Origin of the sequence: Streptomyces sp. NPDC058701 (assembly GCF_042715295.1) — a bacterium.
GTDB lineage: Bacteria > Actinomycetota > Actinomycetes > Streptomycetales > Streptomycetaceae > Streptomyces.
Genome location: NZ_JBHXSY010000010.1, coordinates 48456 through 104873 on the forward strand (window position 1 = coordinate 48456; position 56418 = coordinate 104873).

A 56418-nucleotide genomic window follows, 5' to 3' on the forward strand; every position below is an offset into this window, starting at 1 on the left:
CGCCTCGGCGTGCGCGGGCCCGCCCGGCACCGGCGGAATGTACTGGGTCGCGTCCTGGCCCGGACCTGCCGGAACCGGCGGGATGTACTGGGTCGCGTCCTCGCCCGGACCACCCGGACCTGCCGGAACCGGCGGGATGTACTGCGTCACCGCCTCGGGCAGGGGCGGGTAGCCGTAGCCGTGCGGGTCCCCCGGGCCCTCGTAGCCCGGGCCCACCACGTGCCCGGCCCCGGCCGCCGGCCCCGGCTGCGGGTAGCCGTATCCGGGCGCCGCATAGCCCTGCGGGTCCTGCCCGGGCTGCGGATACCCGTACGCGGGACCGCCCGGCTGCGGGGTGCCGTACGCCGCCTGCTCCGGGTGCGGGGTGCCGTAGCCCGACTGCTCCGGCCGGCCCGGCTGCGGGGTGCCGTACGCGGACCCGGCCGGCTGCGGCGGTCCGTACGCGGGCTGCTGCCCGGCCGGAGCCGCCTGCGGGTGCCCCTCGGGCCCGTCCGGCTGCGCCGGGTGGGCGGGGTCCGGACCCCACGGGGCACCCGGCTGGGGGGCGCCCCCTCGTCCGTTCTCCGTCACCGGGACTCCTTATCCGACTCGCCCGAACCTACGGAACCGTCGGCTCACGCTACCCGGTCGCCCGGGGCTACCGTCAGGCCGCCCGGGATCCGGCCCGGCAACCCGCCCGGGACCGCCTCCGAGTTCCGGATGGTCCCCCGCGGCCCGGGGCAGTCCCGGACAGTCCCGCGCGGTCCCGGACAGTCCCGCGCGGCCCCGAGCGGTCCCGCGCGGGCTCCCCCGCGGCCGGTCAGGCGGCCCTGGCCTCCAGGCGGGCGCCGAACTCGCGGACCGACGGCTCCTCCCCGTACGGCTCCAGCCGCGAGCGGAAGTCCTCCAGGTACTCCTCGCCCCGGGTCGAGCGGAGCCCCGCCAGCAGGTCCGCCGCCCTCGTGGCGGTCCGGCAGGCCTCCTCCACCTCCCGTTGCTGGACCTGCGCCGCCGCCAGCAGCAGCAGGCCGATCGCCCGCCGGCGCGCCTTGCCGTCCGGCAGGCCCCGCAGCGCCTCCTCCGCACGCCGGCCCGCGGCCTCCGCCTGGCCCAGGTCCCGGTGGCAGTGGGCCAGTTCGTCCGCGAGGTACGCGCTGTCGAAGTGCCGGATCCACACCGGGTCGTCACCCGACTCCGGTTCCGCACGCTCCAGCGCCGTCACCGCCCGCCCCGACAGCACCGCCGTCGCCCGGACGTCCCCGAGCAGCGCGTGCCCGCGCGCCTCGGCCGCGTAGAACATCGCCTCCACCCGCGGGGTGACCTGCCCCCGCGTGCCCTCCTGCGCGGCCCGCGCGAGCTGCGCGATCTCCCGGGGGTTGCCCAGCTCGGCGGCCAGATGACTCATGGACGCCGCCAGCACGTACCCGCCGTACGCCCGGTCGCCGGCCGCCTGGGCCAGGCGCAGCGCCTGGATGTAGTAGCGCTGGGCCAGCCCCGGCTGCCCGGTGTCCACCGCCATGTAGCCCGCGAGTTCGGTCAGCCGGGCCACCGACGCGAACAGCGCGCGCCCCACCGGTTCCTTGTACGCGCCGCCGATCAGCCCGGACACCACGGAGTTGAGGTAGTGCACGACGACCGGCCGGACGTGCCCGCTGCCGAAGCGGTGGTCGAGCTCCTTGAGCGCCTCGGTGGTCGCCCGCACCGCCTCCACGTCGGACATGCCGACCCGCGACCCTCCGCTGCGGGCCACCTGCGCGTCGGCTCCGGTGATCAGCCAGTCGCGGCTCGGCTCGACCAGCGCGGAGGCCGCCACACTCGATCCCGCGAGGAAGTCGCGGCGGCCCACGTCGCTGCGCCACAGTTCGCAGACCTGCTCGATCGCGCCGACGACCGTCGGGGAGAACTGCAGGCCGATCCCCGAGGCGAGGTTCTTGCCGTTGGCCATGCCGATCTCGTCGATGGTGACGGTCCGGCCGAGTTTGCGCCCGATCGCCTCCGCGATGATGCCGGGGGCCCGCCCGCGCGGCTGCTGGCCGCGCAGCCAGCGGGCCACGGAGGTCTTGTCGTAGCGGAGGTCGAGACCGTGCTCCGCCCCGCACATGTTGACGCGCCGGGCGAGCCCGGCGTTGGAGCACCCGGCTTCCTGGATGAGCGCCTGCAGCCGTTCGTTCGGCTGACGGGCGACGAGAGGCCTGGCTGCCATGAAAACCCCCTGTAACCGCGGGTGATCGCTGGAATGATCACTTCCCGCCTGAAGTGCGGGGAATCTTCCGCTCTGCGTGGTGTCGCTACCCAACTCCCGCGCCCCGGCCTCCTACGCGCCCCCGTGCGTGCTCCGATGCGCCCCGCATGCAGGATCGATGCTCCGTCCACCGTCCGGTTTACGCCCGTAACCCCGGGTGACCCGCGGAGTTGTGATGGGCGTGGAAGAGACCATCGGAGTCACGGAGACCGCACCCATCCCCAAGCAGCGCGGCGAACAGGTGCTGGACCATGCCGTCCGGTACGTGGAGGAACGGCACTGGGACGTCTTCGCCGGCACCTGGCTGGAGTCCGGAGACGGGCGGGAGGTCTGCTCCTGCGGCGCCGCGGACTGCCCGGCCCCCGGCGCGCACCCGGCGGTGAAGGACTGGGCTGCGCAGGCCACCGGCAGCGCGGTGCAGGTGCGGCGGGTCTGGGCCAAGCACCCGGAGGCCTCGATCCTCATGCCGACGGGCCGCACGTTCGACGCGCTGGACGTGCCGGACGCGGCCGGCTTCCTGGCGCTGGCGCGCCTGGAGCGGATGCAGCGCACCATCGGGCCCGTCGCCCTCACCCCCGACCACCGGATGCTGTTCTTCGTCCTGCCGGGCGCCGGAGCCAAGGTGCCGGACCTCGTACGGAAGCTGGGCTGGTCCCCGGCCTCGCTCGACCTGACCGCGCGCGGCGAGGGCGAGTACGTGGCGGCCCCGCCCACCCGCTTCGGGGGCCGCGGCTCGGTCCAGTGGGCGCGGCGGCCCACCCCGGCGAACCGATGGCTGCCGGATGCGGAGGAGCTGATCGACGCGCTGGCGTACGCCTGCGGGCGCGAGGCTGCCGCGGCCCGGGCCCGTACGGGAGCGTGAGGGCGGCGCCGGTCCCCACAGGTTCATGACATAAGTAACGGCCCGGGCCTCTCCCCGTCCTCCTATGGTGAGGAAAGAACGACCAACGGGGACGGAACGAGAGGCGGGCGCATGCCGGACCAGGCTGATGCGACGGGTGGAACGCAGCGGACGGACGGGGCGCGATCCGCGCCGTCCGCCGTGCGGGTGGAAGGCCTCTGGAAGCGGTTCGGCGAGCAGGTGGCGGTCGCGGGGATCGACCTGGAACTGCCCGCGGGCCAGTTCATCGGGCTGGTCGGCCCCAACGGCGCCGGCAAGACGACGACGCTGTCGATGGTGACCGGGCTGCTCCGCCCGGACATGGGGCGGGTCGTCGTCGCCGGTCACGACGTGTGGGCGGATCCGGCCGAGGTCAAGTCCCGGATCGGCGTCCTGCCGGAGGGCCTGCGCCTCTTCGAACGGCTCTCCGGGCGGGAACTGCTCGGCTACATGGGCCGGCTGCGCGGGCTGCCGGGGGCCGAGACCGACAAGCGGGCCACGCAGCTGCTGGAGATCCTCGACCTCGCGGGCTCGCAGCACAAGCTGGTCGTGGACTACTCGACGGGCATGCGGAAGAAGATCGGCCTGGCGGCCGCACTGCTGCACAACCCGGAAGTCCTGTTCCTGGACGAGCCGTTCGAGGGCGTCGACCCGGTGTCGGCGCAGACCATCCGCGGGGTCCTGGAGCGCTACACCGCGTCGGGAGCCACGGTCGTCTTCTCCTCCCACGTGATGGAGCTCGTCGAGTCGCTCTGCGACTGGGTGGCCGTCATGGCCGCCGGCCGGATCCGGGCCGCGGGCCCGCTGGCCGACGTACGGGGCGACGCGCCCTCCCTGCAGGCCGCCTTCCTCGAACTGGTCGGCGCGCACGGGCGCGACGCGGCCGGCGACTCCCTGGACTGGCTCGGCGGCGGCTCCGGGGCGGGTCCCCGATGACCACGCCCGTCGCCGCCACGACGGCGGCCGTCACCGCGCCCGCCGCCTCCGCACCCGCCTCCCTGACCCCGGTCTTCGTCCGGCTCAAGCTGTCGCTGCTGCGCAACGGGCTGAGGGGCTCCTCGAAGCGCAAGGCCGTCTGGATCACCACGCTGGTCTTCGCCCTGGTGGTCGCCTTCTTCACCACCCTCGGCCTGTCCCTGCTGCACGGCCACGCCCGCGCGGGCACGGTCGTCGTCCTGCTGGCCGCCGTCCTGGCGCTCGGCTGGACCTTCATGCCGCTGTTCTTCCCCACCGGGGACGAAACGCTCGACCCGAGCCGGCTGGTGATGCTGCCGCTGCGCCCGCGTCCTCTCGTACGGGCCCTCCTCGCCTCCTCGCTCGTCGGCATCGGGCCGCTGTTCACACTGTGCCTGGCGGTCGGCTCGGTCATCGCCGTCGCGCGGGGCGCGGCGGGCGCGGCGGCCGCGGTCGTGGGCGCCCCGCTGCTGCTGCTCGGCTGCGTGACGCTGGCCAGGGCGGTGGCCACGGCGAACGTACGGCTGCTGACGAGCCGCAAGGGGCGCGACCTGGCGCTGCTCAGCGGCCTGTTGATCGCGGTCGGCGCGCAGCTGGCCAACTTCGCCAGCCAGCGCCTCTTCGAGGCGGGCGGCCTGTCCCAGCTGGAGCCCGTCGAGGCGGTGGTGCGGTGGCTGCCCCCGGCGACGGCCGTCGGCATGGTCGACTCGGTGAGCGACGGCTCCTACGGGGTCGCGGCGGCCCAGCTGGCGCTCACCGTCGGCGCGCTGGCGCTGCTGATGTGGTTCTGGGAGCGCAGCCTGACCCAGCTGATGGTCAGCCCGGACGGTTCGACGATCGCCGCCGCACGGCCCGTGAAGGACCGCGGCGCGGGCGGCCTGTGGTCGCTGCTGCCGGAGGGCCGGACGGGCGCGGCCGTGCAGCGCACCCTGCGCTACGTGGTGCGCGACCCGAAGACCAAGGCCTCCTGGGTGACGGCGCTGGCGATCGGCCTGATCATCCCGGTGGTCAACGCCCTCCAGGGCGCCGGCTCGGTGTACCTCGCGTGTTTCGGCGCGGGCATGCTCGGCGTTCAGATGTACAACCAGTTCGGGCAGGACACCTCCGCGTTCTGGATGGTCGCGCAGACCATCTCGACGCCGCGCGACGCCTATCTGGAGCTGCGGGCCCGGGCGTTCGCGCTGGGGCTGGTGGCGCTCCCGTACACGGCGCTGGTCACGGCGGTCACGGCCGCGCTGCTCGGCGACTGGGGCAGCTTCCCGGCGGCCCTGGGGCTGGCGGTGGCGCTGGTGGGCTCGATGCTGTGCACGGGGGCGCTGGCCTCGGCCCTCTTCCCGTACTCGATCCCGACGGACGGCGCCTTCAAGAACGTCGCCCCGGGGCAGGGCGGGCTCGCCTGGATGGGCATCCTCGGCGGCATGGTGGTGTCGGCGCTGATCTGCGCCCCCGTGATCGCCCTGACGGTCTACCTGAACGTGGCGGACCAGCACGGCCTCTCCTGGACCGTGCTCCCGCTGGGCGTGGCCTGGGGCGCCCTCGTGACCTGGGCGGGGCTGCGGCTGGCGGCGCCGACGGTGGCGCGGAAGCTGCCGGAGATCCTGCTGGCGGTGAGCAAGGGCTGACCGTACGGAGCGCGGGGGTGCGGCGGGCGGTCTGCCTTCCGCACCCCCGCGTCGCGCGTCGCGCGTCCGCCGGTGCGCTGGAGGACGACGACGGGGCTGACCCAACTGGTGCGTACGGCACGGGAGATGGCCGCGGCCGGAGGGACGGGTTCACCGGCCGGGCCCGCACTCCGCCCAGAGCAGCTTGCCCGCGTGCGCCCCGTCCAGGCGGTACGCCCCGTACCGGTCCGCGTACAGCCGTACGAGGACCAGCCCGCGCCCGTCCTCGGCGTCGGGCGCCCCCGGGGGTGCGCAGGCCCCGCCGAAGGGGGCCGGGATGGCCGGGTTGGTGTCCCAGACGCCGACCCGGACCCGGTCCGCCGCCATCGCCCGCAGCCGCAGGGCGCAGGGGCCGTGCGCGTGCCGGTAGGCGTTGGCGACCAGCTCGCTCGCCAGGAGCTCGGCGGTGTCCGCCGGCCCCGGCATGGCGTGGCTGCGGAGCACGGCCCGCACGGTGGAGCGGGCGATTCCCGCTGCGCGGGGATCGTGCGGGAGTTGAAGGGTGTAGGCCCAGGACGGAGCTACGGTTGCGTCCACGAGAAGTCTCCGATCGAGGAGGAGAGTTGGACCGTCTGCGGTGGATCCGTGCGGTGCCCGGTGACCAGGCCGCTCCGTCGAGCGGTGTACTTCCAGGCGGTGGCCAGGTGCCCAAAGTAGCGGCTCCACGTAACGTGTTTCGCGACTTCCGTGTAATGGATTACATCGCCACTCGTGTGAGTGACAGCCGCCGGGGAAAGGTGAGTTGAGCATGCCCACCGCGCGTCAACTGCGCTTCGGCACCGAGCTGCGCAAACTGCGCGAGGGGTCCGGTCTGAACGCGACCGAGGCCGCCAAACACCTGGGTATCCGGCAGACGCAGATCAGCAATCTGGAGGCGGGCCGGATCGGCGCCAGCCCCGAGCGGGTCCGTGCGCTGGCCGACCTCTACGGGTGCGCGGACGAGTCGTACGTCGAAGCGCTGGTCGGGATGACCGGCGAACGCCGCCGCGGCTGGTGGGAGGAATACCGGGAGATCCTTCCGGGCTCGCTTCTGGACCTGGCCGAGCTGGAGCATCACGCACACGGCCTGGGCGGTGCGGTCACCACCCACATCCCCGGGCTGCTCCAGACCGCCGAGCACGCCCGCGAGATCTTCCGGCACGCGGTCCAGGCCCTGACCCCTCCGGACATCGAGCACAGGGTCTCGTTCCGCCTCAAACGACAGGCCGTGCTCTTCGGCGAGCACCCGATCCCGTACCGGGCCCTCATCCACGAGGCCGCACTGCGCATTCCCGTGGGCGGCAGCACAGTCGCCCGTGCGCAGCTCGCGCACCTCCTCACCATGAGCGAGCTCGACCACATGACGATCCGGGTCATCCCCTTCACGGCGGGCGCGCTGCACGGCTCCGGACAGTCGATCTATTACGCAACCGGGCCGGTGCCCTCGCTCGACACCGTCCACCTCGACCAGACCCACGGGCTGGTGTACCTGGACGACGAACGGCAACTCGCCGACTACCGCGTACTGTTCGAACGGGTGGAAACCGTTGCCCTCGACCCCGAGACGTCACGGGAGTTCATCGGCGCCGTCGCCGACGAGATGTGAAGGAAGGCCATGAACCCCTACGACTGGCGGCGGTCCTCCCGCTGCGCATCCGGCGACTCCTGCGTGTACGTCGCCACCGCCCCCGGCAGCCAAGGGCACGTCCTCGTTGCCGACCGCCCCGGCGGCGGCCCTTCGGCCCGCGTCGTGCGGGTGGGGGCCGCTGCCTGGGGGGCGTTGCTCGACGCGGTCAGGAGCCGTCAGCTCTGAGTGGCCCGGACTCCGTCCAGGAACGGTTCCAGGACCGCGCGCCATGCCGTCGGCTGGTCGTAGTGCAGGTAGTGGCCCGCGTCGGGGATCTCCGCGTACTGGCCGGCGGGGAGGACCCGGACCATCTCCTGGGCCTCGGCCCGGCCCAGCTCGCCGTCGAGGCCGCGGACCACCAGGGTCGGGCAGCGGACCTGGGCCAGCTCCTCCCAGTGGGCGTCGTGCACCCAGGTCTCACGGGCCGTCAGCATCTGGCGCCGGGAGAACAGCGGGCGCCAGCCGTCCTGGGCCTCGTGCATGACCTCGGCGAAGAAGGCGCCCCGGCCGGGGTCGGGGCGCTCCACGCGGGGGTCGTCCTCGCCGAACCAGCGACGGGCCGCGTCCTGGGTGGGGAAGGGGAGCGGCCAGCGGTGGAACCAGTCCTCCCACTCCTGTTGCGACGCCTCACCGAGGGCCGAGGCCCGCATGTCGCAGATGACCACGGCCCCGACCAGGTCCGGACGGCGGGCCGCGAGCTGCCACGCGGTGAGCGCGCCCATGGAATGGCCGATCAGCGTCACCGGGGCGAGGCCGAGCTGCTCGACGGCGGCCTCCGCGTCGGCCACGAAGGCCTCACGGCCCAGCGAGGTCAGCATCCCCGGGCCCGCGGGCGGGCGGTCGCTCTGGCCGTGCCCCCGCTGGTCCAGGGCCACCACGCGGCGGCGCTCGGCGAGCCAGCGGGCGGTACCCGCCCAGTGGAAGGCCCGTCCCATCAGGCCGTGCAATAACAGGACACCGGGGCGCTCGGGCACGTCGCGGGGCGGTACGGGAGGTGCTGCGGGGGCATCGGCGGCGTCGCCGTACCCACCCGGGTCCGCCGTGGGCTCCGCGCCCCCCGCGTGCGGTTCGCGGAATTCCCAGGCGGCCAGGCGCACACCGTCGGCCCCTGTCACATCGATGCGCTGTACCACCGCAGATGCACCCCCTTCACTCCCGGCCAGACTATCGAACCCGTATTCGAAAACGGGGGTCCTGGCGAGAACACCCCTCTTTCGAGTGACCTTGCTCAAGGATTGGCCGCCCCTGCCGATGGAGATCCTTTCAGCAGGGAGGCGGGCCGATCGGGGAAGACGGTCCGAGGGGATGACCTAGAGAGCTCGGGGCTCCAGGTCACAAGGGGAGGATCGGTCCCGGCGCCGCGAGGCGTCGGGACCGCCGCCTTGACCGGGACCGCCCGCTCACGGGAACCAGGTCCGTCCGGTCGACATCCGTCCCGCCGTCCGGCAGCGGCCGGCCCTGATCAGCGCTTCGCGACGAACACGTGCGAGGCGATCTCCTGGTCCAGCTCGGCCGCCTCGCCGCCGCTGCCCACCAGCACCCCGCCCGGGGACTCCGTCACGCTGACGACCGAGCCGGGCTGCACGCCCGCCCGCCGCAGCGTGTACATCAGCTGGGCGTCCGTCTGGATCGGCTCGCCGATCCGGCGGACGACCACGGTCTTGCCCTCGGTCCCCGGGTCGAGCTCGGCCAGGCTGACCATGCCCTCCTCCAGGAAGGGGTCGGCCTCGGCCTTCTCGCCCAGCTCCTCCAGCCCCGGGATCGGATTCCCGTACGGCGACTCGGTGGGGTGACGCAGCAGCTCCAGCACCCGCCGCTCCACCGCCTCGCTCATCACGTGCTCCCAACGACAGGCCTCGGCGTGCACCTGCTCCCACTCCAGGCCGATGACGTCGACGAGCAGGCACTCGGCGAGCCGGTGCTTGCGCATCACGCGCGTCGCCAGCCGCCGCCCCTCCTCCGTCAACTCCAGGTGCCGGTCGCTGGCGACGGCCACCAGGCCGTCGCGCTCCATCCGCGCCACCGTCTGGCTCACCGTCGGGCCGCTCTGATCGAGCCGCTCGGCGATACGGGCGCGCATGGGGACCACGCCTTCCTCTTCCAGCTCGAGGATGGTGCGGAGATACATCTCCGTGGTATCGATCAGTCCGGACATTCGTGCCCCTCGGATTGCGTGCGCTGGCCCTGCCCCCAATTCTGACGCATCCGGCCGACAACCGTCCCGTGCCGGGCGTCAGGGGCCCTGCGGGACATCGCCGCGACGCCCGCAGCCGCCTCCCCGGTGCCTCCGCGGGCGGCTCCCCGGTGATCGCCCGGACGTTCCCGGGGTGATCGCGGGGCACCGCCCGAGGGCCTCCCGGGTGATCTCCCGGACCCCGTCCCCGGACATCCCGGGACATCCCCCGAGGCCTTTCGGCCCGGGATTGACGTTCGTATTGACACACCCTTGGTCCAGACCGCACGGTGAGCGGCGGACACCGACGCACCCCCACTCCCACCCCACCTCGGAAGGGCCATCGGCGTATGAGCGAGAGCAAGCTGGCCGGTCAGTTCTTCGACGCCGCCATCGGTCTGCTGGAGCGGGTACGGGACGAGGAGGCCGCGCGGATCAGCGAGGCCGGCGCCCTCGTCGCCGACGCCGTGGCCGGCGGGAACCGGCTCTTCGCCTTCGGCGCCGGACACTCCTCGCTGCCCGCCCAGGACGTCGTCTACCGGGCCGGCGGACTGGCCCTGATGAACTTCCTGGCCGTCCCGGGCACCGCCGGCATCGACGTCATGCCCGCGACGCTGGGCAGCGCTCTGGAGCGGGTCGACGGCCTCGCCGCTGCCGTCCTCGACAGCAGCCCGGCCTCCGAGGGCGACGTACTCGTGATCATCTCCCTCTCCGGGCGGAACGCGCTGCCCGTCGAGATGGCGATCAACGCCCGGGCGATCGGCCTCAAGGTGATCGGGCTGACCTCGGTGGCCTACGCGACGGAGACCAAGTCCCGCCACGCCTCCGGCACGTACATGAAGGACCACTGCGACGTCGTCCTCGACAGCAAGATCGCCGTCGGCGACGCCGAGCTCACCCTCGACGGCATCGACGCCCCCTTCGCCCCCGCCTCCACCGTCGTGACCAGCGCGATCATGCAGGCCGTGATGGCGGCGGCGGTCGGCGAACTCGCCGCCCGCGGGATCGAGCCCCCGATGCTGCGCTCGGGCAACGTGGACGGCGGCCACGAGTGGAACGGCCGCGTGATGCAGGAGTACGGCGACCGGATCTTCTTCCGCCACTGACCGGGCCCCCGGGACCGGTCGGGCACCCGACCGGTCGCCGGGCACGGCGTTCCGTTCCTACGATGGTGGAACGGCACTCGGGGCCCCGGTGAGCAGAGGTGACCCGGCATGCCCTCCACCCCGACGACGAAGCCCGCCCCGACGAAGCCCCCGGCCGCCCGCGGACCGCACACGGGCCGCGGGCCGCACACCGGCCGGCGCGCCCTGCGGGCCGGGGCGGCGGCCCTGCTCCTGCTCCTCACGGGCGCCGCCACGGCCCCCGCGGCCCCCGCCCGGGCGGCGGCGCCGGCGCCCCCCGCGTTCTCCGCCTCCGCCTCCCCGGCCCCGCCGGCCGCGGCCGGCGTACCACGCGAACTCGACCCGGCAACCGTCCGCCGCCTCGACGCGGCGATCGTCGGGGCCATGAAGCGCGACAACATCCCCGGCGCGATCGTCGGCCTCCGGATGCCCGGACGCGGCGACTACGAGAGGGCCTTCGGCACCGCCGACACGCAGTCCGGCACCCCCATGAAGTCCGACCTCTTCATGCGCATCGGCAGCGTGACCAAGACCTTCACCGTCACCGCCGTCCTCCAGCTCGTCGACGAGGGGCGCATCTCCCTCGACGACCCGGTCTCGAAGTACGTCGACGGCGTGCCCGGGGGCGGGCGGATCACCCTGCGTCAGCTCGCCTCCATGCGCAGCGGCCTCTTCAACTACACCGAGGACGAGAAGTTCCTCGCCGCCCTGCGCGCCGACCCGCACCGCGAGTTCACCCCGCGCCAGCTGCTCGGCTACGCGTTCGCGCACCCCGCGAACTTCGCGCCCGGCGCCACGTGGGAGTACAGCAACACCAACACGATCCTCCTCGGGCTCCTGCTGGAGGAGATGTCCGGGCAGCCCCTGAACGGCTACCTCCGCCACCACGTCTTCGACCCGCTGAAGCTGACGGACACCTCCCTGCCGAGCGGCACCGAGTTCCCCGAGCCGCACGCCGACGGGTACACGGGCTTCTCCCCGAACGGCGCCGTCGTCAACGCCACCGACTGGAACCCCTCCTGGGCGTGGGCCGCCGGATCCGCCGTCTCCACCCTCGACGACCTGCACGCCTGGGTCCCGGCCCTCGTCGACGGCCGGCTGCTGACCCCCGCCACCCAGGCCCAGCGGATGCGCACGGAGCCGGTGGGCGTCCCCGGGATCTCGTACGGCCTCGGCATCGCCGACGTCAACGGCTGGCTCGGACACAACGGCGAGCTGCCGGGCTACGAGACGATCGCCGCGCAACTGCCGCAGGACAGGACCACGATGGTGATCATGGTCAACTCCGACATGGACCAGGGCGGCTCGTACAGCACCACGCTCGGCAAGGCCGTGACCGAGGTGATCACCCCGGACCACCTGTGGAGCCTGCCGTCCCCCTCGCAGGTCGGCCAGGGCCGGCGCTAGGGGGTGCCCCGGGAGTCCGGCGGGGTGTTCGGGGAGGAGAGGTCCAGGTCGGCCGCGACGCGGCCCGCAACCTCCTCCGCGTACGCCGCGTCCTCACGCTCGAAGGCCGGGCGCGAGGGTCCGCGCAGGAAGGTCAGCGCCCCCAGCGTCCGGCCCCGGCTGCGCAGCACCGCGCACAGCGCGTGTGCCGCGTCCTCGGGCCACCGGCGGGTCCGCGCCCAGGCCGCGTCCTCGGCGCCGCGCGGGGCCGAGGCCCGTACGGAGCCGACCCGGTCCAGCGCCTGCAGCGCCGGGTGCCCGGACGCGTACGGCACGGGGATCGATCCCGGTCCCGGCAGCGCAGGCGGCGACGCGGCGGCTCGCAGCAGCCTGCGCCGCCCGGGGGCGGCGGAGGGGTCGAGCACGTCGAGCAGCACGTGGTCGGCGAAGCCCGCGAGGGCGAAGTCCAGGCGTACGGCGGCCGCTTCGGCCGGGTCCTCGCACTCGGCGGCGACCCGGCCCGCGCGGTGCAGCTGGTGGGACCGGAAGCGCAGCTGCGCGGTGTCCAGCTGGGCCTGGCGGGCCTCGGTGACGTCCTGGAACAGCCAGCCGACGCCCAGCGGCACCGGCTCCTCCGCGAGCGGCGAGGCCAGGCGCAGGAACCCGCACCGCCAGCAGCGCCGGAGCGGCCCCTCGGCCGTGCGCACCGTCACCCACAGCTCGACGGGGGCGGGCGGCGCGCCTTCGGCGAGCACGTGCTGGAGGGCGCCCTCCAGTTCCTCCACGCCCTGGGCGAGGAGTTCCCCGAGTGGCCGCCCGAGGAGGGCGGTGCGGCCGGCGGCGAAGGCGCGCGCGGCGTGCGCGTTGACCACGGCGGGCCGCAGGTCGACGTCGACGAGCACGACGCCCCACGAGGCGTCCTCCATGAGGGCCTCGCTGAGCGCGATGGACCGCTCCAGGTCGATCTGGGTGTGCACCTCGCTGAAGGCGCAGTACACCCCGGCGGGCCGGCCGTCGGCGCCCGGTACGCCGGCGGACTGGGTCCGTACGAGGACGCGGCCGCCGTCCTTGGTCAGCAGCGCGAACTCGTGGACCTGCCGGCCCGGACCGTCCTGGGCGGCCATGAGCCGGTCCTGCACGTCCTGCGCGTCGGCGGCCCGCGCCGCCCACCCCGCGAAGCCCTTGCGGCCGACGGCCTCGGCGGCGGACCAGCCCAGGATCCGCTCGGCCTCGCGGTTCCAGTGGGTGACCACGCCGTCCGAGTCGAACGCGCACAGCGCGGCGTCCATCCCGTCGAGCAGGGCTGCGAGCAGGTCGTCGGTGGTCTCGTCACGCCCGGAAGCACTCACCTGGCACCCCCCGCGGGTGTTCGCGTGTGCGGCTCGTCGGATCATTCAACTGGAACGTGACGCATCCCACACGGCATTCCCCCGATTACCCCGTAATGATCCGTTTCGCCCCCGGGTGGCGCGCCGGAACGCTCCGGGAAATAAACGGTTGTGCCCCGCCGGACGGACTTCTAGGCTCGTGCCACACAGAAGGGAGGTGGTTACCGAAATGTACGGAAACCGGACGCGTGAGGTGACTGCGGGCTAAGCGCCCGTCGTCGCACGCACCCAGTGCGGTGCCCGGCGGGATCGCCAGGCGCCAATCCACAGCAGTCACCCGACCCGCGGGCTCGCCGGCACGTCCGGCCGGCTTCTCTCACTGCAGGAGAGGATCCCGAGCCCGCGGGTCGCCTGCGTTCCCGGGACGCCACGGCGGATGCGGGCCGCTACGGGCACAGGCGCTCGACGTGCCAGGTCGCGCCGGCCGCCCCGTCGCGGACGTAGCGCAGGCGGTCGTGCAGCCGGTTCTCGTGGCCCTGCCAGAACTCCACCGCGTCCGGGGTGACCCGCAGGCCGCCCCACTGGGGCGGGACCGGGACCTGCTCGCCCTCCGGGTAGCGGGCGGCGAGCTCCGCGTAGCGGCGGTCCAGCTCCGCGCGCGAGGCGATCACGCTGGACTGCTCGCTCGCCCAGGCGCCCAGCTGGGAGCCGTGCGGGCGGGAACGGAAGTACGCCGCCGTCTCGTCGCGGCCGGTCCGGGCCGCGGTGCCGGTGACGACGACCTGGCGGGCGATGGGGTGCCAGGGGAAGAGCAGCGCGACGTGCGGGTTGTCCGCCAGTTCGCGGCCCTTGCGGGATCCGTAGTTGGTGAAGAAGACGAACCCCCGCTCGTCGAACTGCTTCAGCAGCACCGTGCGCGAGCTGGGGCGGCCGTCGGGGGTCGCCGTCGAGACGACCATGGCGTTGGGTTCGAAGACGTGCGCGTCGGCAGCCTGCTGGAACCACCGGGCGAACTGCGCCATGGGATCACCGGCGAGGCTCTGCTCGTCGACGATCTCGGAGCGGTACTGCTTGCGCATGACGGCGGGGTCAAGGTCCTGATCGGTCACGCGGGCCATCCTGCCGCAGTGGGCCCGCCGGGGGTGTGCCGTATGTCACGCTTCCGCAGTCCCGCGGGAACGGACAAAATCTTGGGGCCGGTCCGAGGACTCCCGCACGGGTGACCATCGGCCCTGCCGGGCATCAACGGGGATGACCGCGCCGGACCGCGGATACGGCGCGAGCCGCGCGTATCCGCACTATCTGAGGAGCCGCCTGATGTCCGATTTCGTACCCGGGCTCGAAGGGGTCGTCGCGTTCGAGACCGAGATCGCCGAACCGGACAAGGAAGGCGGTTCGCTCCGCTACCGGGGGGTCGACATCGAGGACCTCGTCGGGCACGTCTCCTTCGGGAACGTGTGGGGCCTGCTGGTCGACGGCGCGTTCAACCCCGGCCTGCCGGTCGCCGAGCCCTTCCCCATCCCGGTCCACTCCGGAGACATCCGTGTCGACGTGCAGTCGGCGCTCGCCATGCTCGCCCCCGTCTGGGGCCTGAAACCGCTGCTCGACATCGACGAGCGGACCGCCCGCGACGACCTCGCGCGGGCGGCCGTCATGGCGCTCTCGTACGTCGCCCAGTCCGCCCGCGGCCAGGGCCTGCCGATGGTCCCCCAGCGGGAGATCGACAAGGCCGAGTCCGTCGTCGAGCGGTTCATGATCCGCTGGCGGGGCGAGCCGGACCCGCGCCACGTCAAGGCCGTCGACGCGTACTGGACCTCGGCCGCCGAGCACGGGATGAACGCCTCCACGTTCACCGCGCGCGTCATCGCCTCCACCGGGGCGGACGTGGCCGCGGCCCTGTCCGGCGCCGTGGGCGCGATGTCCGGACCGCTGCACGGCGGGGCGCCGTCCCGCGTGCTCGGCATGATCGAGGAGATCGAGCGCACCGGCGACGCCGTGGCGTACGTGAAGAAGGCCCTGGACAAGGGCGAGCGGCTGATGGGCTTCGGGCACCGCGTCTACCGCGCCGAGGACCCGCGCGCCCGCGTCCTGCGCCGTACCGCCCAGGAGCTGGACGCCCCGCGCTACGAGGTGGCCGCCGCCCTGGAGAAGGCCGCGCTGGAGGAGCTGCACGCCCGCCGGCCCGACCGGGTGCTCGCCACGAACGTGGAGTTCTGGGCCGCGATCATGCTGGACTTCGCGGAGGTGCCGGCGCACATGTTCACCTCGATGTTCACGTGCGCCCGTACGGCCGGCTGGTCGGCGCACATCCTGGAGCAGAAGCGCACGGGCCGCCTGGTGCGCCCGTCGGCCCGCTACATCGGGCCGGGCGGGCGCGACCCCCGCGAGATCGAGGGGTACGCGGACATCGCCGCGACCGCCTGACCGCCGCTCCGCGCGTCCCGGGCGCCGTACCCCCTCGGGGGTGCGGCGCCCTCGCGCGTGCGGGCCGCGGGAGGGGTCAGGACAGGGCGGTGTCCACGATCCGGGACCACTGGGCGACCACGCGGGCGCGGCGGGCCGTGTCGTCGGTCAGGACGTTGGCCAGGCCCAGGCCGCGCGCCATGTCGAGCAGGCCCTGTACGGTCTCCCGCACACCCGGGACCGACTCGTCCGCGCGCAGCAGCTCGACGGCGATCCGGTGGGTCTCGCGGCCGACCCTGGCCTCCAGTTCCGAGACGCGGGGGTGCAGCTGCTCCTCGTTGGAGGCGGCCACCCACAACTGCAGGGCGGCCCGGAACAGGATCCCGGTGTACATGTCCACCAGGGCCGCCACGACCTCCGGCCGGGCGGCCGGGCCCGCGTGGAACAAGTCGCGCAGGGCCGTGGAGCGTTCCTCGGCGACGTACTCGACGGCCGCGGTGAACAGGTCCTCGCGGGTCGGGAAGTGGTACTGGGCCGCACCGCGCGAGACCCCGGCCCGCTCGGCCACGACGGCGACGGTGGATCCCGCCCAGCCCTGCTCGGCGAGGCAGGAGACGGCCGCGTCCAGGAGGTGGCGGCGGGTGACGCGGCTGCGCGCCTGCTTGGGGCCGGTCACAGTGCCCATGACGGGTCCCGGCGCTCGAAGCGGGCGGTGATGCCCTCGCGGGCCTCGGCGGAGGCGAACAGCCCCGCGGAGAGCTCCGCCAGGCGGGCGCCGTCACGGTCCAGGGTCTCCCGTACGGCGGCGGCGGTGAGCGCCTTGGTGGCCGCCAGGCCCTGCGGGGAAGCCTTGCGCAGCCCGGCGAGGACCGGGGCGAGGGCCTCGTCGACGTCCTCGGCATGCAGGGTGAGCAGGCCGATGCGGGCGGCCTCGGCGGCGTCGAACCGCTCGGCGGTGAGGAAGTAGCGCGCGGCGGCCCGCGGGTCGAGCCGGGGCAGCAGCGACATGGAGATGACGGCGGGGGCGAGGCCGAGGTGGGTCTCGGTGAAGGCGTACGAGGACAGCGGCCCGGCAGCGGCGATGTCGCAGGCGCCCAGCAGGCCGAGTCCCCCGGCCCGGACGTGACCCGTCACGCGGGCGAGGACGGGCTTGGGCAGCCCGGCGACCTCCCGGAGCAGGGCGAGGAAGTCGCCCGGGTCACAGGGGGACTTGAGGTCGGCGCCCGCGCAGAAGGTGGTGCCGGTGTGGGTGAGGACGACGGCCCTGACCGCCGGGTCCGCTGCGGCGGCGGCCAGGGCCGCGCGGAGTTCTCCGACGAGGCCGGCGGAGAGGGCGTTGCGGTTGGCCGGGGAGTCGAGGGTGAGGGTGGTGACGCCGGTCGCCTGGGCGGCGTGCACGAGGGGGGCCATGTCTCCTCCGGAGGGGGTCGGTGGGGCCGGGTGGGCGGGGTCCTCTGGGGGGAGGGTATGCGGGGTGCCGCCGGCGGTTCGGCGGGGGCCGGGTGCCGGGGGCCTGGCGGCGGCTCGGCGGGGGGTGCCGGGGCGGTGCCGGGGTGGGGGGGTCGGCTCGGGGGGCGGGGCCGGGGTGGGGGGTCGGCCGGGACTGCATGATTTATGGCGTCCGGCCCCGACCGGGCTGTACGAGCCCGTCGCGCCACACATCACGTTCTACGTCCCGGCCAACCCCCCACCCCGTCCCCGCCCTTGGCCGCACATCCGTCCCGTCCCGTCGCTGTCTCAGGCGCGCGTTCCGTTCTGGTGGCGGCACGTACGACTCAGGGCGGGCAACTACAGCCTCGCCGGGGTCAGTAGGACTTGGGGAGGCCCAGGGTCTGGTGGGAGATGAAGTTGAGGATCATCTCCCGGCTGACCGGGGCGATGCGGGCCACGCGGGAGGCGGTGATCAGGGACGCGAGGCCGTATTCGCGGGTGAGGCCGTTGCCGCCGAGGGTGTGGACGGACTGGTCCACCGCCCGGACGCAGGCCTCGGCGGCCGCGTACTTGGCCATGTTCGCGGCCTCCCCCGCGCCCATGTCGTCCCCCGCGTCGTACAGCGCGGCGGCCTTCTGCATCATCAGCCGGGCGAGTTCCAGCTCGATGTGGGACGCCGCCAAGGGGTGGGCGATGGCCTGGTGGGCCCCGATGGGGTCCTTCCAGACCTGGCGGGTCCCGGCGTAGTCGACGGCCTTGGCGAGGGCGTAGCGGCCCATGCCGATCGCGAACGCGGCGGTCATGATGCGCTCGGGGTTGAGGCCGGCGAAGAGCTGGAGCAGGCCGGCGTCCTCGTCACCGATCAGGGCGTCGGCGGGCAGCCGGACGTCGTCCAGGGTGAGTTCCCACTGCTTCTCGGCGGCCTGGATCTCCATGTCGATGAGGGAGCGGGAGAACCCGGGGGCGTCCCGCGGGACGATGAACAGGCACGGCTTGAGGCGGCCGCTGCGCGCGTCCTCGGTGCGGCCGACGATGAGGGTGGCGTCCGCGATGTCCACGCCGGAGATGAAGACCTTGCGGCCGGTGAGGACCCACGCGTCGCCGTCGCGGCGGGCCGTGGTGGTGATGCGGTGGGAGTTGGAGCCGGCGTCCGGTTCGGTGATGCCGAAGGCCATGGTGCGGCTGCCGTCGGCGAGGCCGGGGAGCCAGTCCCGCTTCTGGGCCTCGGTCCCGAAGCGGGAGATGACCGTGCCGCAGATGGCGGGCGAGACCACCATCATCAGGAGCGGGCAGCCCGCCGCCCCGAGTTCCTCCAGGACGATGGAGAGTTCGGCGATGCCGCCGCCTCCGCCGCCGTACTCCTCGGGGAGGTTGACCCCGAGGTAGCCGAGGGCGGCGGCGTCCGCCCACAGCTCGTCCGGGTGGCCGCCCTCGCGGGTGACGCGGGCGAGGTGGTCGCGGCCGTACTTGCGGCCGAGGGCGGCGACCGCGGTGCGCAGGTCCCGGTGTTCCTGGGTCTCTATGACGGAGCTCATGCTTGCGGTTCCTCCTGGACTACGGCGAGCAGGGCGCCGAACTCGACCTGTTGGCCGGTGGCGGCGTGGAGCGCGGTGAGCGTGCCGGAGGCGGGCGCGAGGATGCGGTGTTCCATCTTCATCGCCTCCAGCCAGAGCAGGGGCTGCCCGGCCGCGACATGGCTGCCGGGGGCCAGGCCCTCGGCGACGCGGACGACGGTGCCGGGCATGGGGGCGAGCAGGGAACCCGGTTCGGTGCGGTCCTGGGGGTCCGCGAACCGGGGGACGGGGGTGAGGGTGTGGGAGCCGAGGGCGGAGTCGACGTAGACCTCGTTCGATTTCTGTTTCACGTGGAACAGGCGCCGGATCCCCTCGACTTCGAGGGTGACGAGCTCCGGTGTGGCCGCCAGGACCCGGACGCCCGGGTGGTTCACCGGCTGGTACTGGACCTCGTACTCGGTGCCGGACGCGGTGTAGCGGCGGGTCTGGGGCTGGGAGCGGACGTTGCGCCAGCCGCCGAGGCGGCGGGCGAGCGGGGCTCCCGGGGCGGGGGCGGCCGCCGCCAGGGCCGCGGCCAGGGCGGCCAGGGAGGGGTCCGGTTCCCCCGCGGTGAGGGCGGCGAGGTGGCGCTCGTAGAAGCCGGTGTCGAGCCGGCCCGCGGCGAACTCCGGGTGGCGCAAGGACCGTACGAGGAGCTCGCGGTTGGTGGTGAGCCCGTGGATCCGGGCGGCGGCGAGCGCGTGCGCCAGGGTGCGGACCGCCTCGGCGCGGGTGGGGGCGTGGGCGACGACCTTGGCGAGCATCGGGTCGTAGTGGACGGAGACGGTGTCACCGTCGCCGAAGCCGGTGTCCACGCGGACGCTGCCGGGGACGGCGAGGGTGTGCAGGACACCGGTCTGCGGCCGCCAGTCCCGGGCCGGGTCCTCGGCGTACAGGCGGGCCTCGACGGCGTGCCCGGCGGGCTCGGGCGGGGTCAGGGGCAGGGCCGCGCCCTCGGCGATCCGCAGCTGGAGGGCGACGAGGTCGAGGCCGAAGACGGCCTCGGTGACCGGGTGCTCGACCTGGAGGCGGGTGTTCATCTCCAGGAAGTACGGCCGCCCGTCGGCGGTGACGAGGAACTCGACGGTGCCCGCGCCCTGGTAGGAGACGGCCCGGGCCGCGGCCACGGCGGCCTCGTGGAGGGTGGTGCGCAGCGGCTCGGGCAGGCCGGGCGCGGGCGCCTCCTCGATGACCTTCTGGTGGCGGCGCTGGAGGGAGCAGTCGCGGGTGCCGAGCGCCCAGACGGTGCCGTGCGCGTCGGCGAGGACCTGCACCTCGACGTGGCGGCCCCGCTCGACGTACGGCTCGGCGAAGACCTCCGCGTCGCCGAAGGCGGAGGCGGCTTCGGCACGGGCGCCCGCGAGGGCTTCCGGCAGCTCGTCGAGGGCGCGGACCACGCGCATGCCGCGGCCTCCGCCGCCGGCCGCGGCCTTGAGCAGGAGGGGCAGGTCCGCGGGGGTGGCGGTGTCCGGGTCGACGGGTTCCAGGAGTGGGACGCCGGCGGCGCGCATCAGCTCCTTGGCCCGGGTCTTGGAGGCCATGGCCTCGATGGCGGCGGGCGGGGGGCCGACCCAGGTCAGGCCGGCGGCCCGCACCTCGCGGGCGAAGCCGGCGTTCTCGGAGAGGAAGCCGTAACCGGGGTGGACGGCGTCCGCCCCGGCGGCCAGGGCGGCCTTGATGACGAGGTCGCCGCGCAGGTAGGTGTCCGCGGGAGCGGCACCCGGCAGCCGGACGGCCGCGTCGGCCTCGCGGACGTGCAGGGCCTGCTCGTCGGGGTCGGAGTGGACCGCGACGGTGGCGAGACCGAGGGCGCGGGCGGTGCGGAAGACGCGTACGGCGATCTCGCCGCGGTTGGCGACGAGGAGGGAGGTGAGGGGCTTGCCGGTCACGGTCACGGGCTGGTCTGTCATGGGGGCGCTCACATCCGGAAGATGCCGAAGCCGCCACGGGCGCCCTCGACGGGGGCGTTGTGGACAGCCGACAGGCACAGGCCGAGGATGGTGCGGGTGTCGCGGGGGTCGATGACCCCGTCGTCGTACAGCCGCCCGGACAGGAACATCGGCAGGGACTCGGACTCGATCTGCGCCTCCACGAAGGCGCGCATCCCGGCGTCGGCCTCCTCGTCGTACGGCTGCCCCTTGGCCGCGGCGGACTGCCGGGACACGATGGAGAGCACCCCGGCGAGCTGCTGGGGCCCCATGACGGCCGACTTGGCGCTGGGCCAGGCGAACAGGAACCGGGGCTCGTAGGCGCGGCCGCACATGCCGTAGTGGCCGGCGCCGTAGCTCGCGCCGATCAGGACGGAGAGGTGCGGAACGCGGGAGTTGGAGACCGCGTTGATCATCATGGAGCCGTGTTTGATGATGCCGCCCTGCTCGTACTCCTTGCCGACCATGTAGCCGGTGGTGTTGTGCAGGAAGAGGAGGGGGATGTCGCGCTGGTTCGCGAGCTGGATGAACTGGGCGGCCTTCTGTGACTCCGCGCTGAACAGCACGCCCTGCGCGTTGGCGAGGATGCCGACCGGGTAGCCGTGGAGGGTGGCCCAGCCGGTGACCAGGCTGGTCCCGTACAGGGGCTTGAACTCGTCGAAGTCGGAGGCGTCGACGATCCGCGCGACGACCTCGCGGGGGTCGAACGGGGTCTTCAGGTCGGGCGGGACGATCCCGAGGAGCTCCTCCGGGTCGTACAGCGGGTCCTGCGCGCCGGGCGGATCCGGGTGCGGCTTGCGGTGGCACAGGCGGGCCACGACGCGGCGGGCCTGGCGGATGGCGTCGTGCTCGTCGAGGGCGTAGTAGTCGGCGAGTCCGGAGGTCCGTGCGTGCATGTCGGCTCCGCCGAGGGACTCGTCGTCGCTCTCCTCACCGGTCGCCATCTTGACCAGGGGCGGACCGCCGAGGAACACCTTGGAGCGGTCCTTGATCATGATGGTGTGGTCGGACATGCCGGGGATGTACGCGCCCCCGGCGGTGGAGTTGCCGAAGACGACGGCGACGGTGGGGATGCCGTCGGCGGACAGCCGGGTGATGTCCCGGAAGATCGCCCCGCCCGGGATGAAGATCTCCTTCTGCGAGGGGAGGTCGGCGCCGCCGGACTCCACGAGGCTGATGCAGGGCAGCCGGTTCTGCCGGGCGATCTCGTTGGCCCGCAGGGCCTTCTTCAGGGTCCAGGGGTTGCTGGCGCCGCCGCGGACGGTCGGGTCGTTGGCCGTGACCAGGCACTCGACGCCCTCGACGGTGCCGATGCCGGTGACCATCGAGGCACCGACCGGGTAGTCGCTGCCCCAGGCCGCCAGCGGGGACAGCTCCAGGAACGCGGTGTCCGGGTCGAGGAGCAGCTCGACGCGTTCGCGGGCGAGGAGCTTGCCGCGGGTCTTGTGGCGGGCGGTGTACTTCTCGCCGCCGCCCTGGAGGGCCTTGGCGTGCTCGGCGTCGAGCGCGGCGAGGCGTTCGAGGGCGGCGGTACGGGCCTGCGCGTGCTCGGGGGCGTGCGGGTCGACGGTGGTGCCGAGGCGGGTCATGTTCCGACCTCCGGGTCGGGAGCGGGGCCCTGGGCGGGGCCCCGGGCGGGCGGCGGCGGGGGTGGTGGGGCGGGGCTCCCGGCCGGGGGTGCGGGCTGCGCCGGGAGGAGGTGGGTCGGGATGTCGAGGTGGCGGGCGCGGAGCCATTCGCCGAGGGCCTTGGCCTGGGGGTCGAAGCGGTGGCCGGAGGCGACGCCGGCGCCGAGGATGCCGGTGACGGTGAAGTTCAGGGCGCGCAGGTGCGGCAGTTCGTGCCGGGTGACGGGGAGGTCCCGGGTCTCGGGGAGCAGCGCCCGGAAGGCGTCCACCGTCAGGGCGTCGAGCAACCAGTCCCAGGCGGGGGCCGACTCGACCCATACGCCGACGTTGGCGTCGCCGCCCTTGTCGCCGCTGCGGGCCCCGGCCAGTGCCCCCAAGGGGGCGCGGGTGGTCCGCACGTCCCGGGCCCGGTGCTGCCCCCGGTCCTGGTCCCGGTCCTGCCCCTGGTCCCGGGCCTGGTGCTCGTCCCGGTGCTGGTGTGGCCCTGCGGGGCTTTCCCCCACCCCGCCCCTTCCTGAAACCGGAGCTCCGCCCCGGACCCCTTCGGGGGCTCCGCCCCCCGGCCCCCGCGCCTCCAACGCCGGCGGGGCTGGAAGGGGCGCGGGCCCCGCCGGAAGGGTGGGGGGGCCGGCGGAGCCAGCCGAGCGGGCAGGAAGTGCCGCGAGCTCTCCCGGCAGGGGGCGAAGCCGCGCGGGCTCCCCCGGTGGGGGTGGAGGGGGTGCCGGGATCGGGAGGCGGGTGGTGTCGGGGAGGACCGCGGTGTGGGGGACGGTCGCGGCCGGGACCAGGGCCGAGGTGAAGGTCCCGTACGGCTGAGCGGGGCCCGGCGGGGCCGTCACGTGGAAACCCGGGTAGCTGGCGAGGGCCAGCTCGATCGCCGCCGAGGTCAGGGCGCGGCCGACCCGGTCCGGGGACGGGTCGCGGACGACCAGGCGCAGCAGGGCGCTGGCGGTCTCCTCCGTCGGGGCGTCCTCGTGGTCCGTGCGGGCCAGGGTCCACTGCGCCGATGCCACCCCGGCCAGGGACGGGGCGAGCTGGGACCGGACCAGGGCCGCCTTCTGCTCGACGTCGAGGCCGGTCAGGACGAAGACCACCTCGTTGCGCCAGCCGCCGATCCGGGTCACGCCCACCTTGAGGGTGTCCGGCGGCGGCTCGCCGAGGACGCCCGAGACGCGGACCCGGTCGGGTCCGTCCTCGGACAGCCGGACCGTGTCGAGCCGCGCGGTGACGTCGGGGCCCAGGTAGCGCACGCCCTGGGTCTCGTAGAGGAGCTGGGCCGTGACCGTGCCGGTGGTGACGGCCCCGCCCGTGCCCGGGTGCTTGGTGATGACGGCGGAGCCGTCCTCGGCGACCTCCGCCAGCGGGAAGCCGGGATGGCGGACGTCGTGCCGCGCGAAGAAGGAGTAGTTCCCGCCGGTGGCCTGGGTGCCGCACTCCAGGACGTGGCCCGCGACCACCGCCCCCGCCAGCCGGTCGTACGCGTCCGGGGCCCAGTCGAACCACCAGGCCGCCGAGCCGCTGACCAGGGCCGCGTCCGTGACCCGGCCGGTGACGACCACGTCGGCCCCGGCCCGCAGGCAGGCCGTGATCCCGGCGCCGCCGAGGTAGGCGTTCGCCGTCAGCGCCCCCTCCTGGTACGGCATCAGGTCGTCGCCCTCGACGTGCGCGACCGCGACGGGGACGCCCGCCTTCACCGCGAGTTCCCGTACGGCGTCGGCGAGCCCGGCCGGATTGAGGCCGCCCGCGTTCGCGACGATCCGCACCCCCCGCTCCAGGGCGAGCCCGAGACCCTCCTCCAACTGGCGCAGGAAGGTCTTGGCGTAGCCCAGATCCGGGTTCTTCAGCCGGTCGCGGCCCAGGATCAGCATCGTCAGCTCGGCGAGGTAGTCCCCGGTCAGCACGTCCAGCGGGCCACCGGTGAGCATCTCGCGCACGGCGCCGGCGCGGTCCCCGTAGAAGCCCGAGGCGTTGCCGATCCGCAGCGGCCGGCGCGTCACCGGGCGTCCCGCGGGGCGCGTCCGGGGCCCGCCGGGCCGGCGAAGGCCTGCGCGATGTCCAGCCAGCGGTCCGCGTCGGGGCCGCTGGCCGTCAGGGCCAGGTCGGCGCGGTGGGCGCGCTGGGTGACGAGCAGGCAGAAGTCGAGCGCCGGGCCGGTGATCCGCTGCGGGGCGCCGGCCGGGCCGTACGCCCACACGCCCTCGGCGCCCGGCGCCGTCAGCTCCACCCGGAACTCCCCGTCCGGTGAGGGCAGTCCGCGCACCGCGTAGGCGTAGTCGCGGGCCCGTACGCCGATCCGGGCGACGTGCCGCAGTCGGCCCGTCGGGGTCCGGTGCACCCCGAGGGCGTCGGCCACGTCCTGGCCGTGCGCCCAGGTCTCCATCAGCCGGGCGCTCGCCATCGAAGCGGCCTTCATCGGCGGCCCGTACCAGGGGAAGCGGGCGTCGGGTGAGGCCCCGGCGAGCGCCGCGTCGAGGGCGGTGCGACCGGCCCGCCAGCGGGCGAGCAGCTCGGCGGGCGGCAGGGCCGCGCCCTCCCGCGCGCCCTCGTCGACGAAGGAGTCGGGGGCCTTCAGGGCCGCCTCGACCATCCCGGCGAAGCCGTCGGCGTCGGTGAGGGAGAGCAGGGACGCCCGGTCGGTCCAGTGCAGGTGGGCGATCTGGTGGGCGATGCCCCAGCCCGGCGCGGGGGTGGGGCGGGCCCAGTCGGCTTCGGGCAACTGCCCTACCAGGGCGTCCAGTTCACCACCCTCCTCGGAGAGATCGGTGAAGACGGCGACGGCGGACGGATCGGGCACGGTGCGCTCCCCTCTCGGCGTGAGGGGAAGACTGGCAGTCTCCGTGAAAACAATCAAGCACGCTTGCATGATTTTATGGAGGGGTGGCACGTTCCCGCCACGCACCCCAACCCTGCTTCCCACGAACGGACTTGGCGTGTCGCGCGGCGCGCGCTGGTCCCGGGGCGCGCCGTCCGGCGGGGGCGCGGGGGCAATTCAGGCCGTAAGCCGGAAACTCGCGATACGTCACCGGATGTCCCGTCGATACTGGACGTTCCGCTCCGGGCCCGGGCGAGCACACCACGTTCATGTCACTCGACGAACTCGACGAAACTCGACGAAGAGGATGAACCGACGTGACTCCAGCCGCCTCCGCCCGCCCCGCCTCCTCCGACGCTCCCGTCCCGTCCTCCCTCTATCCCGAACTCGACGCGACCGCCCTCGGCGCCTTCGTCACCGCCCTGGAGAGCGGCGACCTCACAGGCCTCGCCCCGGCCCGCGCGGCCGAGGTCGCCGAAGCCCGCTCCGTGGCCGTCTTCACCCGCGGCAAGGTGACCGGCGCCGACGGGGACCGGCTCGACGCCGCGCTCTGGCGGCACACCGGGTCCGGACCCCGGCCCGTGATCGTGATGCCGTCGCCCTGGACCGACCTGGGCTGGCTCACGTACGCCGTCCAGGCCACCCTCTTCGCGGCCCGCGGCTACGACGTCCTCGCCTACACCACCCGCGGCTTCGCCGCCTCCGAGGGCCAGGTCGACGTGGCGGGCCCGCTCGACGTCGCCGACGGCAGCCGGGCCCTGGACCACCTCATCGAGCGGTCCTCCGGCCCGGTGACGAAGATCGGCTTCCTCGGGGACTCGTACGGCTCCGGCATCAGCCAGCTCGTCGCCGCGCACGACACCCGCGTCGACGCCGTGGTCGCGCTAAGCAGCTGGGGCGACCTCGGGGAGGCGTTCTACGAGAACTCCACCCGCCACGTCGCGGCCGTGCGGGCCCTGCTCGGCGCGGCGGCGAAGGCGCGGCTTAGCCCGCAGACGCGCACCGTCTTCGACAACGTCCTCGGCAACCGCGACATCCAGGGCACCCTGCAGTGGGCCGAGATCCGCTCGCCCTTCAGCCACATCAAGGAGCTCAACCGCCGTCAGGTGCCCGTCTACTTCGCGCACGCCTGGCACGAGACCCTCTTCCCCGCCAACCAGACGCTCAAGATGTTCAACGAACTGACCGGCCCCAAGCGCCTCGCCCTGTCCATCGGGGACCACTCCGGCCCCGAGATGACGGGCATGCTCGGCCTGCCCAACCGGATCTGGACGGACGCCCACCGCTGGTTCGACCACCACCTCCGGGGCATCGACAACGGCATCGCCGACGAGGGCCAGGTGATCAGCGAGGTGATGTGGAGCAAGGCCCTGGAACCGCGCCCCACCTGGCACTCCCTCACCGAGCGGGTACACCGGCTGCACCTGGCGGGCGGCGGGGAACTCGCCGGGGAGCCGGAGGCCGGCTGGACGGCCGGCGTGCTGTGCGGGGTCGACACCCCGGCCACCGTCGCCGACGCCGTCGTCACCTCCGGGTACGCCGAGATCGCCGGCCGCCCGAAGGTCTACCCGACGGCCGACATCGACCGCACCGTCGCCGCGGTGTGGGCGTCGGCCCCGGCCGAGGACACCACCCGGCTGCGCGGCACACCGAGGTTGCGCGTCACCTACCGTTCGGCGAACCCGAGTTCCACCTTCGTCGCGTACCTGCTCGACCTGGCGCCCGACGGCACGGCCCACCTCGTCACGCACGCCCCGTACACCGACCTGGACTCGGCTCCCGACAGCCTGATCAGCGCGGACGTCGACCTCCAGGCGACGGCGTACGACGTCCCGCCGGGCCACCGGCTGATGCTGGTGATCGACGCCCGCGACCCCTTCTACGGCGACGCCAACCTGCCGCGCGCGACCCTGTCGTTCACCTCCCCGGAGGCGACGCCGTCCTACCTGGACCTGCCGCTGGGCTGAGCCCGTCCCGCCGGCCCGTCCCTCCGGCCCAGCCTTCCGGGTCCAGCCCGCCCGCCCCTCCGGACCCCCGTGCCGGCGGGGCGGGCGGGCCGCTGCGGGCCGCGCCACGGCCTAGGGGCGACGGGTGAAGTCCATCGTCCAGTTGTCCAGCCAGGTCGCGCCCCCGTCGAGCGAGAAGGCCTGCTCCCAGCGCGGCGCGGAACCGGGCGCCGTCCCGGACCACACGTACCGCACGCGGACGTCCTTGCCGTCGTGCGTGTCCTCCCCCTCGAAGACCCCGCGGTCGCCGTCGAACCGGCCGACGACGGGCGGGAAGAGGGTGCCGGTGCGCCCGCTCGCCCAGTACAGCGACCACTCCTCCCGCTCGCGGTCGAAGAGCCGCAGCGTCAGGCCGGCGGAGCCCGTCGTCGGGAAGGCGATCTCGTCGAAGCTCGCGCCGCCGCCGAAGTGCCGGGAGATGTGCGAGACCGCCGGGAACTCCTCCCACGGGCTGTCCGCGTCGAGGAAGTCGGTGCGCCTGCGGTTGGCGACGTCCCAGCTGCCGACGAGGAAGTCGAAGTCGTTCATGCGGTGCGCTCCCTTGGGTCCGTTGCGATACGGGGGAACCGTAGGAGCGCTCCCCTGACATCCTGTGTCAGTGAAGTCCCGAGCGTCCCGAGCGTCCCGATGAAGGCCGACCGGCTGCTGTCGATCCTGCTGCTGCTCCAGACCCGCGGCAGGATGACCGCCGCCGAGCTCGCGCGCGAGCTGGAGGTGTCCGTACGCACCGTCTACCGCGACGCGGAGGCCCTGGGCGCGGCGGGCGTACCGCTGTACGGGGACGCCGGCCACAGCGGCGGCTACCAGCTGCTCGCCGGCTACCGCACCCGGCTGACCGGCCTCAGCACGGGCGAGGCGGAGGCCCTGTTCCTGACCGGGATGCCGGGCCCGGCGGCGGAGCTGGGGCTCGGCCGGGCCGTGTCGGCGGCCCAGCTGAAACTGCGGGCGGCCCTGCCGCCGGAGCTGCGCGCCCAGGCGGACCGGATGCGGCTGCGGTTCCACCTGGACGCGCCCGGCTGGTACGCGGAGCACGCGGAGACCCCCTACCTGGCCCGGGTCGCCGACGCGGTGTGGCGGGGCCGGGTCATCGAGGTCGGCTACCGGCGGTGGCAGGCCCCGCAGGAGGTGGAGCGGCGGCTGGCCCCGTACGGGCTGGTCCTCAAGGCGGGCCGCTGGTATCTCGTGGCGTCGCCCGCCGGGGCACGGGAGACCGAGGGGGCGCGGGAGACCGACGGGGCACGGGCGACCGACGGGGCGCGGGAGCCGCGCACGTACCGGGTGGACCAGATCCTGCGGGTCGCCGAGACGGCCGAGGAGGCGGAGCCCCCGGAGGGCTTCGACCTGGCCGCGCACTGGCAGCGCACCCAGGCCGACTTCCACGCGCGACTCCACCCCGAGGAGGCGGTCGTACGCCTCTCCCCGCGCGCGGCCGCCCGGCTGACGGGGGCCCAGGCCCGCGCGCTGGCCGCCACGGGAGAGCCCGACCCGGAGCTCACCGGGTGGACGCGCGCGACCCTGCCGATCGAGTCGGCGGCGCAGGCCGAGGGGCAGTTCCTGTCGCTGGGCGCGGACGCGGAGGTCCTCCTCCCCACGGCCCTGCGGGACCGGGTCCGGTCCACCCTGGCGGCGATGGCGGCCCGGTACGCATGAGGCCGCCGGGCTCCCGCCGGTGTCAGCAGACCGGTCCCCCGGGCGCCTCGGCGGTGGCCCGCAGGAGGTCCCGTACGAGGTCGAAGTCGACCGCGGCGGGGTTGCGGAAGCGCAGGCAGGCCTTGCCCATGTCGTGTCCCGCCAGCCGGTCCGCGAAGGCGTCGCGGACGTCCGTGCGCAGCAGGTAGAAGGAGATGTACTGCTTCTGGTTCGCCCAGGCGATCTCGCCGGCCTCCGCGCCCGGCCGCACGTACACCGGCATCCCGTACGCGATCTGCTCCTCGAAGCCGGTCAGCTCGGCCGCGCACAGGGCGCGCAGCCGGGTCAGGGCCGCCCGGCGGGCCTCCGGGGCACCGGCGAGGTAGGCGTCGAGGCGGGGGTCCATCAGCGGGCCCGCTTGCGGGTCTGGGAACGGACCGCGCCCATGCTGGCCGCGATCACGAGGGCGATGGCCAGCGCGTCCACGGCGGACAGCGCCTGGTGCAGCACCAGGAAGCCGGCGGTGGCGGCGATCGCCGGTTCCAGGCTCATCAGGATCGCGAAGGTGGGTGCCGGGAGCCGCCGCAGGGCGAGCAGTTCCAGGGTGTACGGGAGGACGGAGGACAGCACGGCCACCCCGAGGCCCAGTGCGAGGGTGCTCGGGACCAGCAGGGCGGAACCCGCCTCGAACACGCCGAGCGGCAACGACAGCAGCGCGGCCACGGCCATCGCCAGGGCCAGGCCGTCGGCCTGGGGGAAGCGGCGGCCGGTGCGCGCGCTGAAGACGATGTACGCCGCCCACATCACGCCCGCCCCGAGCGCGAAGGCGGCGCCCGCCGGATCGAGGGAGCCGAAGCCGAGGCCCCCGCCGCCGTGGCCGGACAGCAGGACCACTCCGCCGAGCGCGAGGCCCGCCCACAGCAGGTTCACCAGGCGCCGGGAGACGATCACCGAGAGGGCGAGCGGGCCGAGGACCTCCAGGGTGACGGCCGGACCGAGCGGGATGCGGTCCACGGCCTGGTAGAAGAGCCCGTTCATGCCGGCCATGGTGACGCCGAAGGCGAGCACCGTGCCCCAGTCGGCGCGGGAGTAGCCGCGCACCTTCGGCCGGCACAGGACCAGCAGCACGAGGGCGGCGGCCGCGAGGCGCAGGGTGACCACGCCCGCCGCGCCGGCCCTCGGCATGATCGTGACCGCGAGGGCGGCGCCGAACTGCACCGAGACCCCCGCCGCGACCACCAGGGCGACCGGACCGAACCGGGCCGCCGCGGAGTCCTGCGGAGCCGCGGCCGGGGCTGCGGCGGCGGATGCGGATGTGGATGCGGGGAGGGTGGGGGCCGCGGTGGGGGCGGCCGGTTCGGAGGCGGCGGTCATCTCTCCAGAGTAAGGGGTTCGGTAAGGAGTGTCCTCGCGGGTTTTTCCTTACCGCGCGGTACTGGAGCTGCCGTGGAGGGACGCCTCAGAGCGCCTCGTCCAGGAGCTCCGCCAGGTGTCGGGCCCGGACTCCGCCGAGCTGGGCGATCTGGGTGCGGCAGGAGAACCCGTCCGCCTGGACCAGCGCGCGCTCCGGCGCCCCGCGCAAGGACGGCAGCAGCTGCTCCTCGGCGCACGCGACCGATACCTCGTGATGGCCGGGCTCGAAGCCGAAGTTCCCCGCCAGGCCGCAGCAGCCGCCGCTGAGTTCGCCGGTGAGGCCGGCCCGCTCGCGCAGCCGGCGGTCGGCGGCGTCGCCGAGCACGGCGTGCTGGTGGCAGTGGGTCTGGCCGGCCACCGGCCGGTCGATCCGGGGCGGCCGCCAGTCCGGGGCGTACTGCTCCAGGGTCTCGGCGAAGGTGCGGACGGCTGCCGCGAGGCGGTGGGCGCGGGGGTCGTCGGGGAGGAGGACGGGGAGGTCGCCGCGCAGGGCCGCGGCGCAGCTGGGTTCCAGGACGAGGACGGGGTGGCCTCCGGCGGGCCCGCCGGTCCCGCCGGTCCCGCCGGTCCCGCCGGAGGCGTCGAGGGTGTCCAGGGTGCGGCGCAGGACCGTGCGGGCGCGGTCGAGGCGGCCGGTGGAGACGTACGTCAGGCCGCAGCAGACCGGGCCGCGGGGGACGGTGACGGCGAACCCGGCCGCCTCCAGGACACGGACGGCCGCCCGGCCGGTCTCGGGGGCCAGGTGCTCCGTGAAGGTGTCGGGCCACAGGGTGACCGGCGTTCCGGGGCCGGTACCCGGGCCGGTGACCCGGGGGGCGGGGCCGGTGGCCGGGGTACCGGTGCCCTGCGGGCGGCCGGGGCCGGTACCCGGGCCGGTGGCCCGGGGGGCGGGGCCGGTGGCCGGGGTACCGGTGCCCTGCGGGCGGCCTTCGGGCTCCGCCCGGACGCGCGCCTCAAACGCCGGCGAGGCTGAAGGGGCGGGCCCGGCGCCACCATCGCGCGCCGAAGGGGCGGGCCCGGCGCCGCCGTCGCGCGCCGAAGGGGCGGGCCCCGCGCCGCCGTCGCGCGCCGAAGGGGCGGGCCCCGCGCCACCGTCGCGCGCCGAAGGGGCGGGCCCGGCGGCGTCGGCTCGTGGCGGGGGTGGGGTCGGGCGGGTTCGCCACCAGTGGGTGAAGGGGGTGGGGGCGACCGGGGGGAGGGGGCGGGCGCGGGTGAGGCCCGGGAGCGGGAGGCGGCGGGCGGCCGCGTTGACGACGGTGGCCAGCCGCAGCCGGGCGATCAGGCGGAGCCAGCCGGGGAGGCCGCCCAGGGTGTAGTGGGCGAGCGGGCGGATCCGGCCCGCCCAGTGGCGGTGCAGGAACTCCGCCTTGTACGCCGCCATGTCCACGCCCACCGGGCAGTCGCTCAGGCACCCCTTGCAGCCGAGGCACAGGTCCAGCGCCCCGGCGACCTCCGCCGAGCGCCAGCCGTCGGTGACGATCTCCCCGGCCAGCATCTCGTGCAGCAGCCGCGCCCGGCCGCGCGTGGAGTGCCGCTCCTGGCCCGTGACCCGGTACGACGGGCACATCACCGCCGTCCCGCCGGTCTCCGTCGAGCGGCACTTCGCGACGCCCACGCACCGGGCGACCTCCCGCGCGAAAGGGGTGTCCGGCAGCACCGCGAAGCGGAGGTCCTCGTCCAGCCGGGCGGGCCGGACCAGCATCCCCGGGTTCATGCCGCCCGCCGGGTCCCACACGTCCTTGTAAGCGCCGAAGAGGGCGATCGCGTCCGGCCCGTACATCTTCGGCAGGAGCTCCGCCCGCGCCCGGCCGTCGCCGTGCTCCCCCGACAGCGAGCCGCCGTGGGCCACGACCAGATCCGCCAGCTCCTCCGAGAAGGTCCGGAAGCGGGCCACGCCCTCCCGGGTCACCAGGTCGAAGTCGATCCGTACGTGCACGCAGCCCTCGCCGAAGTGCCCGTACGGGGATCCCCGCAGCCCGTGCGCGGCCAGCAGGGCGCGGAACTCCCGCAGGTACGCGCCCAGCCGGGCCGGCGGCACCGCGCAGTCCTCCCAGCCCGGCCAGGCCATCGCGCCCCCGGGCAGCCGCGTCGCGGTGCCCGCCGCGTCCTCGCGGATCCCCCACAGCGCCCGCTGCCCGGCCGGGTCGGTCACCACCCGCCCGTCCACGGCGTCGGCGCCGCGCAGCAGGGCCCGCGCCGCGCCCTCGTCCGGCAGCTCCGCGAACAGCCAGGCGCCGCCCCGCGGGAGGCCGGCCGCGGCCGCCCCGACGAGGTCGTGCGCCATGCCCTCCAGGGTGAGCGGCCCGTACGGGAGCAGGCCCGCGGCGGCCTCCGCGGCCGCGCTCTCGTCGGCGTACCCGAGGACGGCCAGGACGGGCGCGGCCGGGGGTTCGACCAGGCGCACCACCGCCTCCGTGACCACCCCGAGCGTGCCCTCGCTGCCGCAGAAGGCGCGGGCGAGCCCGGTGCCCCGCTCGGGCAGGAGGGCGTCGAGACCGCCGTAGCCGGAGATCCGGCGCGAGAAGTCCCCGTGCGGGCCGTACAGCCCGGTGCGGAGCACGGCGAGGTGTCCCGCGACCAGTTCGCGCAGTCCCGCGGGGGCGCCGGCCCAGCCGGTGCCGAGGCGGTGGGAGGCGCCGCCGTACGCGGTCACCGCGAGCTCCGCGACGTTGTCGGCGGTGGTACCCCAGGCCACGGAGTGGGCCCCGCAGGCGTTGTTGCCGATCATGCCGCCGAGGGTGCAGCGGGAGTGGGTGGAGGGGTCCGGCCCGAAGGTCAGTCCGTACGGGCGGACCGCGTCCCGCAGCCGGTCGAGCACCAGGCCGGGCTGGACGACGGCGGTGCGGGCGGCCGGGTCCACCGACACCACGGCGTTCATGTGGCGGGTCAGGTCGAGCACGACGCCCGTTCCGGTGGCCTGGCCGGCGACGGAGGTTCCGCCGCCGCGCGGGACGACGGGGACCCCGGCCGCGGCGCACGCGCCCAGGGCGGCGGCCACGTCGTCGGCGTCGTACGGGGCGACCACGCCGACCGGGACGCGGCGGTAGTTCGAGGCGTCCATGGTCGCCAGGGCCCGCGCGGCCGCGCCGAAGTCCACCTCCCCGCGGAGGTTCGCCCGCAATGTCCGTTCGAGTTCCCCGGGAGACGTCACGGCGCCCAGCCTGCCACCGTCCCGGCGCGTCTCATCGGGTGGACGCGCCTCCGAGGGGTGGACCGGTACCCGATACGCTCCGCTCGTGGCCGAGATCCAGATTCCCGCTGACATCAAGCCCGCCGACGGACGCTTCGGCGCGGGCCCCTCCAAGGTGCGGACCGAGGCGCTGGACGCCCTCGCCGCCACCGGTACCTCCCTGCTCGGAACCTCTCACCGCCAGGCCCCGGTCAAGAACCTGGTCGGCTCGGTGCGTCAGGGGATCCGGGACCTCTTCTCCCTCCCCGAGGGGTACGAGGTGATCCTGGGCAACGGCGGCTCCACCGCCTTCTGGGACATCGCGACCGCCGGGCTGATCGAGCAGAAGTCGCAGCACCTCACCTTCGGTGAGTTCTCCTCGAAGTTCGCCAAGGCCGCGAAGCTCGCGCCGTGGCTGGACGCGCCGTCCGTGATCTCCTCGGAGCCGGGCACCCACCCGGAGCCGGTGGCCGAGGCGGGCGTGGACGTGTACGCGTACACGCACAACGAGACCTCGACGGGTGTCGCGGCGCCGATCAAGCGCGTCGCGGGCGCCGACGCCGGTTCACTCGTCCTGGTGGACGCGACCTCGGGCGCCGGCGGTCTGCCGGTGGACATCACCGAGACCGACGTCTACTACTTCGCCCCGCAGAAGTCCTTCGCCTCGGACGGCGGCCTGTGGCTGGCGGCGTTCTCCCCGGCGGCCCTGGAGCGCGCGGCCCGCGTGCACGCCTCGGGCCGGCACATCCCGGAGTTCTTCTCCCTGCCGACGGCGATCGACAACTCGCTGAAGAACCAGACGTACAACACCCCGGCGCTGTCCACCCTCTTCCTGCTGAACCAGCAGCTCGAGTGGCTGAACGGCCAGGGCGGCCTGGAGTTCGCGACCGGACGCACCGCGGCCAGCGCGCGCAACCTGTACGGCTGGGCCGAGGCGTCGAAGTACGCGAGCCCGTTCGTCGTGGACGCCGACAAGCGGTCCGCCGTCATCGGCACGATCGACTTCGCGGACGACGTCGACGCGGCGGCGGTCGCGAAGGTGCTGCGCGCCAACGGCGTCGTGGACACCGAGCCGTACCGCAAGCTCGGGCGCAACCAGCTCCGCGTCGCGATGTTCCCGGCGATCGACCCGGCGGACGTGCAGGCGCTGACCGCGTGCATCGACTACGTGATCGAGAAGCTGTAACCGCAGCCGCAGCCGCTGTCGCGGCCCGACCGCTCCAGGAGCCCCCGGTGACGTCCCGTCGCCGGGGGCTCCGGCGTTCCCGTCGCGGCCCGGCTGCGGTCCGATCCGATCGGATCCACCGGGACTTTCGTCCCAAAAATGGGGGCAAAATCGCCGTAAACGGCAGTACCACACACAGCCCGCGACCTGCGGGTTCCCGTCGGGGGACCTTCGGCAGGCCCTTCCCCCGCCCCTCCGGAGGGCCGCAACCAAAGCGCCCAGGATGTCCCTCATGTCTGGTGTGCCGGGAAAAACCCCGGCCCGTTCAGGAGGAAACCCCATGCGCAAGGCACTCACCCTCTCGGCGATCGTCCTCGCCTCGTCGATGGCCCTCGGCGGCGCCGCCACCGCGTTCGCGGCCGACACCCCGGCTCCCGCGGGCAGTTCCAGCCCCACCGCCGCCGGCCCCACCGCCGACGGCCGCGCCACCGACGGGCCCGCCACCGGCGGCCACGCCCGCGCGGCCGCCGCGGGCCTGAAGCTGTCGGCCTCCAGCGCCAGGCCGGGCGCCTCCGTCAGCTTCCAGATGGACGTCCCCGACGGCTCGACCCACCTCTCCGTCTCCTCCAAGGCCCTGGCCGACGTGCAGATGACCGACGGCCGCGGCGGCACCGCCGTGGTCTCCGACGTCAAGGCGGGCGACTACGGCGTCTCCCTGACCGGCACGGGCCCCGACGGCGCCAAGCTCCAGGCCACCGCGCAGCTGCGCGTCACCGCGGACGCCCCGTCCCCCGAGCCGACCCCGCGGCCCTCCGCCCTGAACCTGTCGACCGACTTCGGCCGCCCCGGCGACAAGGTCGTCGTCACCGTCAGGACCTCCGAGCAGAACGCCTTCGTGAAGTCCGACGCCTTCGGCGGCCGGGTCAACCTGGAGAGCGACGGCAAGGGCACCTTCACCGGCACCGCCACCGTCGCCAAGGGCGTCACGTCCGGCTACTACGGCGTGCACGCCTTCGCGGGCGGCAAGGAGTTCGACGTCGTGAAGTTCTCCACCGAGGCCAAGGCCGGCCCGGCCCCGCGCCACGACGTCAAGCCGCTGGACCCGAGCCTGCACAGGACCCCCAAGGGCTCCGTCAACACCGGCCAGGCCCCCGCCGGTCTTCTCCCCGAGACCAGCAATGCCTGAGCCCACCACGCTCCGCCAGGGCGGCCGCACCGGCCGAGCGCGCCGTACGGCCGCCCTGGCGGGGGCCTCGGCCCTCGCCGCGGTCCTCGCCACCGGCTGCGCCGCGGGCAGGGCCGGAGCCGCCGACGGCGCCGGCCACGCCCCGGCCGCCGCGAGCGCCGCGGCCCCGCTCCCGCCGTCCGTGCCGGACCGGGTGAAGATCCCCGACGTGTCGGTGGACGCCCCGCTCGACACCGTCGGGCTGGACGCCCAAGGCGTCATGCGGGAACCGGACTTCGCCAAGCCGCAGGACGCCGCCTGGTACAAGGAGGGACCCACCCCCGGGGAGGCGGGCGCGGCCGCCGTCGTCGGCCACATGGACACCCCGCAGACCCCCGAGGCCGTCTTCTACCGCCTCAAGAAGCTGAAGAAGGACCAGAAGATCGAGATCCACCGCACCGACGGCACCACCGCCGTGTTCGCCGTCGACGCGGTCGACACCTTCAAGAAGGACGCCTTCCCCACCGACAAGGTCTACGGGGACACCCACGGGAAGGCCGAGCTGCGCCTCATCACCTGCGGCGGCGACCTCACCGCGGACCGCCACTGGGACGCCAACGTCGTGGTGTTCGCGCACCTCACGGGCAAGGCCTGACCCGGTACGCGATACCTTCAGGGCTCGGCATTCCCGAATGCAGTACGGCTTGGAGGCAGCGGCGTGAACGTGCGAGTGACGGCGGCCCGGAACGGCGTGGACCCCTTCGGCACGGCCCGGCTGCGGCGCGGGGTGCTCGACGCCTGGGGCGCCGGCCCCGCCCGCTTCCGGGAGGACGCCAACGCCGAGGAGGACCTGGCGCTCGGCGGCTACCGCGACCGGCTCGTCGTCGAGCTCGCGCAGAACGCCGCCGACGCCGCGGCCCGCGCCGGGGTACCCGGCCGGCTGCGGCTCACCCTGCACGCCGGCGAGGACGGGTACGGCGTCCTGGCCGTCGCCAACACCGGCGCCCCGCTGGACGCCACCGGCGTGGAGTCGCTGAGCACCCTGCGCGCCTCCGCCAAACGGGAGTCCACCGGCTCGGGCGACCCCGTCGGCCGGTTCGGCGTCGGCTTCGCGGCCGTCCTCGCGGTCTCCGACGAGCCCGCGGTCCTCGGCCGCCACGGCGGGGTCCGCTGGTCGCTGGCCGAGGCCCGCGAGCTGGCCAAGGGGGCCGCCGTCGGCAGCCCCGGCCTCGGCGACGAGCTGCGCCGCCGCGACGGCCACGTCCCGCTGCTGCGGCTGCCGCTGCCCGCCGAGGGAACCGCGCCCGAGGGCTACGACACCGTCGTGGTGCTCCCGCTGCGCGACGCGGCCGCCGCCGACCTCGTCGAGCGGCTGCTCGCCTCCGTGGACGACGCGCTGCTGCTCACCCTGCCCGGGCTGCGCGAGGTCGTCATCGACACCCCGTCCGGCGGGGCCCGCACCCTGTACCGCCGCGACGAGGGCCCGTACGCCGTCATCGAGGACTCCGCGGCGGGCACCAGCCGCTGGCGCACCGTCCGCCACGGCGGCCCCCTCGACCGCGCCCTGCTGGCCGACCGCCCGGTGGAGGAGCGGCTGCGGCCCACCTGGGCGGTGTCCTGGTCCGTGCCCGTCGACGCCGACGGCGCCCCCGTGCGCCCCGCGACCGCCCCCGTCGTGCACGCCCCGACCCCCACCGACGAGCCGCTCGGCATCCCCGCGCTGCTCATCGCGACCCTGCCGCTGGACACCACCCGCAGGCACCCCGCGCCCGGACCCCTGACCGACTTCCTCGTGGAGCGCGCGGCCGACGCCTACGCCGAACTCCTCGGCACCTGGGAGCCGGTGACCACCGCCCTCGTCGACCTCGTCCCCGGCCCGCTCGGCAAGGGCGAGCTCGACGGCGCGCTGCGCGCCGCCGTCCTGCGCCGCCTCCCCCGTACGGCCTTCCTCGCCCCCGCCGTACCGCCCGGCCCCGACGAGGACCGGGCGGGGCAGGACGACGGGGCCGACGCGCGGGCCGCCCTGCGCCCCTTCGAGGCCGAGGTGGTGGAGGGCGCGGGCGCCGACACCGTACGGGTCCTCGCCGAGGTCCTGCCGACCCTGCTCCCCGCGGGCCTGGAGCGGCGCGCCGAGCTGCGCACCCTGGGCGTGGGCCGGCTCCCGCTGGGCGACGCGATCGAGCGGATCGCCGGCATCGAACGCACCCCCGACTGGTGGCACCGGCTCTACGACAGCCTCGCCGGGGTGGACCCCGACCGGCTGTCCGGACTGCCCGTCCCGCTGGCCGACGGCCGCACCGCGATCGGCCCCCGGCACATCCTGCTGCCCGGCGCGGACACCCCCGACAGCCTGGCGCGCCTCGGCCTGAAGGTGGCCCACCCGGACGCCGCGCACCCGCTGCTGGAGAAGCTCGGCGCCCTCCCGGCCACCCCGCGGGCGGTCCTGACGACCCCGCAGGTGCGGGCGGCCGTCGCCGCCTCGCTGGACGCCGGGGACATCTGGGACGAGGACGCCGACGCGCTGGACGCCGACGAGCTGGCCGAGGTGGTCCTCGGCCTGGTCCGCGACGCCGACCTGGCTGCGGGCGACGAGCCCTGGCTCGGCGCGCTCGCCCTGCCCGACGAGGACGGCGAGCCGACCCCGGCGGGCGAACTGCTGCTGCCGGGCTCACCGCTGGCCTCGGTGATCCGCGAGGACGAAGTGCCGTACGTGGACGCGGACCTGGTGGACCGGTGGGGCGCGGGCCCGCTCACCGCCTGCGGGGTGCTGGCGGAGTTCCAGCTGGTGCGCGCCACCGACGTCGTCCTGGACCCCGACGAACTGGAGCCCCGCGACGGCGACTTCGCCGAGCCCGACGACGCCGGCCTGCTGGACGCCGTGGACGTGTGGTGCGAGGACGTACTGGACCAGCTGCCCGACACCCCGGTGCCGCCGGTGGCGACCGAACTGGTCGCCGTGCGGGACCTGGACCTCGTCGACGACGACTGCTGGCCGCAGGCCCTCGCGATGCTCGCGCGGCCGCCGCTGCGCGACGCGCTGACCCAGCCCGTACGGATCCTGCTCCCGGACGGCACCACGCAGTCGGTGCGCCCGTACACCGCCTGGTGGCTGCGCGACCACCCGGTGCTCGACGGCCGCCGTCCCGCGGGCCTGCGCTCGGCGGGCGGCGACCCGCTGCTCGCGGGGCTCTACACCCCGGCGGACGCCACCGGCTTCGAGGACGAGCAGGTGCTGCGGGCCCTCGGCGTACGCACGACCGTGCCCGCCCTGCTGGAGGAGCCCGGCGGCGCGGCCGAGCTCCTGGCCCGCCTGGCCGACCCGGACCGCGAGGTGACCGACCGGCAGCTGCACGGCCTGTACGGGGCGCTGGCGGACCTGGACCCCGAGCAGGTCACCCTGCCGGACGAGCTGCGCGCGGTGGTGGACGGCGAGGTCCGGGTGGTCGACGCGGCCGACGCCGTCATCGCCGACGCCCCGGACCTGCTGCCGCTGACGGCGGGCCTGCCGCTGCTGCCGGTCGCCCCGGCCCGGGCGGCGGACCTGGCGGAGCTGCTCCAGGTGCGCCGGCTCTCGGAGACGGTCCCGGCGGAGGTGAGCACGCCCGGCGAGGAGCACGACGTACCGGAGTCGGTACGGGTCCTGCTCGGCCCGGCCACCCCCGCGGGCTACCTGGAACACGAGGAGCTGATCGCGGGCGGCACCGAACTGGACTGGCGCCGCACCCCCGACGGCACCGTGCACGCGGCCACGCTGGAGGGCGTGGCGGCGGGCCTGGCCTGGGCGGCGGGCCAGTGGCCCCGCCGCTTCGAGGTGGCGGCCCTGCTGGAGGACGAGTCCCGCACGGCGGAACTGGCCCGCGACCGCTGGTTCGACTGACCCGCCCCACCCCGTCTCCCCCGGCCCCCACGAGGGAACACCGCGGGAGACGGCCTAGGCGGGGAACCTGCGGTCGACCCAGCGGAAGGTGAACTCGATCAGGGTCGCCGCGGCGGCCGCGATCGCGACCGCGATCCACGGCATCGTGGCGCCCACCAGCTTGAGCTGGAAGAAGTCCTGGAGCCACGGCACGACGAGGACGATCAGGAACGCCAGGCCCATCACGCCGACCAGGCCGACCCGCCACCACGTGTACGGACGGGCGATGATCGCCAGGACCCACATCGACGTCAGGAACAGGGCCAGCGTCGCCGCGCTGGTCTCCGCCTTGAGGGCGTCCGGGCCGGTGTAGTAGGAGCGGGCGACCAGGTACGTCACGAACGTGGCCGTCCCCGCGATGGCGCCGCCCGGGATCGCGTAGCGCATCACGCGTTTCACGAAGTGCGGTTTGGCCCGCTCCTTGTTCGGCGCCAGGGCGAGGAAGAAGGCCGGGACGCCGATCGTGAGGGTGGACAGCAGGGTCAGGTGGCGCGGCAGGAAGGGGTACTCGACCTGCGAGACGACCACGAGGACCGCCAGCAGCACCGAGTAGACCGTCTTCGTGAGGAAGAGCGTCGCCACGCGGGTGATGTTGCCGATGACCCGACGGCCCTCGGCGACCACCGAGGGGAGGGTGGAGAAGCTGTTGTTCAGCAGCACGATCTGCGCGACCGCGCGGGTGGCCTCCGAGCCCGATCCCATCGAGACGCCGATGTCGGCGTCCTTGAGCGCGAGCACGTCGTTGACCCCGTCGCCCGTCATGGCGACCGTGTGGCCCCGGGACTGGAGGGCGGCGACCATGTCCCGCTTCTGCTGCGGGGTGACGCGGCCGAAGACGGCGTTCTCGTCGAGGGCCTTCGCCATCTCCTCCCGGTCGGTGGGGAGGCTGCGGGCGTCGACGGTGTTCTCCGCGCCCGGCAGCCCCAGCTTGCCGGCGACCGCGCCGACCGAGACGGCGTTGTCGCCGGAGATCACCTTCGCCTTGACGCCCTGGTCCTCGAAGTAGCGCAGCGTGTCGGCGGCGTCGGGCCGCAGCCGCTGTTCCAGGACGATCAGGGCGGTGGGCCGGACGCCGGTGGCGACGGCCGCGTCGTCGAGCTCGCGGCCGGAGCGGGCGAGGAGCAGGACCCGCAGGCCCTGCTCGTTGAGGCCGTTGATCTCGTCGAGGGCCGGGTCGCCCGCCGGGAGGAGCACGTCGGGGGCGCCCAGCAGCCAGGTGTTGTTCTCGCCGTCGCCCTCGCTGACGCTGGCGCCGCTGTACTTGCGGGCGGAGGAGAACGGCAGGGACTCGGTGCAGCGCCACTCGGCGCTGTCGGGGTAGGCGTCGATGATGGCCTGGAGGCTGGCGTTGGGGCGCGGGTCGGACTCGCCGAGGGCGCCGAGGACCTTCTTGACGTACGCCGGGTCCGCGCCGCCGAGCGGGCGGAGCTCGGTGACGTCCATGCCGCCCTCGGTGAGGGTGCCGGTCTTGTCGAGGCAGACGACGTCCACCCGGGCGAGGCCCTCGATGGCGGGCAGCTCCTGCACCAGGCACTGCTTGCGGCCGAGCCGGATGACACCGATCGCGAAGGCGACGGAGGTGAGGAGCACGAGCCCCTCGGGGATCATCGGAACGATGCCGCCGACGGTCCGGGCGATGGAGTCCTTGAGGTTGTTGTCCTTGACGATCAGCTGGCTGATGATGAGGCCGATCGAGGTCGGGATCATCATCCAGGTGACGTACTTGAGGATGGTGGAGATGCCGGAGCGCAGCTCGGAGTGGACGAGCGTGAAGCGGGAGGCCTCTTCGGCCAACTGGGCGGCGTAGGCCTCGCGGCCGACCTTCGTGGCGGTGAACGCGCCGCCGCCCGCGACGACGAAGGACCCGGACATGACCGGCTCGCCGGGCTTCTTCAGGACCGGGTCGGCCTCGCCGGTGAGCAGGGACTCGTCGATCTCCAGCCCGTCGGCCTCGCCGACGGATCCGTCGACGACGACCTTGTCGCCCGGGCCGAGCTCGATGACGTCGCCGAGGACGATCTCGGAGGTGGAGATCTCGGCGGTCCGGCCGTCGCGGCGGACACTGGGCTTGGTCTCGCCGATGACGGCGAGGCCGTCGAGGGTCTTCTTGGCGCGGAGCTCCTGGATGATGCCGATGCCGGTGTTCGCGATGATCACGAAGCCGAAGAGGCTGTCCTGGATAGGCGCGACGAAGAACATGACCACCCACAGCACGCCGATGATCGCGTTGAAGCGGGTGAAGACGTTGGCGCGGACGATCTCGGTGGCGGAGCGCGAGGAGCGGACCGGGACGTCGTTGACGTCGCCGCTGGCGACCCGTTCGGCGACTTCGGCGGTGCTCAGTCCGCCCGGCTTGAATCTCGGGGCGGGCGGCCGCATCGGGTGTACGGGATCCAGCTCGGCCCCTGCGTCGATGGCGGTCCCGGCGGGCGGGCCGCCCGGCTCCGGTCCATCGGATTCGATCCTCGCCCGCTGCGTCATGCTCTCGACGGTAAGGGGCGTGAGAACGCCGCACCCGCCGAGCGGGCCGAAGATCCGACTTGGGGATGACCCGAATCGTCCCCTGGTCGCCCCCGGGCCGCCCGTCGGCGGAGACGGCCGGCCCCGGCGGCCGGCCCGCGGCGGTCAGCCCGCGGCGGCCGGTCCGCCCGGCACGTCGCCCCCGGCGGACCCGTCCTGTGCGGCGGCACCGGCGGGCCCGTCCTGTGCGGCGGCCCCGGCCTGCGCATGGCGCTTCAGGGCCGCCTCGCGGCCGCGGACGTACCAGATGCCGATCAGGCCGAGGAGGCCACCGGCCGCGCAGGTCCACACCCACCACAGCTGGCCGCGGTCCGCGAACCACCCGTAGAAGGGGAGCTGGACGAGGAAGAGGGCGAACCAGATGATCGTGCCGCCGGTGACGGTGGCGACGACCGGACCCTCCAGGGGTTCGGGCGCCTCGTGCCGCGCTGTCCATTTCGCCATGCGGCAAGTCTAGGCCGGGTGGCGCAGGGTCTACGCGCGGAGATAGACGCCCCTTCGTTCATGTGTTCATACTGAAACGATGTGGGCGTGGCCCATTTTCTTCGTATGAACCACCCAATGAGGACCGTATGAGCACCCCGGCCCCCGCCCCCACGCCCACCGCCCCGGAGCCCCCCTCCCGCGAGACCGGCCTGGACCGCTACTTCAAGATCTCCGCGCGCGGCTCGACCGTGGCCCGCGAGGTCCGCGGCGGTCTCGCGACGTTCTTCGCGATGGCCTACATCATCGTGCTCAACCCGATCATCCTGGGCAGCGCGAAGGACATGTACGGCAACCAGCTCGACGGCGGCCAGCTCGTCACCGCCACCGTCCTGACGGCCGCCTTCTCCACCCTCCTCATGGGTGTCATCGGCAACGTCCCGATCGCACTGGCCGCCGGCCTCGGCGTGAACACCGTGGTCGCCCTCCAGCTCGCCCCGCGCATGAGCTGGCCCGACGCCATGGGCATGGTGGTCCTGGCCGGCTTCGTGGTGATGCTGCTCGTCGCCACCGGTCTGCGCGAGCGGGTGATGAACGCCGTCCCGCTGGGCCTGCGCAAGGGCATCGCCATCGGCATCGGCCTGTTCATCATGCTGATCGGCCTCGTCGACTCGGGCTTCGTCTCCCGCATCCCGGACGCCGCGCACACCACGGTCCCGCTCCAGCTCGGCAGCGACGGCCACCTGCACGGCTGGCCGGTCCTGATCTTCATCGTCGGAACGCTGCTGACCCTCGCGCTGATCATCCGCAAGGTCCCGGGCGCGATCCTGATCTCCATCGTCGCCATGACCGTCGCCGCGGTGGCCGTCCAGCTCGTCACGAGCCTGCCGGCCGAGGCGTGGGGCCTGACCGTTCCCGAGTGGCCCGGCAACCCCGTGGCCGCGCCCGACTTCGGGCTGGTCGGCCAGGTCAGCCTGTTCGGCGGCTTCGGGAAGGTCGGGATGCTGACCGGCATCCTGTTCGTCTTCACCGTCCTGCTGTCCTGCTTCTTCGACGCCATGGGCACGATCCTCGGCGTCGGCGACGAGGCGAAGCTGATCGAGAAGGACGGCACCTTCCCCGGCATCAACCGGGTCCTGCTGGTCGACGGCCTCGCCGTCGCCTCGGGCGGCGCGACCTCGTCCTCCGCGACCACCTGCTTCGTGGAGTCCACGGCCGGCGTCGGCGAGGGCGCCCGTACGGGACTGGCGAACGTCGTGACGGGCGGCCTCTTCGCCGTGGCGCTGTTCCTCACGCCGCTCGCGACCATGGTCCCGTCCCAGGCCGCGACCCCCGCGCTGCTGGCGGTGGGCTTCCTGATCCTGGCGGGCTCGGTGCGGGACATCGACTGGAGCGACTTCACCATCGCCGTCCCGGCCTTCCTGGCCATGGTGATGATGCCCTTCACCTACTCGATCACCAACGGCATCGGCATCGGCTTCGTGAGCTTCTGCGTGCTGCGGCTGGCGACCGGCCGGGGCCGCGGTGTCCCGGTGGCCATGTACGTCGTGGCCACGGTGTTCGTCTTCTACTACGCGATGCCGGCCCTCGGCCTCACCTGACCGGACCCCGGTCGGGCCGGGCCGACCCACCTGATCAGGTGAGCCCGTAGAACTTCTCCGTCTCGTCGACGGCCGCCTTGAAGCGCTCGTCGAAGTCGTCGCGAATGAGCGTCCGGACCACATAGTCCTGGACGCTCATTCCGCGTTTGGCGGCATGGATCCGGAGCCTCTCGAGGAGCTCCCCGTCTATGCGCATGCTGAGCACATGTGTCCCCATGCCGAAAGAGTCGGGGCACAGGACGTGGACGCGTGTCACTTTCCGCCGCCCACTCACTCGTACGAGTGACGAAACACCATGGGTGTTCTTTAGCGAGAGTAATGAGTTACTCTAAGGACATGCATGACCTCTCCCATGGCGACGACGCTGCCGCCGTGAACGATCTCCGCTCCGCCGTCATGCGACTGGGTCGGCGCCTCAAGCACCAGCGCGTCGACGAGTCGCTGAGCCCGACCGAGATGTCGGTACTCGGCACCCTCGCCCGGTGCGGCCACGCCACCCCGGGCGAGCTGGCCCGGCGGGAGCACGTCCAGCCGCCGTCGATGACACGCATCGTCGCGCTCCTGGAGGCCAAGGGACTGGTCACGCTGGAGCCGCACCCCGACGACCGCCGCCAGAAGGTGGTCCGCCAGACCGAGGAAGCCGAGGCGATGCTCGAAGAGAGCCGCCGCAAGCGCAACGCCTTCCTGGCCGGGCTCGCGGCCGAGCTGACCGAGGACGAGTGGGCCAAGCTGCGCGAGGCCGCACCCGTCCTGGAGAAGCTCGCCCACCTGTAGGAACGACGCCAGGAGGCGAACGCTTTTGAGTACGGGAACCGGAGCAGACTCCGCACCCGGCCACATATCCACCCCCCCTACTGCCGACGGCGCCGCCCCCGTGGCCGCCGCCGGAGCATCCGCTGACGGAGCACCCGCCGCCGCGGCACCCACCGCACCCGCGGTCAAGAACTCCATGTTCAGCTCGCTGAAGATCCGCAACTACCGGCTCTTCGCGACCGGCCAGGTGGTCTCCAACACGGGCACCTGGATGCAGCGCATCGCCCAGGACTGGCTGGTCCTGTCCCTGACCGGATCGGCCTCCGCGGTCGGCGTGACCATCGCCCTGCAGTTCCTGCCGATGCTGCTGTTCGGCCTCTACGGCGGCGTCCTCGCCGACCGGCTGCCGAAGCGCCCGCTGCTGCTCGCCACCCAGAGCGCCATGGGCCTCACGGGTGTCGCGCTCGCCGTCCTCACCCTCGCGGGACAGGTCCAGGTCTGGCACGTCTACCTCGCCGCCTTCCTGCTCGGCCTCGTGACCGTCGTCGACAACCCGGCCCGCCAGACCTTCGTCCCCGAGATGGTCGGCAAGGACCAGGTCGCCAACGCGGTCAGCCTGAACTCGGCCAACTTCCAGTCCGCGCGACTGGTCGGCCCGGCGATCGCCGGTGTGCTGATCACCGCCGTCGGCTCCGGCTGGGCCTTCCTGCTGAACGGGCTGTCCTTCGCCGCGCCGATCGCCGGACTGCTGCTGATGCGCACCGGCGAACTCCACCCCGTCGAGCCCAGGCCCCGCGCCAAGGGGCAGCTGCGCGAAGGACTGCGGTACGTCGCCGGGCGCCCCGAGCTGGTCTGGCCGATCGTGCTGGTCGGCTTCATCGGCACCTTCGGGTTCAACTTCCCGATCTGGCTGTCGGCGTTCGTCAGCGAGGTCTTCCACGGGGACGCGGGCACGTACGGGCTCTTCAACACCCTGATCGCCGCCGGCTCCCTCGCGGGGGCGCTGCTCGCGGCCCGGCGCGGACACTCCCGGCTCCGGCTCCTGGTGGCCGCGGCCGTGCTGTTCGCCGCGCTGCTGACCGTGACGGCGTTCGCGCCCGGCCTCTGGCTGTTCGCCGCGCTGCTGGTGCCGATCGGCGTCTTCGGCCTGACGGTCAACGTCACCGCCAACTCCAGCGTGCAGATGGCCACCGACCCCGAGATGCGGGGCCGGGTCATGGCCCTGTTCATGATGGTCTTCACTGGCGGGACCCCGCTGGGCGCCCCGCTGCTGGGCTGGATCACGGACACGTACGGCGCCCGGATCGGGATGGCGGCGGGCGGGGTGATCTCGCTGATCGCCTCCGTGGCGATCGCCGTGGTGCTGGCCCGCGTCGGCAACCTCCGGCTGCGGGTCGACCGGCGCGGCGTGGCCTTCGTCCCGTCGCCGCGCCGGCGCGAACTGGTCACGGCCGCCTGACGGGTCCGGGGCGCGGGCGGCGGCGCCGGTAGGGTCGGGGGATGAGACTGTTCGCCGCCGTACTGCCGCCGCCGGCGGCCGTCGCCGAGCTGGCACAGGCCGTACGGCCGCTGCGTGACGACCGGCTGACCTGGACCGCGGAGTCCGGCTGGCACTTCACGCTCGCCTTCATGGGGGAGGTACGGGAGGAGGTGCTCCCGGACCTGCACGCCCGGCTGGAGCGCGCAGCCCACCGCACCGCGCCCTTCACCCTGCGGCTGCACGGCTCCGGGCACTTCGGCGACCGGGCCCTGTGGGCCGGGGCCGCCGGCGGGCTGGACGCGCTGCGGCTGCTCGCCGAACGGGCCGACGCCGCCGCCCGGCGGGCCGGCGTGCCGATGGAGCAGCACCACCGCTACACCCCGCACCTCACCCTGGCCCGCAGCCGCCACGCCTCCACCCCCCTGGGCCCGTACCTCGACGCGCTCGCCGGCTTCGAGGGCGCCCCCTGGCCGGCCGACACCCTCAGCCTGGTCCGCAGCAACCTCCCCGCCGGCGGGGTGCCGGGCGAGCAGCCCCGCTACGAGACCGTGGGTGCCTGGCCGCTGACCGGCCGCTGACGGCCGCCGCCGGACCGCACCCGCCCGGCGTGCGGGGCCGCCCGGGATGCGGCCGCCGGGGGCCGTGCGGGGCCGCCCGGCGGGCCGGGTTAGGCTCGACGGGTGGATCCCAAGACCAGAAACCGCGTCATGGCGGGTGTGCTCGTGCTGATGTTCGTCGTCGTGGCCGTGGCGGCGGCCGTCGGCCAGTAGCCCGCCCGCGCCGCCTCCCGGCCCGCCCGCGTCCCTTCCGGGCCCTCCCGTGCCCCGGCCGGGCCCCGCCCTGCCCGCACCTCGGGAGCCGCGGGTTCGCGAGGTGCCCTTGCCTGGAGTGGACTCGAAGCAGTTGGCTTGCGTCCCATGAAGTACACGCAGCTCGGACGCACGGGACTCAAGGTCAGCCGACTCGTTCTCGGCACGATGAACTTCGGTCCCCAGACAGACGAATCCGCCAGCCACGGCATTCTCGACGCCGCCCTCGGCGCGGGCCTGAACTTCGTGGACACCGCCAACGTCTACGGCTGGGGCGAGAACAAGGGCCGCACCGAGGAGATCATCGGCACCTGGTTCGCCCAGGGCGGCGGCCGCCGGGACAAGACGGTCCTGGCCACGAAGGTGTACGGGAACATGGCCGGCGACGGGGACCCGTGGCCCAACCACGACCGGCTGTCGGCCCTGAACATCCGGCGGGCCGTCGAGGCCAGCCTGAAGCGGCTCCAGACCGACTACATCGACCTCTACCAGTTCCACCACATCGACCGCCGGACCCCCTTCGAGGAGATCTGGCAGGCGGTCGAGGTCCTGATCCAGCAGGGCAAGGTGCTGTACGCGGGGTCGTCGAACTTCCCCGGGTACAAGATCGCGCAGGCCAACGAGACCGCCGCCCGCCGCGGCGGCGTCGGCCTGGTCAGCGAGCAGTGCCTGTACAACCTGGCCGAGCGCCGGGCCGAGATGGAGGTCGTCCCCGCCGCCCGCGAGTACGGGCTCGGGGTCATCCCGTGGTCCCCGCTGCACGGCGGCCTGCTGGGCGGTGTGATCAAGAAGGAGGTCCAGGGCGGCCGCCGCGCCTCCGGGCGCTCCGCCGACGCGCTGGCCAGCACGTCCGTACGGGCACAGGTGCAGGCGTACGAGGACCTGCTCGACAAGCACGGCCTGGAGCCCGGCGAGACGGCGCTGGCCTGGCTGCTGACGCGCCCCGGGGTCACCGGTCCGATCGTCGGCCCCCGCACCGCCGAGCAGTTGGAGAGTGCCCTGCGCGCGCTGGAACTGGAGCTGAGCGAGGAGCTCCTGACGGCCCTGGACGAGATCTTCCCCGGCCCGGGGGCCTCCCCGGAGGCGTTCGCCTGGTAGGCGCGTCCCCGCGCCGTACCGCGGACGCCGCCGCCCCGCCCCGGGCGGCGGCGTCCGTACGCCGTACCGCGGGGGCTCCGGGCAAGTCGGCCCCGCCAGGGGCCCGTTACGGCTGCGGGGCGGGGCGGTAGGGGCCGCCGATGCCCCAGGCCTGGTGGAGGACGGCCGCGAACTCGCCGGCGATGCGGTGCTCCCCGGAGGCGTTGGGGTGCGTGCCGTCGTAGGTGTCGTGGTCGATGTCGTAGGAGGCCGGGCGCGCGGCCAGCAGGATCGGCGAGGCGTCGGTCGTCAGGTCGGCCACGGCCTTCGCCAGCAGCTCGTTGAAGCGGGCCACCTCGGCGGCGAACGGGGCGTCCTGCCGGGCGCGGACGTTCGGTATGACCGGCAGCAGCACCATCCGCACGGCCGGACGGGCCGCGCGGGCCGCGGCGACGAACCGGCGCACGTTCTCGGCGGTCTGGTCGGCGCGGGTGTAGAAGCCGAGGTCGATCAGGCCGAGGGAGACGAGCAGGACGTCCGCACCGGCGGCACCGGCCGCGGGGCCGATCAGGGGCGCCATGTGCTGCCAGCCCTCGCCCCATCCGGCCAGGTGGCGGCGGGCCTCCCCGGGGAAGTCCGGGCCGGCGTACGCCTGACAGCCGGCCGGATCGGCGGCGGGCGCCCCGGCGGCGCCGTCGTCGTACAGCGCGGTGCGCGGGCCGACGATCTCGAAGGGCCCGCCGAGGGCGGCGCCCAGGTGCTGCCACATCCGGTAGCGCCAGGTGTAGTCGCCGGCGCGTCCGATGGTCATGGAATCGCCGACGAACATGAAACGCATCCGGTCATCATCGCGGATCACGTGCCGGGCGCCCCTGTGATGCCGGACACGCCGTCCGGGCTGGCAGGCTGGGGTCATGCGCATGTTGCCGTCGACCGCCGTCCCCGCCGCCGCCCTGGCCGGCTGCCTCGCCCTGCTGCCGGGCGCCGCCGCCGCGGCGGAGTCGCCCGGGGCGTCCGGGTTCACCATCTCCGACCCGCGGATCAGGGAGTCGAGCGGGCTCGCGGCCAGCCGGCTGCACCCGGGGGTGTACTGGACGCACAACGACAGCGACGACGGCCCGTACGTGTACGCCGTGGACTCGGCGACCGGCCGTACGGTCGCCCGGCTGGCGCTGACCGGCATCGGCAAGCCCCGCGACGTCGAGGCGATTTCGCTGGGCCCCGACGGACAGCTGTACGTCGGGGACGTCGGGGACAACCTGGGCGGGACCTGGGACCACGTGTGGATCTACCGGTTCCCGGAGCCCAAGGTACTGCGCGACGCCACCGTCAAGGCCGAGCAGTTCACGGTCACTTACGCCGACGGGCCGCGGAACGCCGAGTCCCTGATGGTCCATCCGGTGACGGGCCGGGTGTACATCGCGAGCAAGGACGAGCAGAGGGGCGGCCTGTACGAGGGCCCGGAACGGCTCGTGCCCGGCGACGCCCGGAACGTGTTCCGGCGGGTCGCCGACGTCCCGTGGGTGACGGACGGGGCGTTCTCGCCCGACGGCGCCCGCCTGACGCTGCGCGGGTACTTCACGGCCCGGACGTACGGGTGGAAGGACGGCCGTCCGCAGGGCGCGGGCGAACGGGTGGACGCGCCCTGGCAGGGGCAGGCCGAATCGGTGACGTACACGGCGGACGGCCGCACGCTGATGTTCGGCGCCGAGGGCGCGGTCAGCCGGGTGGTGGCGGTACCGGTCGCCGCGGCCCCGCAGCCGGAGCCGGGGAAGGCCTCGGGAGGGACCTCGGGAGCGGCGTCCCCGGAGCCCGGTGCCCCGGCGGCGGGCGATCCGGCGGCGGGCGGGGAGGGCGACTTCACGAAGGGCGCCCTGATCCTGGCGGTCGGCACCGTCCTCGTGCTCGCGGCGAAGCGGCTGCTGCGCCGCCGCGGCCCGAAGTAGCGGCCCGGCCCCGAGTGACCCGGCCCGGAGCGGCCCGGCACGGGGGCGGGCCCCCGGAACCGTGCCGGAGCCGCGCCGGACGGGTTACGAGTGGCCGAGGTCCGCGGCCGGGAGGTCCGCGACCGGGACCGAGCCCGTGTCGGAGGCCGGCCGCAGCAGGAACTCGTCCGAGGCCACCGAGTCCAGCACGTGCGGCGCCGGCCGCAGCGGCTTCGGCATGACGGCGGCCTCCGAATGGCCCCCGCAGCCGTACGAGAGGGACACCAGACGCCCGTCGGCCGGCCCGAACTCGTTCGCGCAGACGCCGAAGGCCTGCCCCAGCGAGCCGCCGATCGCGACGAGGAACCCGCACGACACGCACGACGCGGGCGCCGCCTGCGCCATCGGGGTCTTCGCGCCGAAGGACTCGTCCCAGCGGTCGGCCGCACTGTGCAGCCCGTACCGCGAGAGGACCCGGGCGCGCCGCATGCCGAGTTCCTCGGCGACGGACGTGATGGAGCCCCGCACCGGGACCACGGCGCGGTCGGTGACGTCCGCGTCCTCCGCCTCGACCAGTTCGGCCATCTCGGCGGAGACCACCGAGTTCGGCGGCGGGGCGTCCTCGCCCGACCAGCCCGGCTCCAGACGCAGGTCCTCGGCGTCGGTGGGCAGCAGGTCGCCGGGGCCCATGTCGCCGGGGCGCAGCCGCTCGCTCCACGGCACCCATTCGGGGGCGAGCAGCGCGTCGTCGCCGGGGAGCAGCACCGTCTCGTCGAGCGTGACGTTCTTCGCGCGGGAGGCGCGGGTCACGGTGACGGCCCAGCGCCAGCCCCGGTAGCCCGGTTCCTTGCACTCGAAGAAGTGGGTGACGACCCGGTCACCCTCCGCCACCGCGGTCACATGCGCGCCCACCACGCCGGGGAAGGCGGCCTCCTCGGCCGCCGACCGGGCGAGTTCCACCGCCTCGACGCACATGCGGTCGGGGGTACGCGGGGTACGGCTTCGCGTCGTCGCAGCACTCACTGGTCTCGTTCTCTCCTACGCCGTCTCACGAGTGCGCCGTCCGTACTGTCGTCCACAACGACCCGTCGGTCTCCGTACGTGGCGCGGGCGGAGCGGACCAGAGGGCCGCGTCGACGTCCGCACCCGATCGGCCTCGGGCGCACCTAACTGCGATCCATTCTGCGGGATCGCGAAGAGGCGCGCGGCCAAGAGCAACCGCCGGTGGCGCGCTACGCACGCTACCCCCTCCGGCGCCCCGGGCCCACATGCAAGGTCCGATTCGCGGACAAGCCACCGCCCGGCGGCACCCCGCGACGCGCCGGGAGGCGTCCGAGGGGGCCAAGTGGGGCAGTATGGGCCGGGTGGCACCCGTTCGGTCGTCCGATGACGGCTCGGGACCGGCCAAGAGGGCCGGCCGGGCTCTGGGGCGTGCCCTGCACCTGCCCTTCACGGGAACGGCGCGCGGCATCCGGCGGGCCACCCACGCGCACGGGGCCGGCGAGTCGGGACTCGGCAGGCTGATCGAACTGCACGCGATCAACGGCGCCGGCGACGTGATGATCACGGTGGCGCTGGCCTCGACGGTGTTCTTCTCCGTACCCACGGACGAGGCCCGGGGCCGGGTCGCGCTGTACCTGGCGATCACGATGGCCCCCTTCACCCTGCTGGCCCCGGTGATCGGACCGCTGCTGGACCGGCTGCCGCACGGGCGGCGGGCCGCGATGGCGGCCGCGATGCTCACCCGGGCCCTGCTGGCCGTGATGATGTCGGGCGCGGTGGCCACGGGCGGGCTGGAGCTGTATCCGGCCGCGCTGGGCGTTCTGGTGGCGTCCAAGGCGTACGGGGTGGTGCGCAGCGCCGTCGTACCGCGTCTCCTCCCGCCGAACTTCTCCCTCGTCAAGGCCAACTCGCGGGTCACGCTGGCCGGTCTGCTGGCCACGGGCGCCGCCGCGCCGGTCGCGGCGGGGCTGCACACGATCGGCCCGCCGTGGCCGCTGTACGGGGCCTGCGCCATCTTCGTCTGGGGGACCTTCGCCGCGTTCACGCTGCCGCACAAGGTGGACGAGGCGAAGGGCGAGCGCCGGGCCCGGCTGTCCACGCACGAGGCCCACTCCCCGAAGCCGGGGCTGCGCACGGTGGGTCCGTCGGTGCTGTGCGGCCTCCTCGCCAACGCGTCGATGCGCGGACTGTCCGGGTTCCTGATCTTCTTCCTGGCGTTCCTGCTGCGCGAGCACCCGCTCGCGGGTCAGAGCGCGGCGGTGTCCCTGGGGATCGTGGGCGTGTCGGCGGGGCTGGGCAACGCGTGCGGTACCGCGGTGGGCGCGTGGCTGCGGGCCCGCGCCCCCGAGGCGATCATCGCGGCCGTGCTGTGCCTGACCCTCGGGGTCGCGGTGCTCGCGACCGTCTTCTTCAGCGGGGTGTTCGTGGCGGTCCTCGGTGCCACGGCGGGCTTCTGCCAGGCGCTGGCGAAGCTGTCCCTGGACGCGATGATCCAGCGGGACGTGCCGGAGGCCGTCCGCACGTCGGCGTTCGCCCGTTCGGAGACGCTGCTCCAGGTGGCCTGGGTGCTGGGCGGCGCGATCGGCATCGCGCTGCCGCTGAACGGCGCGCTGGGCATGGCCGTCGCGGCACTGGTGGTGGCGCTGGGCACCACGATGGCCCTGCGCGGCCTGCGCTCCGCGCCCCGCCACCACCAGCACGGCTCCTCGCGCCCGAGGGTGGCGTGACGCCGGCCGGCCCGCGCCGCCCCGGCGGAGCGGGCCCCGCGCCGCCACGCGAGCCACGGCGGGACCCCGTGCGGCGGCTCGGCCCACCGGCCCGATAGCCTTCGGCTCATGACCGCACCGCTTTTTTCGGGTAGGGCCCGCCGCAGCGTCGCGGCCCTCGGAGCCGTTTCCGCCGGCCTCCTCCTCCTCTCCGCCTGCGACAAGCCGACACCGTTGGCGACCGTGACGGTCGGCACCACCACGGCGTCCGCCGAAGCCGCCTGCCACGACGGCAAGGAGCTCTCCATGGACAAGGTCCAGGAGTGCCTCACGAACCTGAAGGACGCCAAGACAGTCGAGTACACCCGCGGCGACACCCTGCGCCTGGGCGTCGAGCCCGAGGTCGTCGAGGACGGCAAGAAGTGGCAGGCGGTCCTGGACGGGCAGCCGATCACCGAGCCCTCCTCGAACACCTACCGCAGCTTCCCCGGCGCCGACGTCTTCGCGACCGGCGGCGAGGGCGAGGCCCCGGCCTCGAAGAAGCTGGCGTTCGTCCAGGTCGGCGAGGACGGCAAGCCGCTGTCCGTCTGGTCGTTCAACCTGAAGCTGAAGTAGCCGGGCGGCCCCGGTGCGCGCGCTCGTCGTGACCGCGGTGGCGGCGGAGGCAGACTCCGTCGTCAGTGGCCTGACCCCTCATCCGGACACTCCCGGCCCCGAGCCCCGCACCCTTCCCGGCGGTTACCCCCTCACCCGCCGGGACCTCCCGGGCATCGCCCTCGACGTGCTCGTCGGGGGCGTCGGACCGGCGGCCGCCGCCGCCGGGACCGCCACCGCCCTGGCCCTCACCGGCTACGGCCTCGTCATCTCCGCCGGCATCGGCGGCGGGTTCGCGCCCGCCGCCCCGCCCGGCTCCCTCGTCGTCGCGGACGCGATCGTCGCCGCCGACCTGGGGGCCGAGACCCCCGAGGGGTTCGTGGACGTGGCGGCCCTCGGCTTCGGGCGGGCCGTGCACCTGCCGCCCGCCGAACTCGCCGCCCTGGCCGCCGAGGCCACCGGCGGGCTCCTCGCGCCCGTCCTGACGGTCTCCACCGTCACCGGCACCGCCGCCCGCGCCGCCGAGCTCGCCGCCCGGCACCCGCAGGCCGGGGCCGAGGCCATGGAGGGCTTCGGGGTGGCTGAGGCCGCCGCCGCGCACGGGCTGCCCGTACTGGAGATCCGCGCCGTGTCCAACGCGGTGGGCCCGCGCGACCGCGACGCCTGGCGGATCGGGGAGGCCCTCACCGCCCTCGCGGGCGGCTTCCGCGCGCTGGGACCCGTACTCGTCCATTGGGGAGAACGCCATGAGCACCGGTGACGGCCCGCTGCGGATCGCGTATTCGCCGTGCCCGAACGACACCTTCGTCTTCGACGCATGGGCGCACGGCCGGGTGCCGGGCGCGCCCGGCCTCGACGTCACCTTCGCCGACATCGACCTCACCAACGGCATGGCCGAGCGCGGCGAGCTGGACGTGCTGAAGGTGTCGTACGCGGTCCTGCCGTGGGTGCTGGAGGAGTACGCGCTGCTGCCCTGCGGCGGGGCGCTGGGTCGCGGCTGCGGCCCGCTGGTCCTGACCCGCGAGCCGGGCGCGGACCTGACCGGCAGGACGGTGGCCGTGCCGGGCGAACGCTCCACCGCTTACCTGCTGTTCCGGCTGTGGGCGGCCGACGTACTGCCGGACGGGGTCGGCGAGGTCGTCGTGCTGCCGTTCCACGAGATCATGCCGGCGGTGCGCGACGGCCGGGTGGACGCCGGACTGGTCATCCACGAGGCCCGGTTCACGTACCGGGACTACGGGCTGCACCGCCTGGCCGACATGGGCGAGCACTGGGAGTCGACGACCGGCCTGCCGATCCCGCTCGGCGCGATCATCGCCAAGCGCTCGCTGGGCCCGGAGCGGCTCCGTACGCTCGCCGAGTCGGCCCGTACGTCGGTCCGGATGGCCTGGGACGACCCGGAGGCCTCCCGCCCGTACGTCCGCGCGCACGCCCAGGAGCTGGACCCGGCCGTCGCCGACCAGCACATCGGGCTGTACGTCAACGAGTTCACCGCGGACCTCGGCGACGCAGGCTACGCGGCGGTGCGCGGGCTGCTGACCCGGGCGGCCGCCGAAGGGCTGGTACCGGCCATCCCGTCCGGCGCGCTGGACTTTCCCTGAGGGCCGTCCCGTCGTCCCCGGCGGGCACGGCGGCGCCCCGCCGCTCTCACGAGGGACGGGGCGCGGGCCGTGCGGGCGCTCAGACGTCGAGCTGGTCGGCCACCGCGCGCAGCAGTCCGGCGATCTTCGTGCCGTGGACCTTGTCGGGGTAGCGGCCGCGCTCCAGCATCGGAGTGATGTTCTCCAGGAGGGTCGTGAGGTCCTGCACGATGGAGGCGAGCTCGTCGGGCCCCCGCCGCTGCGCGGCCGCGACGGACGGCGCCGGGTCCAGCACCGTCACGGAAAGCGCCTGGTCACCGCGCTGGCCGGCGACCACTCCGAACTCGACGCGCTGGCCGGGCTTGAGCGCGTCGACCCCGGCCGGGAGCACCGACGAGTGGACGAAGACGTCGCCGCCGTCGTCGCGGGAGAGGAAGCCGAAGCCCTTCTCACTGTTGAACCACTTGACCTTGCCGGTAGGCACGTCCGTCCTCTGTCCTTGTGCTCGTCGGGGTCCGGGATGCCGCGCAACGGCTCCGGACAACAGCGCAGCGGGCCATGGATGACCCGCCACCTCAAGGCTAATGGCCGGGGTCCGGGTGACAAGTCGTTCCCCGGACCTTCGCCGTCGGCTGCTTCGGCCAGGGAACTACCCTGGTGAGGTGACTGTTACTCCTCATTCCGACGAAGCGCGGCCCGGCGACGGACTCGTCAAGGCCGGCGGCATCGTGTTCATCGCCGGCGCCGTGGCCACTCTGGCCACGATGGCCCCGCTGTTCCTGGACGTCGACCCGTTCCCCCCGTACGCGTGGGCCGTCTGCATGCTGATGGGCGTCGGCTTCGCGATCTCCGCGGCGGGCGTGCTCCGCTCGGCCGCGGCCGAGCGGAGGGCGGCACGGGCCTCACAGGCGGCCTGAGCCGCGGGGGGCGTACGAGAGCCGCCGGTCCGCCGGGGCGCTTCCTTTGGGCACTACGTCCAGGACGAGCGGCCGGCGACGTATGCCGCGAGCCACTGCGGCAGCGCGGTGAGGTCGGGGAGCACCACGTCCGCGCCCGCCGCCCGCAGTTCGGCCTCCGGGCACGGGCCGGTCGGCACGGCCACCGACAGCGCTCCGGCCGTCCGGGCGCCGCGCACGTCGCCGACGTGGTCGCCGACGTACACCTGCGCCCCGTACTCGAGCAGGGCGCCGGCCTTGGCCTCCGCCCAGAGCCAGCCGACGACCGCGTCCGGCTCGATGCCCAGGTGCTTCAGGTGCAGCCGGGCGTTGGGCTCGTGCTTGGCGGTCACGACGATCGCCCGCCCGCCGATCGCCCGGACCGCGTCGACCGCATCGCGGGCGCCCGGCATGGCCGGCGTCGGTTCGATGGCGTGTGTGGGATAGATCTCCCGGTAGCGG

The 56418-nt window shown here is 74.3% G+C and carries 49 protein-coding genes and 1 pseudogene (1 of these 50 cut by a window edge); 25 read left to right on the plus strand and 25 right to left on the minus strand.

Annotated elements, in window-relative coordinates; translation table 11 throughout:
- Positions 1–570 (minus strand): annotated as a pseudogene (locus ACFWW8_RS13475) (hypothetical protein); the annotation flags it as partial.
- A gap of 229 nt (positions 571–799) precedes the next feature.
- Positions 800–2182, minus strand: coding sequence for a transcriptional regulator (locus ACFWW8_RS13480; protein WP_386527706.1), 1383 nt, complete (start codon positions 2180–2182; stop codon positions 800–802).
- Between the two features lie 220 nt (positions 2183–2402).
- Here ACFWW8_RS13480 and ACFWW8_RS13485 point away from each other — a divergent pair, with 220 nt between their 5' ends.
- The 3 genes from ACFWW8_RS13485 (at position 2403) to ACFWW8_RS13495 (ending at position 5677) form a co-directional block, all read left to right on the plus strand.
- Positions 2403–3083, plus strand: coding sequence for a bifunctional DNA primase/polymerase (locus tag ACFWW8_RS13485; protein WP_386527709.1), 681 nt, complete (start codon positions 2403–2405; stop codon positions 3081–3083).
- Between the two features lie 111 nt (positions 3084–3194).
- A complete protein-coding gene (locus tag ACFWW8_RS13490; protein WP_386527712.1) occupies positions 3195–4037 on the plus strand; it encodes an ABC transporter ATP-binding protein in 843 nt (280 codons plus the stop codon).
- Positions 4034–5677 (plus strand): transporter, encoded by a 1644-nt coding sequence (locus ACFWW8_RS13495; RefSeq protein WP_386527715.1) that lies wholly within the window; start codon positions 4034–4036, stop codon positions 5675–5677. The genes ACFWW8_RS13490 and ACFWW8_RS13495 overlap by 4 nt, the downstream gene beginning before the upstream one ends.
- A 150-nt stretch (positions 5678–5827) precedes the next feature.
- On the opposite strand, the gene ACFWW8_RS13500 is transcribed toward ACFWW8_RS13495, so the two are convergent.
- The gene (locus ACFWW8_RS13500; protein WP_386527718.1) at positions 5828–6253 is read right to left on the minus strand and encodes an ATP-binding protein; all 426 of its coding nucleotides are present in this window, start codon (positions 6251–6253) and stop codon (positions 5828–5830) included.
- A 211-nt stretch (positions 6254–6464) separates the two neighbouring features.
- Between ACFWW8_RS13500 and ACFWW8_RS13505 the strand changes: the two genes are divergently transcribed.
- Both ACFWW8_RS13505 and ACFWW8_RS13510 read left to right on the plus strand, forming a co-directional pair.
- A complete protein-coding gene (locus ACFWW8_RS13505; protein ID WP_386527721.1) occupies positions 6465–7301 on the plus strand; it encodes a helix-turn-helix domain-containing protein in 837 nt (278 codons plus the stop codon).
- A gap of 9 nt (positions 7302–7310) precedes the next feature.
- A complete protein-coding gene (locus tag ACFWW8_RS13510; RefSeq protein WP_386527725.1) occupies positions 7311–7508 on the plus strand; it encodes a DUF397 domain-containing protein in 198 nt (65 codons plus the stop codon).
- On the opposite strand, the gene ACFWW8_RS13515 is transcribed toward ACFWW8_RS13510, so the two are convergent.
- Both ACFWW8_RS13515 and ACFWW8_RS13520 read right to left on the minus strand, forming a co-directional pair.
- Positions 7499–8455: an alpha/beta fold hydrolase gene (locus ACFWW8_RS13515; protein ID WP_386527728.1), complete on the minus strand. Its 957-nt coding sequence runs from the start codon at positions 8453–8455 to the stop codon at positions 7499–7501. The two genes, ACFWW8_RS13510 and ACFWW8_RS13515, sit on opposite strands and share 10 nt — an antisense overlap.
- A gap of 329 nt (positions 8456–8784) precedes the next feature.
- Positions 8785–9477: a metal-dependent transcriptional regulator gene (locus ACFWW8_RS13520; RefSeq protein ID WP_386527731.1), complete on the minus strand. Its 693-nt coding sequence runs from the start codon at positions 9475–9477 to the stop codon at positions 8785–8787.
- Between the two features lie 368 nt (positions 9478–9845).
- Between ACFWW8_RS13520 and ACFWW8_RS13525 the strand changes: the two genes are divergently transcribed.
- Together ACFWW8_RS13525 and ACFWW8_RS13530 are read left to right on the plus strand one after the other, a co-directional pair.
- On the plus strand, positions 9846–10601 hold the full coding sequence (locus ACFWW8_RS13525) for an SIS domain-containing protein (RefSeq protein ID WP_386527734.1): 756 nt from the start codon (positions 9846–9848) through the stop codon (positions 10599–10601).
- Positions 10602–10709: 108 nt separating this feature from the next.
- A complete protein-coding gene (locus ACFWW8_RS13530; RefSeq protein ID WP_386527737.1) occupies positions 10710–12026 on the plus strand; it encodes a serine hydrolase domain-containing protein in 1317 nt (438 codons plus the stop codon).
- Here ACFWW8_RS13530 and ACFWW8_RS13535 read toward each other — a convergent pair.
- Positions 12023–13354 carry a PAS domain-containing protein gene (locus ACFWW8_RS13535; RefSeq protein WP_386527740.1) on the minus strand — a complete coding sequence of 444 codons (1332 nt, stop codon included), beginning with the start codon at positions 13352–13354 and terminating at the stop codon, positions 12023–12025. The genes ACFWW8_RS13530 and ACFWW8_RS13535 overlap by 4 nt on opposite strands.
- Positions 13355–13779: 425 nt before the next feature.
- Positions 13780–14451, minus strand: a complete 672-nt coding sequence (gene pdxH, locus ACFWW8_RS13540; protein ID WP_386527742.1) for a pyridoxamine 5'-phosphate oxidase — start codon at positions 14449–14451, stop codon at positions 13780–13782.
- Between the two features lie 199 nt (positions 14452–14650).
- Here pdxH and ACFWW8_RS13545 point away from each other — a divergent pair, with 199 nt between their 5' ends.
- The gene (locus ACFWW8_RS13545; RefSeq protein ID WP_386527745.1) at positions 14651–15757 is read left to right on the plus strand and encodes a citrate synthase 2; all 1107 of its coding nucleotides are present in this window, start codon (positions 14651–14653) and stop codon (positions 15755–15757) included.
- Positions 15758–15833: 76 nt separating this feature from the next.
- Here the strand turns inward: ACFWW8_RS13545 and ACFWW8_RS13550 are convergent, their stop codons facing one another.
- The 7 genes from ACFWW8_RS13550 to ACFWW8_RS13580 form a co-directional block, all read right to left on the minus strand.
- Positions 15834–16421, minus strand: coding sequence for a TetR/AcrR family transcriptional regulator (locus tag ACFWW8_RS13550; protein WP_386527748.1), 588 nt, complete (start codon positions 16419–16421; stop codon positions 15834–15836).
- Positions 16409–17146: an enoyl-CoA hydratase family protein gene (locus ACFWW8_RS13555; RefSeq protein ID WP_386527751.1), complete on the minus strand. Its 738-nt coding sequence runs from the start codon at positions 17144–17146 to the stop codon at positions 16409–16411. The genes ACFWW8_RS13550 and ACFWW8_RS13555 overlap by 13 nt, the downstream gene beginning before the upstream one ends.
- A gap of 395 nt (positions 17147–17541) precedes the next feature.
- Entirely contained in the window at positions 17542–18702 is a 1161-nt protein-coding gene (locus ACFWW8_RS13560) for an acyl-CoA dehydrogenase family protein (RefSeq protein WP_386527754.1), read from the minus strand.
- On the minus strand, positions 18699–20630 hold the full coding sequence (locus ACFWW8_RS13565) for a biotin carboxylase N-terminal domain-containing protein (RefSeq protein WP_386527757.1): 1932 nt from the start codon (positions 20628–20630) through the stop codon (positions 18699–18701). The genes ACFWW8_RS13560 and ACFWW8_RS13565 overlap by 4 nt, the downstream gene beginning before the upstream one ends.
- Positions 20631–20638: 8 nt before the next feature.
- Entirely contained in the window at positions 20639–22237 is a 1599-nt protein-coding gene (locus ACFWW8_RS13570) for an acyl-CoA carboxylase subunit beta (RefSeq protein ID WP_386527760.1), read from the minus strand.
- On the minus strand, positions 22234–24201 hold the full coding sequence (locus ACFWW8_RS13575) for an acyclic terpene utilization AtuA family protein (protein ID WP_386528109.1): 1968 nt from the start codon (positions 24199–24201) through the stop codon (positions 22234–22236). Before ACFWW8_RS13575 ends, ACFWW8_RS13570 begins: the two co-directional genes overlap by 4 nt.
- Positions 24202–24269: 68 nt before the next feature.
- Positions 24270–25070 (minus strand): TIGR03084 family metal-binding protein, encoded by an 801-nt coding sequence (locus tag ACFWW8_RS13580; RefSeq protein WP_386527762.1) that lies wholly within the window; start codon positions 25068–25070, stop codon positions 24270–24272.
- Positions 25071–25405: 335 nt separating this feature from the next.
- Between ACFWW8_RS13580 and ACFWW8_RS13585 the strand changes: the two genes are divergently transcribed.
- Positions 25406–27055, plus strand: a complete 1650-nt coding sequence (locus ACFWW8_RS13585) for a CocE/NonD family hydrolase (RefSeq protein ID WP_386527765.1) — start codon at positions 25406–25408, stop codon at positions 27053–27055.
- A gap of 111 nt (positions 27056–27166) precedes the next feature.
- On the opposite strand, the gene ACFWW8_RS13590 is transcribed toward ACFWW8_RS13585, so the two are convergent.
- Positions 27167–27622, minus strand: a complete 456-nt coding sequence (locus tag ACFWW8_RS13590) for a hypothetical protein (RefSeq protein ID WP_386527768.1) — start codon at positions 27620–27622, stop codon at positions 27167–27169.
- Positions 27623–27721: 99 nt separating this feature from the next.
- Between ACFWW8_RS13590 and ACFWW8_RS13595 the strand changes: the two genes are divergently transcribed.
- Positions 27722–28744 (plus strand): helix-turn-helix transcriptional regulator, encoded by a 1023-nt coding sequence (locus ACFWW8_RS13595; RefSeq protein ID WP_386527770.1) that lies wholly within the window; start codon positions 27722–27724, stop codon positions 28742–28744.
- A 22-nt stretch (positions 28745–28766) separates the two neighbouring features.
- Here ACFWW8_RS13595 and ACFWW8_RS13600 read toward each other — a convergent pair whose 3' ends face one another.
- The 3 genes from ACFWW8_RS13600 to ACFWW8_RS13610 form a co-directional block, all read right to left on the minus strand.
- A complete protein-coding gene (locus ACFWW8_RS13600; protein ID WP_386527773.1) occupies positions 28767–29129 on the minus strand; it encodes a DUF1801 domain-containing protein in 363 nt (120 codons plus the stop codon).
- Positions 29129–30097: a DMT family transporter gene (locus ACFWW8_RS13605; RefSeq protein ID WP_386527775.1), complete on the minus strand. Its 969-nt coding sequence runs from the start codon at positions 30095–30097 to the stop codon at positions 29129–29131. The genes ACFWW8_RS13600 and ACFWW8_RS13605 overlap by 1 nt, the downstream gene beginning before the upstream one ends.
- Before the next feature lie 85 nt (positions 30098–30182).
- Positions 30183–33287: an FAD-linked oxidase C-terminal domain-containing protein gene (locus ACFWW8_RS13610; protein ID WP_386527778.1), complete on the minus strand. Its 3105-nt coding sequence runs from the start codon at positions 33285–33287 to the stop codon at positions 30183–30185.
- Positions 33288–33372: 85 nt separating this feature from the next.
- Here ACFWW8_RS13610 and serC point away from each other — a divergent pair, with 85 nt between their 5' ends.
- The 4 genes from serC to ACFWW8_RS13630 all read left to right on the plus strand — a co-directional run bounded on the left by serC (position 33373) and on the right by ACFWW8_RS13630 (position 39512).
- Positions 33373–34491, plus strand: coding sequence for a phosphoserine transaminase (gene serC / locus ACFWW8_RS13615; protein WP_386527780.1), 1119 nt, complete (start codon positions 33373–33375; stop codon positions 34489–34491).
- 319 nt (positions 34492–34810) lie between these two features.
- Positions 34811–35656, plus strand: a complete 846-nt coding sequence (locus ACFWW8_RS13620; RefSeq protein WP_386527783.1) for a hypothetical protein — start codon at positions 34811–34813, stop codon at positions 35654–35656.
- Positions 35649–36290, plus strand: a complete 642-nt coding sequence (locus ACFWW8_RS13625; RefSeq protein WP_386527786.1) for a class F sortase — start codon at positions 35649–35651, stop codon at positions 36288–36290. Before ACFWW8_RS13620 ends, ACFWW8_RS13625 begins: the two co-directional genes overlap by 8 nt.
- Positions 36291–36359: 69 nt before the next feature.
- Positions 36360–39512, plus strand: a complete 3153-nt coding sequence (locus ACFWW8_RS13630; protein WP_386528112.1) for a sacsin N-terminal ATP-binding-like domain-containing protein — start codon at positions 36360–36362, stop codon at positions 39510–39512.
- Between the two features lie 54 nt (positions 39513–39566).
- Here the strand turns inward: ACFWW8_RS13630 and ACFWW8_RS13635 are convergent, their stop codons facing one another.
- Both ACFWW8_RS13635 and ACFWW8_RS13640 read right to left on the minus strand, forming a co-directional pair.
- Positions 39567–42032 carry an HAD-IC family P-type ATPase gene (locus tag ACFWW8_RS13635; RefSeq protein WP_386527788.1) on the minus strand — a complete coding sequence of 822 codons (2466 nt, stop codon included), beginning with the start codon at positions 42030–42032 and terminating at the stop codon, positions 39567–39569.
- 144 nt (positions 42033–42176) lie between these two features.
- Positions 42177–42515: a DUF2530 domain-containing protein gene (locus tag ACFWW8_RS13640; RefSeq protein ID WP_386527791.1), complete on the minus strand. Its 339-nt coding sequence runs from the start codon at positions 42513–42515 to the stop codon at positions 42177–42179.
- A 128-nt stretch (positions 42516–42643) separates the two neighbouring features.
- Between ACFWW8_RS13640 and ACFWW8_RS13645 the strand changes: the two genes are divergently transcribed.
- On the plus strand, positions 42644–44095 hold the full coding sequence (locus tag ACFWW8_RS13645; protein WP_386527793.1) for an NCS2 family permease: 1452 nt from the start codon (positions 42644–42646) through the stop codon (positions 44093–44095).
- Positions 44096–44129: 34 nt separating this feature from the next.
- Here the strand turns inward: ACFWW8_RS13645 and ACFWW8_RS13650 are convergent, their stop codons facing one another.
- Positions 44130–44312, minus strand: coding sequence for a ribbon-helix-helix protein, CopG family (locus tag ACFWW8_RS13650; protein ID WP_183067875.1), 183 nt, complete (start codon positions 44310–44312; stop codon positions 44130–44132).
- Between the two features lie 119 nt (positions 44313–44431).
- On the opposite strand from ACFWW8_RS13650, the gene ACFWW8_RS13655 reads away from it, so the two are divergent.
- The 4 genes from ACFWW8_RS13655 to ACFWW8_RS13670 all read left to right on the plus strand — a co-directional run bounded on the left by ACFWW8_RS13655 (position 44432) and on the right by ACFWW8_RS13670 (position 48235).
- On the plus strand, positions 44432–44869 hold the full coding sequence (locus ACFWW8_RS13655) for a MarR family winged helix-turn-helix transcriptional regulator (RefSeq protein WP_073919573.1): 438 nt from the start codon (positions 44432–44434) through the stop codon (positions 44867–44869).
- 25 nt (positions 44870–44894) lie between these two features.
- Entirely contained in the window at positions 44895–46307 is a 1413-nt protein-coding gene (locus ACFWW8_RS13660) for an MFS transporter (RefSeq protein WP_386527796.1), read from the plus strand.
- Positions 46308–46348: 41 nt separating this feature from the next.
- On the plus strand, positions 46349–46906 hold the full coding sequence (thpR, locus tag ACFWW8_RS13665) for an RNA 2',3'-cyclic phosphodiesterase (RefSeq protein WP_386527798.1): 558 nt from the start codon (positions 46349–46351) through the stop codon (positions 46904–46906).
- 339 nt (positions 46907–47245) lie between these two features.
- The gene (locus ACFWW8_RS13670; RefSeq protein WP_386527800.1) at positions 47246–48235 is read left to right on the plus strand and encodes an aldo/keto reductase; all 990 of its coding nucleotides are present in this window, start codon (positions 47246–47248) and stop codon (positions 48233–48235) included.
- A 106-nt stretch (positions 48236–48341) separates the two neighbouring features.
- Here ACFWW8_RS13670 and ACFWW8_RS13675 read toward each other — a convergent pair whose 3' ends face one another.
- Entirely contained in the window at positions 48342–49052 is a 711-nt protein-coding gene (locus ACFWW8_RS13675) for a GDSL-type esterase/lipase family protein (protein WP_386527803.1), read from the minus strand.
- Positions 49053–49128: 76 nt separating this feature from the next.
- Between ACFWW8_RS13675 and ACFWW8_RS13680 the strand changes: the two genes are divergently transcribed.
- Positions 49129–50160 carry a WD40 repeat domain-containing protein gene (locus ACFWW8_RS13680; RefSeq protein WP_386527806.1) on the plus strand — a complete coding sequence of 344 codons (1032 nt, stop codon included), beginning with the start codon at positions 49129–49131 and terminating at the stop codon, positions 50158–50160.
- An 84-nt stretch (positions 50161–50244) separates the two neighbouring features.
- On the opposite strand, the gene ACFWW8_RS13685 is transcribed toward ACFWW8_RS13680, so the two are convergent.
- The gene (locus ACFWW8_RS13685; protein WP_386527808.1) at positions 50245–51162 is read right to left on the minus strand and encodes a DUF3027 domain-containing protein; all 918 of its coding nucleotides are present in this window, start codon (positions 51160–51162) and stop codon (positions 50245–50247) included.
- A 332-nt stretch (positions 51163–51494) separates the two neighbouring features.
- On the opposite strand from ACFWW8_RS13685, the gene ACFWW8_RS13690 reads away from it, so the two are divergent.
- From ACFWW8_RS13690 to ACFWW8_RS13705, 4 genes are all read left to right on the plus strand, one after another.
- A complete protein-coding gene (locus ACFWW8_RS13690) occupies positions 51495–52868 on the plus strand; it encodes an MFS transporter (protein ID WP_386527810.1) in 1374 nt (457 codons plus the stop codon).
- Between the two features lie 108 nt (positions 52869–52976).
- On the plus strand, positions 52977–53462 hold the full coding sequence (locus tag ACFWW8_RS13695; protein WP_386527811.1) for a DUF2771 domain-containing protein: 486 nt from the start codon (positions 52977–52979) through the stop codon (positions 53460–53462).
- 13 nt (positions 53463–53475) lie between these two features.
- Entirely contained in the window at positions 53476–54201 is a 726-nt protein-coding gene (locus tag ACFWW8_RS13700; protein WP_386527813.1) for a futalosine hydrolase, read from the plus strand.
- Entirely contained in the window at positions 54188–55042 is an 855-nt protein-coding gene (locus ACFWW8_RS13705; RefSeq protein ID WP_386527816.1) for a 1,4-dihydroxy-6-naphthoate synthase, read from the plus strand. The genes ACFWW8_RS13700 and ACFWW8_RS13705 overlap by 14 nt, the downstream gene beginning before the upstream one ends.
- Before the next feature lie 79 nt (positions 55043–55121).
- On the opposite strand, the gene ACFWW8_RS13710 is transcribed toward ACFWW8_RS13705, so the two are convergent.
- On the minus strand, positions 55122–55505 hold the full coding sequence (locus ACFWW8_RS13710) for a cold-shock protein (RefSeq protein WP_386527819.1): 384 nt from the start codon (positions 55503–55505) through the stop codon (positions 55122–55124).
- 178 nt (positions 55506–55683) lie between these two features.
- Between ACFWW8_RS13710 and ACFWW8_RS13715 the strand changes: the two genes are divergently transcribed.
- Positions 55684–55938, plus strand: coding sequence for a hypothetical protein (locus tag ACFWW8_RS13715; protein WP_386527821.1), 255 nt, complete (start codon positions 55684–55686; stop codon positions 55936–55938).
- 53 nt (positions 55939–55991) lie between these two features.
- Here the strand turns inward: ACFWW8_RS13715 and ACFWW8_RS13720 are convergent, their stop codons facing one another.
- On the minus strand, positions 55992–56418 hold the 3' portion of the coding sequence (locus tag ACFWW8_RS13720; protein ID WP_386527824.1) for an HAD family hydrolase. It continues 206 nt past the right edge of the window; 427 of the gene's 633 nt are visible here — the last part of the coding sequence; its start codon lies off the right edge, out of view — the gene reads right to left on this strand; the stop codon is at positions 55992–55994.

Excerpts from the sequence above, each read along its gene's own strand:
- ACFWW8_RS13480 (WP_386527706.1), bottom strand. The coding sequence starts at position 2,182 with ATGGCAGCCAGGCCTCTCGTCGCCCGTCAGCCGAACGAACGGCTGCAG.
- ACFWW8_RS13490 (WP_386527712.1), top strand. The coding sequence starts at position 3,195 with ATGCCGGACCAGGCTGATGCGACGGGTGGAACGCAGCGGACGGACGGG.
- ACFWW8_RS13495 (WP_386527715.1), top strand. The coding sequence starts at position 4,034 with ATGACCACGCCCGTCGCCGCCACGACGGCGGCCGTCACCGCGCCCGCC.
- ACFWW8_RS13505 (WP_386527721.1), top strand. The coding sequence starts at position 6,465 with ATGCCCACCGCGCGTCAACTGCGCTTCGGCACCGAGCTGCGCAAACTG.
- ACFWW8_RS13510 (WP_386527725.1), top strand. The coding sequence starts at position 7,311 with ATGAACCCCTACGACTGGCGGCGGTCCTCCCGCTGCGCATCCGGCGAC.
- ACFWW8_RS13520 (WP_386527731.1), bottom strand. The coding sequence starts at position 9,477 with ATGTCCGGACTGATCGATACCACGGAGATGTATCTCCGCACCATCCTC.
- ACFWW8_RS13525 (WP_386527734.1), top strand. The coding sequence starts at position 9,846 with ATGAGCGAGAGCAAGCTGGCCGGTCAGTTCTTCGACGCCGCCATCGGT.
- ACFWW8_RS13530 (WP_386527737.1), top strand. The coding sequence starts at position 10,710 with ATGCCCTCCACCCCGACGACGAAGCCCGCCCCGACGAAGCCCCCGGCC.
- pdxH (WP_386527742.1), bottom strand. The coding sequence starts at position 14,451 with ATGGCCCGCGTGACCGATCAGGACCTTGACCCCGCCGTCATGCGCAAG.
- ACFWW8_RS13545 (WP_386527745.1), top strand. The coding sequence starts at position 14,651 with ATGTCCGATTTCGTACCCGGGCTCGAAGGGGTCGTCGCGTTCGAGACC.
- ACFWW8_RS13550 (WP_386527748.1), bottom strand. The coding sequence starts at position 16,421 with ATGGGCACTGTGACCGGCCCCAAGCAGGCGCGCAGCCGCGTCACCCGC.
- ACFWW8_RS13555 (WP_386527751.1), bottom strand. The coding sequence starts at position 17,146 with ATGGCCCCCCTCGTGCACGCCGCCCAGGCGACCGGCGTCACCACCCTC.
- ACFWW8_RS13560 (WP_386527754.1), bottom strand. The coding sequence starts at position 18,702 with ATGAGCTCCGTCATAGAGACCCAGGAACACCGGGACCTGCGCACCGCG.
- ACFWW8_RS13565 (WP_386527757.1), bottom strand. The coding sequence starts at position 20,630 with ATGACAGACCAGCCCGTGACCGTGACCGGCAAGCCCCTCACCTCCCTC.
- ACFWW8_RS13570 (WP_386527760.1), bottom strand. The coding sequence starts at position 22,237 with ATGACCCGCCTCGGCACCACCGTCGACCCGCACGCCCCCGAGCACGCG.
- ACFWW8_RS13575 (WP_386528109.1), bottom strand. The coding sequence starts at position 24,201 with ATGCTCACCGGTGGCCCGCTGGACGTGCTGACCGGGGACTACCTCGCC.
- ACFWW8_RS13590 (WP_386527768.1), bottom strand. The coding sequence starts at position 27,622 with ATGAACGACTTCGACTTCCTCGTCGGCAGCTGGGACGTCGCCAACCGC.
- ACFWW8_RS13595 (WP_386527770.1), top strand. The coding sequence starts at position 27,722 with ATGAAGGCCGACCGGCTGCTGTCGATCCTGCTGCTGCTCCAGACCCGC.
- ACFWW8_RS13600 (WP_386527773.1), bottom strand. The coding sequence starts at position 29,129 with ATGGACCCCCGCCTCGACGCCTACCTCGCCGGTGCCCCGGAGGCCCGC.
- ACFWW8_RS13605 (WP_386527775.1), bottom strand. The coding sequence starts at position 30,097 with ATGACCGCCGCCTCCGAACCGGCCGCCCCCACCGCGGCCCCCACCCTC.
- ACFWW8_RS13620 (WP_386527783.1), top strand. The coding sequence starts at position 34,811 with ATGCGCAAGGCACTCACCCTCTCGGCGATCGTCCTCGCCTCGTCGATG.
- ACFWW8_RS13625 (WP_386527786.1), top strand. The coding sequence starts at position 35,649 with ATGCCTGAGCCCACCACGCTCCGCCAGGGCGGCCGCACCGGCCGAGCG.
- ACFWW8_RS13635 (WP_386527788.1), bottom strand. The coding sequence starts at position 42,032 with ATGACGCAGCGGGCGAGGATCGAATCCGATGGACCGGAGCCGGGCGGC.
- ACFWW8_RS13640 (WP_386527791.1), bottom strand. The coding sequence starts at position 42,515 with ATGGCGAAATGGACAGCGCGGCACGAGGCGCCCGAACCCCTGGAGGGT.
- ACFWW8_RS13645 (WP_386527793.1), top strand. The coding sequence starts at position 42,644 with ATGAGCACCCCGGCCCCCGCCCCCACGCCCACCGCCCCGGAGCCCCCC.
- ACFWW8_RS13650 (WP_183067875.1), bottom strand. The coding sequence starts at position 44,312 with ATGGGGACACATGTGCTCAGCATGCGCATAGACGGGGAGCTCCTCGAG.
- ACFWW8_RS13655 (WP_073919573.1), top strand. The coding sequence starts at position 44,432 with ATGCATGACCTCTCCCATGGCGACGACGCTGCCGCCGTGAACGATCTC.
- thpR (WP_386527798.1), top strand. The coding sequence starts at position 46,349 with ATGAGACTGTTCGCCGCCGTACTGCCGCCGCCGGCGGCCGTCGCCGAG.
- ACFWW8_RS13670 (WP_386527800.1), top strand. The coding sequence starts at position 47,246 with ATGAAGTACACGCAGCTCGGACGCACGGGACTCAAGGTCAGCCGACTC.
- ACFWW8_RS13675 (WP_386527803.1), bottom strand. The coding sequence starts at position 49,052 with ATGCGTTTCATGTTCGTCGGCGATTCCATGACCATCGGACGCGCCGGC.
- ACFWW8_RS13680 (WP_386527806.1), top strand. The coding sequence starts at position 49,129 with ATGCGCATGTTGCCGTCGACCGCCGTCCCCGCCGCCGCCCTGGCCGGC.
- ACFWW8_RS13690 (WP_386527810.1), top strand. The coding sequence starts at position 51,495 with ATGGGCCGGGTGGCACCCGTTCGGTCGTCCGATGACGGCTCGGGACCG.
- ACFWW8_RS13695 (WP_386527811.1), top strand. The coding sequence starts at position 52,977 with ATGACCGCACCGCTTTTTTCGGGTAGGGCCCGCCGCAGCGTCGCGGCC.
- ACFWW8_RS13705 (WP_386527816.1), top strand. The coding sequence starts at position 54,188 with ATGAGCACCGGTGACGGCCCGCTGCGGATCGCGTATTCGCCGTGCCCG.